At 69.6% G+C, this 44,474-nt stretch carries 36 protein-coding genes; 15 read left to right on the top strand and 21 right to left on the bottom strand.

Features of this window, described 5'->3' with window-relative positions; all coding sequences use genetic code 11:
• Window positions 1-139 precede the first annotated feature (139 nt).
• Window positions 140-874 carry an AraC family transcriptional regulator gene (locus ACTOWY_RS42845; RefSeq protein ID WP_441315323.1) on the bottom strand — a complete coding sequence of 245 codons (735 nt, stop codon included), beginning with the start codon at window positions 872-874 and terminating at the stop codon, window positions 140-142.
• A 54-nt stretch (window positions 875-928) separates the two neighbouring features.
• Between ACTOWY_RS42845 and ACTOWY_RS42840 the strand changes: the two genes are divergently transcribed.
• Together ACTOWY_RS42840 and ACTOWY_RS42835 are read left to right on the top strand one after the other, a co-directional pair.
• Window positions 929-2,104: an MFS transporter gene (locus tag ACTOWY_RS42840; RefSeq protein ID WP_441315322.1), complete on the top strand. Its 1,176-nt coding sequence runs from the start codon at window positions 929-931 to the stop codon at window positions 2,102-2,104.
• A gap of 11 nt (window positions 2,105-2,115) precedes the next feature.
• Window positions 2,116-4,197, top strand: a complete 2,082-nt coding sequence (locus ACTOWY_RS42835; protein WP_441315321.1) for an MGH1-like glycoside hydrolase domain-containing protein — start codon at window positions 2,116-2,118, stop codon at window positions 4,195-4,197.
• Window positions 4,198-4,293: 96 nt separating this feature from the next.
• On the opposite strand, the gene ACTOWY_RS42830 is transcribed toward ACTOWY_RS42835, so the two are convergent.
• Complete coding sequence (locus tag ACTOWY_RS42830) at window positions 4,294-4,893, bottom strand: TetR/AcrR family transcriptional regulator (RefSeq protein WP_441315320.1); 600 nt, start codon at window positions 4,891-4,893, stop codon at window positions 4,294-4,296.
• Between the two features lie 116 nt (window positions 4,894-5,009).
• Between ACTOWY_RS42830 and ACTOWY_RS42825 the strand changes: the two genes are divergently transcribed.
• Window positions 5,010-5,753 (top strand): 3-oxoacyl-ACP reductase family protein, encoded by a 744-nt coding sequence (locus ACTOWY_RS42825; RefSeq protein WP_441315319.1) that lies wholly within the window; start codon window positions 5,010-5,012, stop codon window positions 5,751-5,753.
• A gap of 28 nt (window positions 5,754-5,781) precedes the next feature.
• On the opposite strand, the gene ACTOWY_RS42820 is transcribed toward ACTOWY_RS42825, so the two are convergent.
• Complete coding sequence (locus ACTOWY_RS42820) at window positions 5,782-6,642, bottom strand: LysR family transcriptional regulator (protein WP_441315318.1); 861 nt, start codon at window positions 6,640-6,642, stop codon at window positions 5,782-5,784.
• A 451-nt stretch (window positions 6,643-7,093) separates the two neighbouring features.
• On the opposite strand from ACTOWY_RS42820, the gene ACTOWY_RS42815 reads away from it, so the two are divergent.
• Together ACTOWY_RS42815 and ACTOWY_RS42810 are read left to right on the top strand one after the other, a co-directional pair.
• Window positions 7,094-8,341, top strand: a complete 1,248-nt coding sequence (locus ACTOWY_RS42815; protein WP_441315317.1) for a helix-turn-helix domain-containing protein — start codon at window positions 7,094-7,096, stop codon at window positions 8,339-8,341.
• A 34-nt stretch (window positions 8,342-8,375) separates the two neighbouring features.
• Window positions 8,376-9,245, top strand: coding sequence for a DMT family transporter (locus ACTOWY_RS42810; protein ID WP_441315316.1), 870 nt, complete (start codon window positions 8,376-8,378; stop codon window positions 9,243-9,245).
• Window positions 9,246-10,280: 1,035 nt separating this feature from the next.
• Here ACTOWY_RS42810 and ACTOWY_RS42805 read toward each other — a convergent pair.
• Complete coding sequence (locus ACTOWY_RS42805) at window positions 10,281-11,825, bottom strand: recombinase family protein (protein WP_441315315.1); 1,545 nt, start codon at window positions 11,823-11,825, stop codon at window positions 10,281-10,283.
• Between the two features lie 133 nt (window positions 11,826-11,958).
• On the opposite strand from ACTOWY_RS42805, the gene ACTOWY_RS42800 reads away from it, so the two are divergent.
• On the top strand, window positions 11,959-12,792 hold the full coding sequence (locus ACTOWY_RS42800) for an LLM class F420-dependent oxidoreductase (RefSeq protein WP_441315314.1): 834 nt from the start codon (window positions 11,959-11,961) through the stop codon (window positions 12,790-12,792).
• Between the two features lie 82 nt (window positions 12,793-12,874).
• Here ACTOWY_RS42800 and ACTOWY_RS42795 read toward each other — a convergent pair whose 3' ends face one another.
• Genes ACTOWY_RS42795 through ACTOWY_RS42760 form a run of 8 tightly spaced genes read right to left on the bottom strand, consistent with a single transcriptional unit; the run spans window position 12,875 to window position 21,121 of the window.
• A complete protein-coding gene (locus tag ACTOWY_RS42795; RefSeq protein WP_441315312.1) occupies window positions 12,875-13,924 on the bottom strand; it encodes a hypothetical protein in 1,050 nt (349 codons plus the stop codon).
• Complete coding sequence (locus ACTOWY_RS42790) at window positions 13,921-14,694, bottom strand: acetylxylan esterase (protein ID WP_441315311.1); 774 nt, start codon at window positions 14,692-14,694, stop codon at window positions 13,921-13,923. The genes ACTOWY_RS42795 and ACTOWY_RS42790 overlap by 4 nt, the downstream gene beginning before the upstream one ends.
• On the bottom strand, window positions 14,691-15,626 hold the full coding sequence (locus ACTOWY_RS42785) for an acetylxylan esterase (RefSeq protein ID WP_441315310.1): 936 nt from the start codon (window positions 15,624-15,626) through the stop codon (window positions 14,691-14,693). The genes ACTOWY_RS42790 and ACTOWY_RS42785 overlap by 4 nt, the downstream gene beginning before the upstream one ends.
• Window positions 15,623-16,711, bottom strand: coding sequence for an ABC transporter ATP-binding protein (locus tag ACTOWY_RS42780; protein WP_441315309.1), 1,089 nt, complete (start codon window positions 16,709-16,711; stop codon window positions 15,623-15,625). Before ACTOWY_RS42780 ends, ACTOWY_RS42785 begins: the two co-directional genes overlap by 4 nt.
• A 9-nt stretch (window positions 16,712-16,720) precedes the next feature.
• Entirely contained in the window at window positions 16,721-17,605 is an 885-nt protein-coding gene (locus ACTOWY_RS42775) for a carbohydrate ABC transporter permease (protein WP_441315308.1), read from the bottom strand.
• On the bottom strand, window positions 17,602-18,510 hold the full coding sequence (locus tag ACTOWY_RS42770; protein ID WP_441315307.1) for a carbohydrate ABC transporter permease: 909 nt from the start codon (window positions 18,508-18,510) through the stop codon (window positions 17,602-17,604). Before ACTOWY_RS42770 ends, ACTOWY_RS42775 begins: the two co-directional genes overlap by 4 nt.
• Complete coding sequence (locus ACTOWY_RS42765) at window positions 18,507-19,805, bottom strand: ABC transporter substrate-binding protein (RefSeq protein WP_441315306.1); 1,299 nt, start codon at window positions 19,803-19,805, stop codon at window positions 18,507-18,509. Before ACTOWY_RS42765 ends, ACTOWY_RS42770 begins: the two co-directional genes overlap by 4 nt.
• Window positions 19,805-21,121, bottom strand: coding sequence for a hypothetical protein (locus ACTOWY_RS42760; protein WP_441315305.1), 1,317 nt, complete (start codon window positions 21,119-21,121; stop codon window positions 19,805-19,807). Before ACTOWY_RS42760 ends, ACTOWY_RS42765 begins: the two co-directional genes overlap by 1 nt.
• A gap of 179 nt (window positions 21,122-21,300) precedes the next feature.
• On the opposite strand from ACTOWY_RS42760, the gene ACTOWY_RS42755 reads away from it, so the two are divergent.
• Window positions 21,301-21,576 carry a PLD nuclease N-terminal domain-containing protein gene (locus ACTOWY_RS42755; RefSeq protein ID WP_441315304.1) on the top strand — a complete coding sequence of 92 codons (276 nt, stop codon included), beginning with the start codon at window positions 21,301-21,303 and terminating at the stop codon, window positions 21,574-21,576.
• On the opposite strand, the gene ACTOWY_RS42750 is transcribed toward ACTOWY_RS42755, so the two are convergent.
• Window positions 21,573-22,526: a pirin family protein gene (locus ACTOWY_RS42750; RefSeq protein WP_441315303.1), complete on the bottom strand. Its 954-nt coding sequence runs from the start codon at window positions 22,524-22,526 to the stop codon at window positions 21,573-21,575. The two genes, ACTOWY_RS42755 and ACTOWY_RS42750, sit on opposite strands and share 4 nt — an antisense overlap.
• Window positions 22,526-22,828: a GNAT family N-acetyltransferase gene (locus tag ACTOWY_RS42745; protein ID WP_441315302.1), complete on the bottom strand. Its 303-nt coding sequence runs from the start codon at window positions 22,826-22,828 to the stop codon at window positions 22,526-22,528. Before ACTOWY_RS42745 ends, ACTOWY_RS42750 begins: the two co-directional genes overlap by 1 nt.
• A 79-nt stretch (window positions 22,829-22,907) precedes the next feature.
• Between ACTOWY_RS42745 and ACTOWY_RS42740 the strand changes: the two genes are divergently transcribed.
• Window positions 22,908-23,378: a MarR family winged helix-turn-helix transcriptional regulator gene (locus ACTOWY_RS42740; protein ID WP_441315301.1), complete on the top strand. Its 471-nt coding sequence runs from the start codon at window positions 22,908-22,910 to the stop codon at window positions 23,376-23,378.
• Window positions 23,379-23,387: 9 nt separating this feature from the next.
• On the opposite strand, the gene ACTOWY_RS42735 is transcribed toward ACTOWY_RS42740, so the two are convergent.
• Window positions 23,388-24,272, bottom strand: coding sequence for an LLM class F420-dependent oxidoreductase (locus tag ACTOWY_RS42735; protein WP_441315300.1), 885 nt, complete (start codon window positions 24,270-24,272; stop codon window positions 23,388-23,390).
• 109 nt (window positions 24,273-24,381) lie between these two features.
• Here ACTOWY_RS42735 and ACTOWY_RS42730 point away from each other — a divergent pair, with 109 nt between their 5' ends.
• Window positions 24,382-24,948: a TetR family transcriptional regulator gene (locus ACTOWY_RS42730; RefSeq protein WP_441315299.1), complete on the top strand. Its 567-nt coding sequence runs from the start codon at window positions 24,382-24,384 to the stop codon at window positions 24,946-24,948.
• Window positions 24,949-25,231: 283 nt separating this feature from the next.
• The gene (locus tag ACTOWY_RS42725) at window positions 25,232-27,820 is read left to right on the top strand and encodes a glycoside hydrolase family 3 protein (protein WP_441315326.1); all 2,589 of its coding nucleotides are present in this window, start codon (window positions 25,232-25,234) and stop codon (window positions 27,818-27,820) included.
• 140 nt (window positions 27,821-27,960) lie between these two features.
• On the opposite strand, the gene ACTOWY_RS42720 is transcribed toward ACTOWY_RS42725, so the two are convergent.
• The 5 genes from ACTOWY_RS42720 to ACTOWY_RS42700 all read right to left on the bottom strand — a co-directional run bounded on the left by ACTOWY_RS42720 (window position 27,961) and on the right by ACTOWY_RS42700 (window position 31,963).
• Complete coding sequence (locus ACTOWY_RS42720; protein WP_441315298.1) at window positions 27,961-28,389, bottom strand: MarR family winged helix-turn-helix transcriptional regulator; 429 nt, start codon at window positions 28,387-28,389, stop codon at window positions 27,961-27,963.
• Window positions 28,390-28,463: 74 nt separating this feature from the next.
• Window positions 28,464-29,345, bottom strand: a complete 882-nt coding sequence (locus tag ACTOWY_RS42715) for an SAM-dependent methyltransferase (RefSeq protein ID WP_441315297.1) — start codon at window positions 29,343-29,345, stop codon at window positions 28,464-28,466.
• A complete protein-coding gene (locus tag ACTOWY_RS42710; protein WP_441315296.1) occupies window positions 29,342-29,767 on the bottom strand; it encodes a cupin in 426 nt (141 codons plus the stop codon). Before ACTOWY_RS42710 ends, ACTOWY_RS42715 begins: the two co-directional genes overlap by 4 nt.
• Window positions 29,768-29,862: 95 nt before the next feature.
• Complete coding sequence (locus ACTOWY_RS42705; RefSeq protein ID WP_441315295.1) at window positions 29,863-30,564, bottom strand: ubiquinone/menaquinone biosynthesis methyltransferase; 702 nt, start codon at window positions 30,562-30,564, stop codon at window positions 29,863-29,865.
• A gap of 37 nt (window positions 30,565-30,601) precedes the next feature.
• Window positions 30,602-31,963 carry an MFS transporter gene (locus ACTOWY_RS42700; RefSeq protein ID WP_441315325.1) on the bottom strand — a complete coding sequence of 454 codons (1,362 nt, stop codon included), beginning with the start codon at window positions 31,961-31,963 and terminating at the stop codon, window positions 30,602-30,604.
• Window positions 31,964-32,106: 143 nt separating this feature from the next.
• Here ACTOWY_RS42700 and ACTOWY_RS42695 point away from each other — a divergent pair, with 143 nt between their 5' ends.
• Window positions 32,107-32,871: an IclR family transcriptional regulator gene (locus tag ACTOWY_RS42695; protein ID WP_441315294.1), complete on the top strand. Its 765-nt coding sequence runs from the start codon at window positions 32,107-32,109 to the stop codon at window positions 32,869-32,871.
• 1,108 nt (window positions 32,872-33,979) lie between these two features.
• Here the strand turns inward: ACTOWY_RS42695 and ACTOWY_RS42690 are convergent.
• Window positions 33,980-34,327 (bottom strand): hypothetical protein, encoded by a 348-nt coding sequence (locus ACTOWY_RS42690; RefSeq protein ID WP_247762362.1) that lies wholly within the window; start codon window positions 34,325-34,327, stop codon window positions 33,980-33,982.
• A 1,097-nt stretch (window positions 34,328-35,424) separates the two neighbouring features.
• On the opposite strand from ACTOWY_RS42690, the gene ACTOWY_RS42685 reads away from it, so the two are divergent.
• From ACTOWY_RS42685 to ACTOWY_RS42670, 4 genes are all read left to right on the top strand, one after another.
• Complete coding sequence (locus ACTOWY_RS42685; protein WP_441315293.1) at window positions 35,425-37,275, top strand: tetratricopeptide repeat protein; 1,851 nt, start codon at window positions 35,425-35,427, stop codon at window positions 37,273-37,275.
• A 90-nt stretch (window positions 37,276-37,365) separates the two neighbouring features.
• On the top strand, window positions 37,366-40,173 hold the full coding sequence (locus tag ACTOWY_RS42680; protein WP_441315292.1) for a helix-turn-helix transcriptional regulator: 2,808 nt from the start codon (window positions 37,366-37,368) through the stop codon (window positions 40,171-40,173).
• A 107-nt stretch (window positions 40,174-40,280) separates the two neighbouring features.
• Window positions 40,281-41,207, top strand: coding sequence for a hypothetical protein (locus tag ACTOWY_RS42675; RefSeq protein WP_441315291.1), 927 nt, complete (start codon window positions 40,281-40,283; stop codon window positions 41,205-41,207).
• Window positions 41,208-41,878: 671 nt separating this feature from the next.
• Window positions 41,879-44,260 carry a transglycosylase domain-containing protein gene (locus ACTOWY_RS42670; RefSeq protein WP_441315290.1) on the top strand — a complete coding sequence of 794 codons (2,382 nt, stop codon included), beginning with the start codon at window positions 41,879-41,881 and terminating at the stop codon, window positions 44,258-44,260.
• Window positions 44,261-44,474 lie beyond the last annotated feature (214 nt).

Raw genomic sequence — 44,474 nt, 5'->3', positions numbered from 1 at the left:
CTCAACCGCAGACCACGCATGACACTGGGCTGGGACAACCCAGCCCAGCGCATGCATACGCTCCTGGCCCAGCATCGCTAGCCCACCGTGACGCAACAACCGCTAGAAACCACCCAACGGCCAACACACCTGCGAGTCTTCAGGCCCGGCCCGGGGTGCGGCCGAAGGCGCGGCGGAAGACGTCGATGAACGCGCTCGGCGTAGCCCAGCCGCAGCGGTGTGCCACCGTGGTCACCGGCAGGTCCTCGGCCAGCAGGATCAACGCGTGCTGCAACCGCAACTGGGTCCGCCACTGCGGGAACGACATGCCCAGCTCCGCCCGGCACAACCGGGACAACGTGCGCTCGCTCGCACCGAACTCCACCCCGAACTCGCCCAGCGTGCGCCCATCCGCCGGATCCGCGTCCAGCCGCGCGCACACCGCCGCCAGCCGGGGATCCCGGGCCGCGGGCAACCGGATCGGCTCCTGCGGCGACTGCCGCAACTGATCCAGGAGCACGGTCAGCAGCCGCCGCCGTTCCGGGGTGTCCCGGTCGCCGAAGGCGGTGTAGCCGATGATCAGCTCACGCAGCAGCGGCCCGACCGCGAGCACCGCCGGCTGGTCCAGACCGAGGGGGTTCTGGGTGAGCGGCAGGCCGATCAGGTGCAGGTCGATCCGCCCGTACGCCCGGTGCTCGTGCGTCACCCCGGCTGGCACCCACAGCGCCTTGGTCGCCGGGGCCAGCCACCGGCCCGCGTCCGTGCGCACCGCGAGCACCCCGGTGGCGGCGTAGAGGATCTGGTGGTCGTCGTGCCGGTGCGCGTCGATGCCCGCCCCAGCGGCCAGTTCCTTGTGTGTGGTCGGCGCCACCGGCATATGGCGGGATTTCGACATTGTCTGGCAGTTTACCGGAAGCACGCCGCCCGGCCCAGGGGCAGGCTGAAGCCCATGCAGACCTCACGACGAGTGCCCACGCTGCTGCTGGCGGTCGGGCACGGCAGTGTCGACCTGTTCCAGGGCGCGGTGCCGGTGCTGGTGCCGTTCCTGGTGGCCGAACGCAGTTACGGCTATCTCGCGGTGTCCGGCCTGGCGCTGGCCGCGAGCCTGCTGTCCTCGGTGGCACAGCCGCTGTTCGGCCTGTGGACCGACCGCCGCCCACTGCCCTGGCTGGCCCCGATCGGCCTGGTGCTGGCCGGACTGGGCATCGCCGTGGCCGGACTGGTCGAGGGCTATCCGCTGACCTTCGCCGCGGTCGCGCTCAGCGGCCTGGGCGTGGCCGCCTACCACCCGGAGGCGGCCCGGCTGGCCCGCGCGGTCACCGGCGGCGACCCGGTCGGCATGAGCACCTTCTCCGTCGGCGGCAACATCGGCTTCGCCCTGGCCCCGGTACTGGCCGCCCCGGTACTCGCCCTCGGCGGCCTGCGAGCCGCCCCACTCCTGCTGGTGCTCACCACCATCGGCCTGCTCGCCACCCTCCCCTTGCTGGGCAAGCACTCCCCCGCCCCCAGCACCCGCGAGGCCAAGCCCGGTAGGGACAACTGGCCCGCCTTCCGCACCCTGTCCGCGGTGATCGTGGTCCGCTCGATCGGCTACATCGGCCTGAGCACCTTCCTCGGCCTGTTCGTCCAGCAACGGGTGCACGCCGGCGCCACCGCGAGCGCGGCCGCGTTGTTCGTGCTCTACGCCGCCGGTGCGCTGGGCACCATGCTCGGCGGCAGGCTGGCCCGCCGCTGGGGCCGGGTCCGGGTGCTGTGGATCTCCTATGCCTGCGCCGTTCCCGCGCTCGCCGGCGTCGCACTGGTACCCGGCCCCGCGCTGTACCTGTTCATCGCGGCCACCGCCATCGCCTTCTCGGTCCCGTTCTCGCTGCACGTCACCCTGGGCCAGGACTACCTGCCGAACCGGATCGGCACCGCCAGCGGCGTCACCCTGGGCCTGGCGGTCAGCGCGGGCGGCGTGTTCGCGCCACTGCTGGGCCTGCTCGCCGACGCCACCTCGCTGCAGTTCACCCTGGCCTGCCTGGTGGTCCTGCCCGCCGCGGCCTGGCTGCTGGGCCGCCGCCTGCCCGAGCCGGCGCTGACCGTTGTCGGCCACAACGACCCGGCCCGCACCGGTTCCCGGTAACACTCGAACCCATGCCACGACGGATCGCCGCGCTGTTCCTGACGCTGTGCACCGCACTCGGCCTCACCACGCTGCCCGGTCACGCCGCCCCGCCCGCCGGTCCCTACCCGGCGGTCGGGGCGGGCACGCGTTTCCTGGATCAGGACCGCCTGCTCGGCGACCTGCCGGAACCGGGCTGGTTCAAGGCGAACATCCCGTTCGTGGACCTGCCGGACGCGCAGCTGCGGGAGATCTACTACTACCGCTGGAAGGTCTACCAGGAGGCGCTGAAGTACACCGGCCCGCGCGAGGGCTGGATCGTCAGCGAGTTCCTCGGCCCGGTCGGCTATGCGGCGCCCAGCGGCGGCATCGTGGCCGCGGCGGGCCACCACGTGTACGAGGGCCGCTGGCTGCGCGACACCCGTTACCTGGACGACTACCTGCGCTATTGGTTACGCGGCAACGGCGCCGGTGCCAAACCCGCCACCGAGTTCCTGAACAAGAACACCACCGACTGGGCGCACCAGTACTCCAGCTGGCTGGCGGACGCGACCGTGGCCAGAGCGGAGATCACCGGCGACTGGCGCTTTGCCACCGACCTGCTCCCCGAGTTGCGCAGGCACTGGGACCGTTGGTCCCCGCAACTGGACACCAGCACCGGCCTGTACTGGCAAACCCCGGTCTGGGACGCCATGGAGTACACCGCCAGCTCCTACCAGAGCCCTGATCCCTACCACGGCGGGGACGGCTTCCGCCCCACCCTGAACACCTACCAGATCGCCGACGCCCGAGCCATCGCCGCGCTGTCCCGCCGCACCGGCGACCACACCACCGCCGCCTACTTCACCCAACGAGCCAACGACCTGTCCGAGGCCCAGCAAAAATGGCTCTGGGACCCCCAAACCGCCTTCTACAAACACGTCATGCGCGACAACAACCCCGGTCGCGACAAGATCGCCGACCGCGAACAGATCGGCTTCGTCCCCTGGGCCTTCCGCACCGCCCCCGCCACCAACGCCGCCGCCTGGTCCCAACTCACCGACCCCCAGGGCTTCGACGCCCCCTACGGCCCACCCACCGTGGAACGCCGCAGCCCCTGGTTCATGCACGAGGCGGACAAGGGCTGCTGCCGCTGGGACGGCCCCAGCTGGCCCTACGCCACCAGCCAAACCCTCACCGCACTGGCCAACCTGTTGATCGAGTATCCCACACAGTCCTATGTAGACAAAGACGACTACTACACCGCGCTAAGCCGCTACACCCAGACCCAGTACAAAAACGGCCGCCCCCACGTGGCCGAAGCCCACCACCCGGACCGTCCACAATGGATGTACGACACCCCAGGCCACAGCCAGGACTACAACCACTCCACCTACACCGACCTGGTCCTCTCCGGCCTGCTGGGCATCCGCCCCCAGCCAGACGCCTCAGTCCTGATCCACCCCCTGACCCCCAGAACCTGGACCCACTTCGCCGTGGAAAACCTCCCCTACCACGGCCGCAACCTGACTGTGCTCTGGGACCAGGACGGCACCAAGTACAAGCAGGGCAAGGGATTCCGCATCTACCTCGACGGCACACCAGTAGCCACCCGCCCCACCCCAGGCCCCCTGCGCATCCCAGTCCCCGACGCCCCCCGCCACCCCCTCCCCCACCAGATCGACGACGCGGCCAACCCCTCGGCCCAAGGTTTCCCTCAAGCCACCGCCTCCTACGCCAACCCCGGCGACGCCCCCAGCGAAGCCAACGACGGCCAGAACTTCTTCCTGGACGTCCCCGGCACCCGCTGGACCACCTACCGCTCCCCCAACCCCGAAGACTGGCTGGCCCTGGACTTCGGCCGCCCAACCCCGGCCTCCGACGTCCGCCTCTACTTCTACGACGACCGCGGCGGCGTCCAACCCCCGGCATCGTTCTCCTTGCAACACAAGCGATCCGACGGCACCTGGGCCGAGATCCCCGGCCAGCGCCGTAGCCACGCCACCCCGATCGGCAACGACCTGACCCGGATCACGTTCCCCACCCTGGAAACCACCGCACTACGCGTGGTCGCCAAACCCAAACCAGGCACCGCCTTCGGCCTGACCGCCTTCCAATCCTGGCGAACCCCCTAGATCGCGTACCACAACAGCCAACGTGGCGTACAACTTCGGCCAACACGCGGGTAGGTTTTCCACCCGGCTCAGTGGACTTCCCTTTGCCGCGCTGAACTATCCCGCCACCATGCCGTCCCAGGCACGCAGCGTCAGCTCCACCACCCGCTCCAGCTGTGCCCGGGACGCCCCGCCGGTGGCCTGCACCGACATCCCGAAGCCCACCGTGCCGACATAGCGAGCCAGATCAGCCGGGTCCACTGTGGACGGCAGTTCTCCCGCCAGCCGTGCCCGCCGGAACCGCTCCCGCAGCGCGAGTTCCCCGTCCCGCCGCCACTGCGCCAGCTCTTCCCGGATCTCCTCGTTCTCCGGCCCGGCCACCAGCGCGCCCTGCACCCCAAGGCATCCCCGCGGACAGCCCTTGGTCGTGGTCACGGTGACCGCGCCGCGCAGGAACACCTCGACCGCCTCCCGCGCGGTGGGCTGGGCCAACGCCTCATTCAGGTGGGTGGCGTAGTGCGTGGAGTAGTGCGCCAGGGCCCGGCGGAACAGCTCGGCCTTGTTGCCGTAGGCCGCGTACAGGCTGGGCCGGTTGACCCCGACCGCCTCGGTCAGGTCGGTCAGCGCGGCGCCCGCGTACCCCTGTCGCCAGAACACCCGCAGCGCCGCGTCCAGTCCCGCGTCCACGTCGAACTCCCGCGGCCTACCAGCAGGCATCCCGCACCTCCGCCAGCACAACGAATACTACTCGGTACAAAATAGCCTTGACAGCGCCTGCCCGCCAGCCGTAAATGTGTACTGACCGATAAATTATCGTGGTTGAGAAGCAAGTCATGGCACAGCAGCTCGCCGGTCGGGTCGCGCTGGTGACGGGTGGATCACGCGGAATCGGCGCGGGGGTGGCGATCCGGCTGGCCAGAGAGGGTGCGGCGGTCGCGCTGACCTACGCCAACTCCCCGGACCGCGCGGCCGAGGTGGCGCGGACCATCACCGAGGCGGGTGGCCGCGCGGTGGCGATCAAGGCGGATTCCGCCTCGGAAGCCGAGGTGACCGCCTCCGTCACCCAGACCGTGGCCGAGTTCGGCGGCCTGGACATCCTGGTCAACAACGCCGGCGGCGGCCGCTGGGCCACGGTCGACCAGGCCACCCTGGCCGATTTCGACCAGACCTTCGCGGTCAACGTGCGCGCGGTGTTCGTCGCGGTCCAGGCGGCCGTGCCGCACCTGCGCGAGGGTGGGCGGATCATCACCATCGGCAGCATCAACGGCGACCGCATGCCGATGCCCGGCGGCGCGATCTACGCCGCCACCAAGGCCGCCCTGGACGGTCTCACCAAGGGCTTCGCCCGCGATCTCGGCCCGCGCGGGATCACCGTGACCAACGTGCAGCCCGGCCCGGTGGACACCGAACTCAACCCGGCCGACGGCCCGATCGCGGACCGGATGCGCGCGCTGATGGCGTTGCCGCGCTACGGCACCGTCGAAGAGGTGGCCAGTTTCGTCGCCTACCTGGCCGGCCCGGAATCCAGTTTCATCACCGGGACCAGCCTGGACATCGACGGCGGCTTCGGCGCCTGAGCGAACCGGCTCGATCCGGGTGTTCCGCTCAGGCCGCGCGGTCGCACAGGCACCGCACGCAGGACTCGGCGAACACCCGGATCGCCTCCCGGTCGTCCTCGCTCCGCCAGATCACCGCCAGTTCCGCGGGTGGCAGCCCGGTGACCGGGCGGCAGACCACGTCAGGTCGTTGGTACAGCTCGACATTGCCCGCGGCGAGCAGGCTGACGCCGAGCCCGGCGGCGACCGCCTCGAAGCTCTCCTCCGCGGTCGCGGCCTCCACCCCGATCCGCGCCGGGGTGTCCCGGTACCCGGTGGCCAGCCAGAAGTCCCGCTGTAGCCCCGCGTTCGCGGGCAGCGCGACGAACGGCTCCCGCGCGAGTTCGGCAAACGACACAGCGTCCGAAGTGGACAGTTGATGACCGACGGGCAGCGCCGCCCACAGCGGTTCGGTGCTCACCACCTTCCAGGACAGCCCGGCCTGCGCGGGCACCGGCAGCCAGCTGATGGCCACATCGGTCTGTCCGTCGAGCAGCCCGGCGGCCGGGTCGGTCCAGCTGACCTGCCGGAAACTCAGCCGCCACTGCGGCAGCACCGCGCCCAGCCGGGCGGTGACGGCGGGGATCAGCCCGCGCCCGATCCGGGTCTGGAAACCCACGGTGAGCACGGTGTCACAGCAGGAGGCCACCTCGCCGACCTGTCGCCGCGCCTGTTCCCAGCGTTCCAGCAGCTCCCTGGCCAGCGGCAGCAGCGCCGCCCCGGCGGGCGTGAGCGCCACGGTGCGCCGGTCCCGGTCGAACAGCTCGGTGCGCAGCTGGGTCTCCAGCTGACGGATCTGACGGCTCAGCGTGGGCTGGGCGATGAACAGCCGGTCGCTGGCCGCCCTGGTGAAGCTCAGCTCCTCGGCCACAACTAAGCACTTCTTACAGCACTCTGTAACCACGCCCTGAGCTGCGCAAACACGTCGGATGTCGACAGTAGTGCCGCGAAAGATCATCTACTCTCGGCTTGACGTGCCGCGCGCCGTTCTGGAAGGCCGCCAGGGTTGTACGCTGGTCAGACGCAGATCAACTCTGACATCAGTGGGGGATCGCGAGATGACTTCTCCGGGCCTACAGCGAGGTGTCCCAAGCCGTGCGGCCAGCGACCGCCGTTGTTGTTCTGGCTGCGGATCAGTTCTCGCGGCCGACAACAACGCGCGCATGTGCAGTAGGTGCCACAGGGACCAACGCGATCAGCTTTGTACGCCACCGATTCTCAGGGACGAATTTTTCGAGACTGACGACTTCCGAGCAGCTTTCGAGAGTCGACATATGGGCAGGGTACTTAGGTCGTACCGCTATCACCCTCACCATCTCCAGATGTTCGGCAAGGCGCTTAACCAGGAACTTCTGGGACGCTGGCTCGGCATGACACAGGCGCAGATTAGCAAGATCGAAAACGGCAAGCCAGAGCAAAATCTCGAAATCCTCCAGAATTTCGCCAAGATTCTGCATCTTCCGCAGCGTCTGCTGTGGTTCGATCTTCCAGGGCAAAGCCGACTGGAACCACCACGCGCGACCCACGACGAACTGATTACTGCAACACCCAGGGATGGCGCGGTGGTCACGTCCACTGGGTTGGACACGTTCGGATTGATAACACTAGGCGCACATCACAATATACTCGTTCCGTCAGCAAATAACCATGGGAGAATGCCCATGAGAGCTGAGCTACTGGCGCACTACGAATCCCTGACCAAAAACTATCGACAGATTGACTATCAGGCCGGTGCCCGCGCGGTCTATGGCGACACTATTACCCATCTAAACCGCCTGATGACAGTATCTGATCAAGTGTCGTCCGAGTTGTACGGGCCGTATATAGCCTTGCTGGGCGACACGGCACAACTAGCGGCCTGGCTCGCCATTGACGGTCAGGACTATACGGCAGCCCGACATTTCTGCTCAATTGCACTATCGAGCGCCGAAGAGGCCGAAGATCCGACTTTGCATTCTTACGTACTCGGCGTGATGAGTTACATTCACCTTCATGCCCAACGGGGAAGCGAAGCAATACGACTGCTTGACTGTGCACTGAGGATTGCCAATACGCCGCGCTTCGACGTCACTCCGGCGGTTCGATCCTGGCTTTACGAAGCATTGGCCGAAGCCCATGCTTTTGCTGGCGACCAAAAAGCGGGCGCGAAAGCACTCATGGAGTCGGAACGACTATTTGATGCCGTGCAATCGGATAGCGTGCCACAGTGGCTTGGCTTCTATAACACCCCGGAGCATGCTACTCGACTTAAAGGCCGCTGCCTACTCCGCCTTGGCGATTCCTCAGCCGCGATTACCGCTCTTGAATCGGCATGCGAAATGCTCCCGGAGCAGTACGTACGAGAACGTTCCGGCACGCTTATCGACCTGGCTGCGGCTCACCTTCTGGACTCCGGCAAGTCGCCTGCCCCCGAACCTGAAGCAGCCGCTGACGCCGCCCATGAAGCCTGGCGGCTAGCGACTCTGACCGATTCGGGGCGGAATCAGCGCCGCATACGCGAACTACTACCGGCTTTCAAGCCATACGCTAACCTGGAGATCGTCCAATCCCTAACCGACAAGGTGCAATAGGCCGGACCATGCGCAACGTTGATTGCAGCACCACATGAGTCGCTGGGTATGGCCTGGAATTGGCGCGCTGGCTTTACTGTGGGGCGGAGCGTATCTCGTTATTGACGTGGCACTACGCGGATTTCCTCCCGTATTGGTGGTCCTAATTCGGGTAGCACTGGCAGCGTTGTTTCTGCTTCCTTTCGCACTGAAGCAAGGAGTGCTGCCAGCACTCAAGAAACAGCCCGGATGGGTGCTGCTAACTGTGCTGCTGCAAGCCACGGCACCGATGCTACTGCTTACAATTGGCCAGCATTGGCTGTCACCCGGGTTGGCAGGCATTATTATTGGCTCACAACCACTTTTCGTCGCCGTCTTGGCCATGAAATTTGCACCGAACGAGCGCCCTCAAGGTTTGCTTGGTTTACTCGGCTTATTGCTCGGTTTCGCCGGCTTGGTACTCCTGTTCGGAATAGACTTGACCGGCGGCATGCAGGCTCTATTTGGCGGGATACTTCTTGTCCTGTCGGCATTGTGCTACGCATGTGGAGCACTCCTGATTCACAAGAAGCTTACTTTCGCCGAGCCATTAGGTATCGCAACCGTTGCCATGCTGGTGTCTGTAGTCGTCCTGCTAATCCCGGGCCTACTCGCACTCCCAGACGCCAAGCCGACGTCAGCCAGCATTGCCGCGCTTATCTCTTTGGGCATCGTGTTCACCGGCGTAACACTGACCTTGAACTACTCCCTGATCAGGTACGCCGGACCAGCTCGTGCAACATTAGCCTTCTACCTGTCGCCTGGCGTGGCAGTGATACTGAGCTGGTTGCTACTCGGTGAGCATGTCTCATGGAGCACCACTATCGGACTAGTGGCCATTGTGGCTGGATCGGCATTGGCTGCCAATCGGACACGGGGCGAATAGGTGCGGCACACAGGGACTCAGGCCAGGGAGGCGGCAGGGAGACAGGGACTTTTCCCTGTCCCCTCCCTGACCCAAAGTCCCTGAGCTGACCAGCGCAAACACGGTTCAGGGACCCTCCGGGGCACAGTCTCAGAACCTCGCTGAGCCCCCTCACATCGCAGGTTCCTCCACCATGCTGCGGGTCCCTCCCTGCCCTTGCGGCCCTCACAGGCTCACATGCCGCTGACCTGCGGCTAGTCCCGTGCAGGATGCGTTATTCCGAAGTTGCCATAGCCGCTGCGACAGGTTGCGGTCTTACTTGAGGGACGGCTCGCAATCCTGCGCGTCGCAACCGAAGAGCAAGGGACCCAACAGCATGAGGAACATCAGCTCCAACCGGTCGGCCGTGAACGCGGCCGGAGTGACCGCTAACCGACGCATGGCACCCGGCGCGTACACGAGTCTCACCACGGGCGTTCACCGGGCCTGTGGCTTGAACGCAGACGGGGGTGGTGGTCACGGCCGCTAACCCACCACCGGACACCGCTCACACACCAGGGAACCGAGGAAGCAGCGATGATCACCAGGCCGGAGTTCTGGCACCTGATCAGGAGGACCCACGGCGACACAAGGGGCGGTCTGTCCCCGCCCGGATCGCTTGTGAGAGCCACGATTCACACGGAACGACCGTCCAGTGTGGACAGTCGCAATGCGACACAGTCCGAGTGCCGCTCCCCCGCCAGGGCGACGCCTGGCAGACCGCCACCGTGGAACGGCCTCAGACGGCCGGACAGCGCACGAACAGGCGTCGCAGCGCCGGTTCCCCGGTCGGCACCGGAACGGGCCCACAGACGCGCCCTGGGCGCGCTGGCGTGCCTACGCCTGACGAGTGGGCGCACGAGCAGTTGAAGAACGCGCCGCCACGGTCCGCAGCGTGGGCGCGTGCCGTGGCGGCCATTTACGGTTTGGACAGCCCACAGGAGCGATAGACTCAACCGAATAGCAAAAGAGGCCCTGGCAATCTGCCAGGGCCTCTTTTGCTATGACTATGCGACTTTAGGTGTCCTGCCGGAATACAGGCGTGAGTTGGTCCGGATGGAACCGGACGCCCTTGCCCGCAGACTGGATCACGACGGCGGTCAGGCTCTTAGCGATTGCGGCCTGTTTCTGTTCCATCATGAATTCCGGGTTCTCCCACTCCTTAGCCAGGTCGGCTACGAAGCTTCGGCGTGCGTCCTGGCGTGCGTTGTACCGGTGTTGCTCGCGGCGAAGTTCCGCTACATTGGCTTCCATGCGCGCAAGGCTGGGAAAATGGCGCTCTGCGGAGTATTCACCTGATTCGTACCGACGGATGGACTCCTCAATTCGAGCAACGTAGCCCGCCAGTTCTTTTTCTTTCGGCCACGGCGGCAGTTCCTCAACTTTGCGTGACTCGATTCTTTGCTGGTCTGCGATGACCAGTGCCTTAATGTATTCGTCGATCGGTTCGGCCACGCGGGCAATCCCGCCGCAACCCCCGGCCCCTTTGGCCTGACACCGATAGACAGAAACTAGTTTCTTGGTGCGCGGGTCGCGACGGGTTGCGCCGATCATTCGGGCGTTGCATTTGCCGCACCGCACGAACGGCGACAACAGGTAGATCGTGCGGTAGCCACGTCCCTTAGCGCCCAACCGTGATTGTTCGCCCCGTGCCGCAGGCGACCACGCCCGCTTGACAGCCTCGTACTGTTCTTCGGTGAGAATCGGTTCCCATTGCCCACGCACCGGCTGGCCATTCTCATCCCTCAGCGCTTCGCCATGATGGGTGACGAATCCGCAGATACGCGGACGGAAGAACATGCCGCGAATAGTGCCCGCAAGCCACGGCACGCCGGTGACCGTCTTAATCCCGCGCTTGTTCCATTGCTTCGCCAGGTTCAGAGGACTGACGCCCGCAAGAATACGCGGAACCGCCTCGACGATATGCGCTGACTCTCGCTTGTTCAGGGTTATACGGTCCTTGCGCCATCCGAACGGGCGCAGTCGGCCGCCATGATTCTTACCCGCGTACGCGGCCCGCCGCTTTCCGTCCACTACTCGCCGCGAGGTGTTCCGTGACTCGGAATTGCGCTGGTTGACAAGGCTGCGCGCAGAATCAATACCCGCATCTGACGATAGGTCAATGTTCCCGGTCATGCTGACGACATACACGCCGTACAACTCGACCACGTCGATCAGGTCTTCCAGAATGCGCGGGTCACGTGTCGCGCGGTCAATATCCACAACCGCGAGTGCGTTACATTCGCCGCGACGCAACGCGGTCAGAATCGCTTCCCAATCAGGCCGGACCACCCGATAGCCGAACGTGCCGTCAGGCAACTTGACGCGCTTTCGCCTGAATGAGGAAACATTCGGTTCAGGTACTTCACGCTCGATTCGCCCGCCAATGCCCTTGACGAACTTACGGAGATCATCCAACTGGTGATCCACTTGCCCCGCATCGTCGGCACCACGTCCGGCCGGTACCTTGGACTCGCGGGCCGACAGTGCCCAAACTAGCTGGTCAGGGTCCCGCTCGATCAGCGTCCGACCCCGTTCCCGACGTGGCGGCGTGGTAGTCATAGACCGAAGTATGCAGTAGGAGATCCGTAGCTACCGCCACGAAGTAGCGCAGATCCCGCAGGTGAGGCTCCATAGCAACAGGCTATAACAACAGGTCTTGGACGTGGGGCCGAATCGGCCAGACGATGGCGGCATGGATCTGAGCGTGCAGGGGCTGAACCTGCGACACACGGCGGACCCCGAGCAGACCACCCGGCTGGCCCGGCTGGCCGAGGACCTGGGCCTGCGCGGCTGGTGGGCCAGCGAGCACGTGGTGCTGCCCAGCCCCGCACCCGCCGATACCCCGATGAACCCCCTGGAACCGATCCTGGACCCGTTGGTGCACCTGAGTTTCGTCGCCGCGGTCACCCAGCGCCTCGAACTGGGCACCGCGATCATCATTCTGCCGCAACGCAATCCCCTGGTACTGGCCAAGCAGGTGGCCAGCCTGGACCACCTCAGCCGCGGCCGGTTCACCCTGGGTGTCGGCGCGGGCTACCTGGAACCGGAGATGACCGCGGTGGGCGTGCCGATGTCCGAACGCGGCGCCCGCACCGATGAGTACCTGGACGCGATGAACGCGTTGTGGCGGCAGGAAGCGCCGGCCTTCGACGGGAAGTTCGCCCGGTTCGCCAACGTGGACGCGCACCCGAAACCGGCCGACCAGCGGATCGTGGTCGGCGGCCACAGTCCGGCGGCGTTCCGGCGCGCGGTCTCCCGCGGCCACGGCTGGTACGGGGTGGCCGCCAACGCCGAGGACCTGCGCCGCAGCCTGGCCGGGCTACGCAAGGCCGCCGACCAGGTAGACCGCCCGGAACGCCTGGGCCGCCTGCGCATCCACCTGGTTCAGGCCCCCACCCCGCCCGGACCGGCCGACGCGGAGGCCTACCGCGAACTCGGCGTGGACGAGCTGGTGCTGTTCCCGACCTACGACACCGGCCCGGACGAGATCGCCAGGGAGATGGAGACCTTCGTCAAACTCGGCTGACGCGCCGACTTGGCCCAAGTCGTACGCCCGGTTGGGCCAACTGGGCGTCCCGGTTGGGCCAACTCGACGGCCGGGCTGCGGTCTAGCGTGCCCGCAAGGTCTGAACCACCGCGGTCAGTACGCGGTCGACCTGCTCGGCGGCCACGGTCTGCGGGTTCAGCGCGATCGCCGCCGCGCCGAGCATGCCGACCGCGACCCTGGGTTCCCCGGCCAGCAAGGCGGCCACCACCCGGTCGCGGTCCGGTCCGATGTGGACGATCGCCCGGGAGTGCGGCTGCCCGGCCTCGCTGGGATAGCCGCGCTCCAGTCGCACCCCGGGCACCGCGGCCAGCCCGGTCAGCCACCGGTCCACCACCGCCTCGTACCCGGCCAGCACCGCGGTCTCGTCCTGGGCCAGGTTCCATTCCACCGCGGCGAGCAGGCCGAGCAGTTCCTCCTTGCCCACCTTCATCCCACGCCCGACCCCGTGGTTCGGCGACCCGTGCACCCGGCAGCCCTCGATCAGCGATCGCCTGCCCAGCACCAGCCCGGAGGACTGCGGTCCGCGCAATCCCTTGCCACCGCTGACCACCACGGCCGTCGCGCCGAGTTCCACCGTGTGCCGCCACAGGGTGGCGATCGGCGGGATCTGCGCGGCCGCGTCCACGATCACCGGCACCCCGGTCGCCACCACCTCGGCCAACTCCGGCGCGCCCTCGGCGAAGCGCGGGCCCGCGTACCACAGCACCGCCGCGGTGCGCGGCCCGATCTCGGTGGTCAGTTTCGCCCCGGTGAGCCGCGCCGCCTCCTCATATCCCTTGCGCTGCGCGGCGAACACCACCACCTCGTCCCTGGGCAGGCCCCGGGTGTCCGGCAGCCGCGCCGCCAGCTCCGGATCGGCGCCGGTCAGGCAGGCGGCCACCGCGTGCACGGTGCCCGCCCAGGCGCCGCAGGTCACGTACCCGGCTTCGTTGCCGGTCAGTTCGGCCAGCCGGTCGCCGACCGCGCGGTGCAGTTCGGCCAGGTCCACGAACTCCCGCCCCGCCGCGACCATCGCCGCGGCCACCGGGGGCGCGAGCACCGAGCCGCCGAGCCTGGTCAGGGTGGAGTCGGCGTTGATCACCGGCCGGATGCCGAGGTCCTGGTAGGTCATCGGGGCACCAGCCCGAACTTGCTCATCGGGGCCACGCCGAGCTGCCCGGCCAGCCAGGTGTCCAGGGCCGCGTCGTCCTCGGTGTCCCGGTGGGTGAGCTGGAGGTCGCGGCCCACGCGCAGGGTGGCGGCGGTGATCGACTCGGCGTGCCGGTCCGGGTCGAAGAGGGATCTGGTGTGCTGGATGCGGTCGGTGTGTTCCGGGTAGGCGCGCAGCCGGTCGGCGATCTCCTGTTCGACCTCCGGCGGCCCGGAGCTGCGCACCGCGGCGAAACCGGGTCGGCGGGCGGCGGTGAGCAGGGCCAGGTCATCGCCGGTGACCGCGGTCCTGGCCGGATCGGTCTCCGGACGGGAGCGCAGGAATTCCGCAGCACGCAGGCAATCGGCGACTATTCCTCGGTACACATAGGACAGCGGATCCTCGATGCCGAGGGTGGCCAAGCCGGGGTAACCAGCCTGGAAGGGCACGTCGGCGAGGCGCTGGCCCCGGTGCATGACAGTGAAAATGAGGTAGCGCAGCCGGTCCCGGTAGTGCGGGGGCTGGTTGACGCTGCCGTAGCGCGGGGTCTCCAGCACCGAGGGGAACGGCCCGTCGCCGGTGGGAATGCTGAGGAAGCCGAAGATGCGGTAGGGGCCGATGCTGGTGAGGTGCACGTCGTAGGCGGTGAAGTCCACTGTGGACCGGGCAGGGACCGCGGTGAGCACCGGTCCGGCCGGGACCGCGGCCAGCTCCTCGTCCACGGCCCGCCAGTACTGGTCGAACTCGCTCATCGCACGGCCTCCGGGGTCAGGTGTCCGGCCAGGAACGCCTCGATCTTGGGCTGCACCCAGTGCAGACCGGCGTGGTGCGCGCAGCCGGCGTAGGTGTCCAGGACCTTGTCCCCGCCGAGTTCGCGGAACACGGCGAACCCGGTCTCCGGCGGGCACACGTCGTCCTCCAGACCCAGGTACACATAGGACGGCGCCCGCACCAGTGGCGCGAAGTTCATGCCGTCGTAGTAGGCCACCGATCGCTGGATCGCCTCGGCGTGCTCCGGGTGCACCCGCAGGTACTCGGTGATCTCCTCGTACGGATAGGAATGGGTGAGCCTGGTCGAGGCCCAGATCCCGCACAGGTACGGCGCACCCGCGGCGAAGCAGCGGACCAGGTCCGGGCGCAGCGCGGCGCTGACGATGCCGAGTCCGCCGCCCTGACTGGAACCCTGCACGCCAATGCGTTGCTCGTCGACCTCGGGGCGGGCGGCGAGCACGTCCAGGGCGCGGATCACATCGGCGTAGAAACCGCGGTAGCCATAGGTGTGATGGTCGACGATGTTGTGCGTGAGCAGCCCGGGGTAGCCGGGGTTGAACGCCGCGTTGGAGCGGAGTTTCCCGCGCGGTGCCACCGAGAGGGTGGCGTAGCCCAGCTCGGCCCAGTGCCGGGGCACGTCGGGTTCGCTGATATAGCCCGGAATCGTGACCAGGCCGGGGAAAACGCGGCCTTCGCCGCGCGGCACCGCGTACCAGGCGGCGATCTCGACGTCCTGGTAGCTGGTGTAGCGCAGGTCGAACACGGCCACCGTGTCGGTGGACAGGGTGGGCAGGTAGGCCAGTGCGGCATCGGGTTCGGGCAGGCTGTCCAGGGTCTGCGCCCAGAACTCGGTGAAGTCCGGCGGCCGGGGCACGGTGAGCACCGCGGTGGCGGGGTCGCGGGTGGCGGTCACGGTCGTCCTCTCGTCAGCGCGCGGCCGTCCGCGGCCGCGAACAGGTGGATCTGGGCCGGGTCGAGTCCGATGTGGACGAAGCTGTCCTGGCCGAGCGGGAACGGGGACGGCACCCTGGCCTTGACCAGGGCGTCGCCGACGTCGACGGTGACCAGCACGTCGGAGCCGAGCAGTTCGGCCACGAACACCCGGCCGGGCAGGTAGCCGGGCCTGGGCATATCGGCGACCCGCACGTGCTCGGGCCGGATGCCCAGCTCCACCTCGCCGGTCGGCACATCGACGGCGGCCGGGGGCAGGTCGAGCACTACTCCCCCGCCGCGGAACCGGCGCACCCCGTCTTCATCGCGGATCTCACCGGGCAGCAGGTTCATCGGCGGGCTGCCCATGAACGCGGCCACGAACCGGTTGGCCGGACGCTGGTAGATCTCCTCGGGCGGCGCGCACTGCTGGAGTTTCCCGTCGGACATCACCGCGATCCGGTCGGACATGGTCATCGCCTCGACCTGGTCGTGGGTGACGTAGATGAAGGTGCGGGACAGGTCGGCGTGCAGGCGTTTGATCTCCGCGCGCATGTGCACCCGCAGCTGGGCGTCCAGATTGGACAGTGGCTCGTCGAGCAGGTAGGCGCCCGCGTCCCGGACGATGGCCCGGCCCAGGGCCACCCGTTGACGCTGGCCGCCGGAGAGTTCGCGGGGTTTGCGGTCGAGCAGGTCGGTGATGCCCAGGGCGGTGGCCGCGGTGCGCACCTTCTCCGCGATGACCGGTTTGGGCACCCGCATCATCTTCAGCGCGAATCCGATGTTCTGCTCGACCGTCCGATGTGGATAGAGCGCGTAGCTCTGGAACACCATGGCCACATCGCGTTTGTTCGCGGGCAGATAGCCCACCGGCTGCTCGTCGAAGAATATCTCGCCGCCACTGGGCCGTTCCAGGCCGCAGATCATCCGCAGCGTGGTGGACTTGCCGCAGCCGGACGGGCCGACCAGGGTCAGGAACTCCCGGTCCCGCACGGTGAGGGTGAGGTCGGCGACCGCGGTGGCGCGGCCGAACTCCTTGCGCACCCGTTCCAGGCGTACCTCGGCCATCGGCCCTCCCTATCCCTTGACCGAACCGGCGGCCATACCGGTCACGATGAGCCGCTGGAAGATGAGCACCAGCACCAGTGGCGGCAGCACGGCGAGCACGCCGGAGGCGGCCATCACGGTGAACTGGGTGTTGAGGTCGGTGGCGAAGTTGGCCGCGATCACCGGCATGGTCTTGGCCGCGGTGGTGCTGGTGAGGAACAACGCGAACATGAACTCGTTCCAGGCGGTCATGAAGGAGAACACGGCGGCGGCGACCAGCCCGGGCGCGGAGATCGGCAGCACCACCGACCACATGGTGCGGAACCAGCCGCACCGGTCAACCCTGGCCGCGTCCTCCAGTTCCCGTGGCACCGCGCGGAAGAAGTCCTTGAGCACCCAGATCGTCACCGGCAGCGCGAAGGTGGTGTAGGACAGGATCAGCGCCCAGTAGGTGTCGAGCAGGTCGAGCTGCCGCATCAGCAGGTAGAACGGCACGATGATGGCCACCCCTGGCACCATCCTGGTGACCAGGTACAGGATGAGCAGCACCCGGCTGCCGCGGAAGTTGAGGCGGGAGAAGGAGTAGGCGGCGAACACCGCGAGCAGCAGGTTGAGCACCGCGGTCAGCGTGGCCACCAGGAGACTGTTGCCCAGTGCGAACGGGGTTTCCTTCACCGCCCGCCCGCCGAGGAGGGCCTGGGCCGCGGTGGGGTCGACGAAGGCGCGGTAGTTCTCCAGGGTCGGCTGATCCGGGATCCATTGCGGTGGCAGCGAGTTCGCGTCGGCCTCGGTCATGAAGCTCATCGCGACGATCCAGTAGAACGGCAGCACCAGGTAGGCGGCGAAGACCAGGGCCAGCACGGAGACCAGGATCTTCTTCCACGGGATGCGGTAGCGCAGCGGGATCCTGGTCATACCTCGAAGCTCCCTCGCCGGTAGAGCAGCCCGACATAGCCGACCGAGACCACCATGGTGATCAGCGTGATCACCCACGCGTAGGCGCTGCCGAGTCCGACGTCGGTGTAGCTCAGCACCCGTTGCACGGTCAGCAAAGCGACGGTGCCGGTGGCGTCGCCGGGGCCGCCGCCGGTGAGCACGTAGATGGTGTCGAAGGCCCGGGAGGCGTTCATCGTCTCCAGGATCAGCACGATCAGCAGCGGGTGCAGCAGCCAGGGCAGGGTGACCTCGCGGAAGCGTTGCCAGGGCCCGGCCCGGTCCACGGTGGCCGCGTCGTACAGCTCGCCGGGGATGGTGGACAGCCCGGCCAGGAGGATGATCACCGCGAACGGCAGGGTGTTCCAGACCTGGGCGAAGGCGGTGAGCAGGAACGCGCCGGTGGCCGAGGACAGCCAAGCCTGGTACTCCTCGATCCAGCCGAGATCGGTGAGCAATCCGTTGAGGGCCCCGGTTTTGGCGTCGAACACGGTGCGCCACATAAGTCCGTTGACCACGCCGGGCATGGCCCAGGGCAGCAGCACCAGGCTGCGCAGCACACCGCGGCCGAAGAAGGTCTCGTTGAGCACCAGGGCCATGGACAGGCCGAGCAGCACGGTGGCCCCGACCACGGTGAGCACGAACAACGCGGACACACCCAGCGAACGCAGGAACGCTGGATCGTCCACAAGGGACAGATAGTTGTCCAGGCCGATGAACTTGCGCACGGCGGGCTGGGCCAGGTTGTCCCGGTGCAGGCTCACCCAGAACGAGTAGCCGATCGGATAGGCCACCAGCAGCAGCAGGGCGAGCAGCGCGGGCGCGTTCATCGCGTAGCCGCGGGCGGTGTCGCTCCACGGTTTGCGGGTCTTGGCGGGGGCGGTCACGAGTATCTCCGGGCGAGCAGCTCGGCGCTGCGGTCCAGGGCGGCAGCGGCCTCGGTGGCGTCGGTCTGGTCGGTGAGCAGGCGCTGCACGGTTTTCTGCAGGCCGTGCTCGTATTCGGCGTACCAGGGCACGGCCAGCACGTTGCGGGCCTTGGCCATCCCGGCCAGGTCGGAGTAGACGGCCGGGTCGGTGAACCTGGCCAGCGCGGTGGTGATCTCCGGATCCCGTTCCAGGGCGGGGAAGGCGAAGCCCAGGCCACGCTTGAGGAACCAGAATCGCGCGGTGAGCGGGCTGCCCCGGTCGTCGTAGCCGCCGAGGTAGCGCAGCAGCCGGAATGCCTGGTCCTTGACCTGGGTGTGTGCGGCCAGGCAGTACATCCGGGTGTTGCCCGCGGTGCCCAGTCGCCGCCCGTCCAGGCTGGGCACGTAGCCGAGCTTCACCCGCCCGGCGACCTTGGACCGGGCCGGGTCGTTGAAGGCGCGGGCGGCGTAGCGGGCGCCGATGGTGAAGGCGTACTGCCCGGCCATGAACGCGTTATCCAGGGGCACCGGGGTTTGCTGCAGTGAGGCCGGGTCGATCACCTTGGTGACGGTGGCCGCCCGCCGCACCCAGGCCAGCACTTCCCGGACCGCGGTGTCGCTGGTCGCGTTGGGGCGCAACTCGTCGGTGAACAGTGCGCCACCGCTGCCGTAGAGCACGGTCCAGATCCAGCCGGACCAGGTGTCGGAGAGCTGGGCCGGGAAACCAATGGGGTAGCGCAGGATCCCGGCCTCTTTGATGCGCAGCGCCTGCGCCTCCAGCTCGTCCAGACTGGCTGGCGGGGTGCTGATCCCGGCCTTGCCGAGCAGTTCGGCGTTGTACAGCAGGCCGTGGCAGTCGGTGTAGTACGGCAGCCCATACCGTTTTCCCTGGTACGTCATGGCTTTCGCGTTGGACTCGTACAGTCCTTTGTAGACTTCGTCCACCCCGGGCATCCCGTCGACGGGTTGCAGGTACCCTGCCTGTGCCCAGCTGGCCAGGGAGTCGTCGTAGCAGTACAGCGCGTCCGGTCCGTTGTCGCCGGTGAACTCGGCGACCACCTTGCGCACGTACTGGGCGCTGGTGATCGGCGTGTACTCGATCCGCAGGTCCGGGTTGGCCTTGCCGAAGCTGTCCAGGTTTTGCTGCACCAGGGTCGCCTCGTAGTCCCAGCCCTCGAACCGGACCGCGCCGGTGCGCTGCCCGCTCCGGCCGCAGGCGGCGAGCACGGGTAGCGTGGCGGCCGCGGTGAGCAGGGTGCGGCGGGACAGGCCCATCACGACTCCCTTCCCGTGACCGCCTGGACCGCGTCGCCGATCGCCAGCCGGTACAGCCGGGTCGGACGGCCCTTGCGGTGGTTCTGCGCGGTGCCGTCCGCCCGCACCAGGCCGCCGGCGATCAGCTTGCGGATCAGCCTGCGCCCACTGGGATCGGTGATACCGAGGGAGTCGGCCAGGTCGCTGGGCGCGATCGCCTTGCCGTGCAAGGTCTTCTCCAGCGCGGCCAGCCGGGACAGGGTCACCGTGCTCAGTCCCGCGCCGCGCGCCAGGGTCTCCAGTTCGGCGGCGTGCGCGCGGTAGGCGAAGGTCAGCGCGGGCTGGGCGCGGCCCATCGGACCGATGATCACCCCGCTGTCGTCGATGAGGTAGCCGCAGGAAACCCCCTCGGCCTCGGCGCGGGCGGCGGCGCGTTCGGCCAGCAGCACACAGTTGCGGGCCGAGGCGCCCACCCCGAACCCGGCGACCACCCGGGAGCCGAGCGCGGCCTCGGCGTGCCCGAGCACCGGCACCGACACCCAGTGGTCGGTGATCCGCTCGAACAGGGCGTGCTGGGCGAAGACCACCACCCCGCGCCGGTCCCGGTTCTCGATCCACGCGTCGGCGAACTCGCTGGTCTGCACCAGCAGGTTCAGCAGCCGCACCCGGGTCCGGTCCAGGTCCACCGCACCGTCCCTTGTGGACAGCAAGAACACCCCGGCGGCGAGCCGCTGGGCGCTGGCCCGCTGGGATTCGATGCGCAGCACCAGTTCGTGCAGCTGGGCGCGCACGGTGGAGACCACCTGCTCGGTGGTAACCAGGCGGGCATCGCCGAGTTCCCTGGTCACCGCGGTGCGCATGGTCAGCGCGCACCCGCCGGGTTCGCGGGCCAGGAACTCCCGGTGGAAGGCCACGATCTCCGCGGGTGACTGCTCCGGCGCGTACGGCAGCACCGCGATCCGGTCGCGATCCGCGCCGAGCGCAGCGGCCACCTCGTCCACGATGCCGGTCTCGAAGGTGTCGATGCTGACCGGCCGCGCGGCCCAGCCCCGGGCGGCCGCGCGGCAGAACATCAGCGACAGGTCCAGTGCGACCGGTTTGGTGACGGTGACCTGCAGGTCCGGCGGCAGCAGATCCCGGCATTCGGCGTAGGGCATCAGGCCGAGCAGCAGCCCGTCGAGGTGTTGCCGCGCAAGGAGATCGGCCACCGCGGGCCGGATCTGCTCCTCGCGCTCGTAGGTCACCCACTCCAGGCGCACCCCGGCCAGGGTGCGCGCGGCCTCCTGGAAGGTCGCCAGCCCCTGGGCGTGGAAAACCAGTCCCAGCACCGTTTCCATGACCACCTCGCCGCCGGTGTTCCGCACCAGGTTCGCAAATGGTTCGTTTGTCGCGATGCCCGAAAGCTAGCGCGCGGGGCAGGTGCGTCGACAGCGCCGATCGTCGGGTTCGCCACCCATTCGATTGATCATGTGCTGCTGGGCGGGCCGATTTCCGGTTCCGGCCTTACTTTCCGGGCATGTTGCTCACTGTGCTCGCGCAGGACCGTCCCGAGGACGGCCTGGACCGGATCCTCGGGTTCATCTTCGGGGTGACCGGCGGGATCCTCGGGATCCTGTACCTGCTGCTGTTCGTGTTCGCGCTGATCTCGATCCTGCGCAGCCAGCGGCTCACCGGCGGCGGCAAGTTCCTGTGGATCGTGGTCGCGCTGGCCTACCCGTTCCTGGGCAGTCTGGGCTGGTTCATCTTCGGCAAATCGGCTCAGCTGGTGAAGCAGGGCAGCTACACCGGCTAACGACGCGGGCGGCGGGGAGTGAGCCGGACGGTGGGCAGCACCGGCGCCGGGATCCGCTCCCCGTTGTGCGCGGGGATCACCCCGAACCGCACCGGATCCGGCGCCTCCCAGGCTTCCCTGGCCGCGGCGATGTCCTCATGCGTGCGGCCGACGAAGTTCCACCACATCACCAGGTCGTCCGGGAACGGCTCGCCGCCCAGCAACACCAGGCGGGCCCCGTCCGCACTGCCGATCTCCAGCTTGGTGCGGTCCAGCCCGAGGTAGAGCAACGGCCCGGCCGCCAGGTCCACCCCGTCGATGGTCACTGATCCGTCGATCACCAGCACCGCGTGCTCGAAGTCCGGTCGCAACGGCAGCGAGCCGCCGCCCGGTTCGAGGGTCACCTCCGCGCCGACCAGCGGCGTGTAGGTGGTCGCGGGCGACACGGTCTCGCCCATCGCACCCATGAACACCACGGCGGAGACCCCGTCGCGGGTGTATCGCGGCAACTGGACGTGCTGCTCGAAGTGTGGTGCCACCTCGGCTTTGTCGGCGGGCAAGGCCACCCACAGCTGCAACGCGTGCAGCACCGAGTCAGCGCCGACGGAGAACTCCGAGTGCGCGATCCCGTGTCCCGCGGTCATCAGGTTCAGCTGGCCCGGCCGCAGCACCGCGTCGGAACCGACGGTGTCCCGGTGCCGGATCTCCCCGGCCAGTGGCCAGGTGACGGTCTGCAGCCCGATGTGCGGATGCGGCAGCACGGACATGTCCAGGCGCTGCGGCCCGAACTCATCGAGGAAACACCAGGCGCCCACGGTGGGCCGGGCCCGTTGCGGCAGCAGGCGTTGCACCCGCATCGCGCGCAGCCCGCCGAGTGGGACCTCCCGCGGTTCCAGGAGTTCGGTGACCGCGCCCGGCCCGGTGCCGCCGTGGCAGGGGGTGACGGCGGGGGTGGTGTCGAGGTTGCTCATCAGGCCTGCTCCGGCCAGGCCACCCGGCCGGCGAAGTCGGGGTGGCGGGTCAGGTAGCGGGCGATGAACGGGCACAGCGGCACGATCTCCAGGTCCCGCCCTGCGGTGTCGGCGAGGGCGTCCGCGGCCAGCACGCCGCCGAGTCCGCGGCCGCCGAACTCCGCGAAGACCTCGGTGTGGGTGAAGTGGGCGCGGCCGTCCCGCAGCTGGTACTCGGCGAACCCGGCGAGCACGCCGTCAACAGTCACCTCGTACCGGTTCGCCTGCTCGTTCCGCGTCACCTGGACGTCCTGCTCAGCCATGACCGCTCCGATCGCCGGGTCGCCCCCGACGCTAATCAGCTCTGGTTTCCATGTCAACCACATCGCTATAGTGGGTGACATGGCGGGCGAGCGATGGCTGGACGAGCGGCAGCACCAGGCGTGGCGGGGCTTCCTGACCATGCAGTCCCGGCTGCTCTCCCACCTGGCCCGCGAGCTGCAACGGCAGAGCGGCCTGTCCGACGCCGACTACGCGGTGCTGGTCGGCCTGTCCGAGGCCCCGGACGGCAGGCTGCGGCTGAACGAACTCGGCGCCGAACTCCAGTGGCAGAAGAGCAGGCTGTCCAAGCAGATCACCCGCATGCAGGACCGCGGTCTGGTGCAACGCGAGGAGTGCCCGACCGACGGCCGGGGCGCCTTCGCCACCCTGACCGACCAGGGGCGGGCCACCATCGAGGCGGCCGCGCCCCTGCACGTCGACCAGGTCCGCCGGTACTTCGCCGACGTCCTGACCCCCGCCCAGCTGACCGCGCTGACCGAGATCACCGGCACCGTGCTCGACCACCTGTCCGCGGCCGAGCCGCAACCCTGACCGGACGGCTCAGCCGAGTTCGGCGAGCTTGGGCGCCAGCGGCACGCAGCGCCGCTCGATCCACTCGGCCGGGCTGCCCTCGCCCGGCGGCACCAGGATCACCGTGCTGATGCCCAGTTCGGCGTAGGCGGCCAGCTCCTGGGTGGTCTGGTCCAGGTCGCCGTTGTCCAGGGCCGCGCTGCGGTAGAGCAGGGTGCGCTGGACCTCGGCCGGGTCGCGGCCCAGATCGGCGCAGTGCGCGTCCAGCACGCCCAGCTTGTGCTTGACCCCCTCCACGCCGATGGCGAACAGGTTGCAGGCGTCGGCGTACTGGGCGACCAGGCGCAACGTCTTGCGCTCACCGCCGCCGCCGATCAGGATGCGCGGCCGCGGCGAACTGACCGCCTGCGGCGAGTTCAGCGTCTCGGCGAGCTGGTAGTGCTTGCCCGCGTAGGCGCCGTTGTTCGCCGGATCCCACATCTGGCCGCAGATCTGGAGGGTCTCCTCCAGGCGCTCGAACCGCTCGGCCGTGGCCGGGTACGGCACGCCAAGACCGCGGTGCTCCCGGTCGTACCAGGCGGCGCCGATGCCGAGGAAGGCGCGGCCGCCGGAGAGCACGTCCAGGGTGGTGACGATCTTGGCCAGCAGCCCGGGATGGCGGTAGGTGACGCCGGTGACCAGCAGGCCCAGCCGGGCCGCGCTGGTGTGCGCGGCCAGGAAGCCGAGGGTGGTGTAGCCCTCCAGCATCGGATGTTCGGCCAGACCGTTCTGTTCCATCTGGAAGTAGTGGTCCATCACCGACAGCGTTTCCGCGCCGGCGGCCTCGACGGCACGCCCGGTGGCGGCCAGCTCGGCGGCCAGTCCGGCCGGGTCAGCGGGGTGGTTGAAGGTGGTGAGGTGGATGCCCAGTCGCATGTCACTCGACGCTAGACCTTGGAGCACGCTCCAGGTCAAGTCCACAATGGACTGTCAGCCAACCAACCATTCTGTTGACAAACCCACTACCCGCTGTTTCCCTGCCGGAATGGCTCGTGACGCGGAACAAACCAAACGTCGGCTGTTGGACGCGGCCATCGCCGAGTTCGCCGCCTACGGCATCGCAGGCGCCAGGGTGGACCGGATCGCGGAGCAGGCCAAGGCCAACAAGGCGATGATCTACTCCTACTTCGGCAACAAGGAGCAGCTCTTCGACGCCGCGTTCGACCTGCTGGTCAACGGCACCGTGAACGAGGTGCCGATCGACGCCGACGACCTGCCCGGCTACGCGGGACGGCTCTTCGACCGGTTCTGGCAGTCCCCCGAGGTGGTCCGGCTCTCCGCCTGGCACCGCCTGGAACGCGGCGCGGACGGGCCGCTGCACGAGCGGGTGGCGCAGGCGCACCGGGACAAGATCGCCGCGATCGAGGCGGCGCAGGCGGACGGGCGGCTGCCGGGGCACCTCCCCGCGGCGAGCCTGCTCAGCGTGGTGCTGGTGATCTCGACGATGTGGACGCCGGGTAACCCGGACGCGGCCTCGACCAAGTTCGTCACCACCAAGAAGGCCCGGCGGGAGACCGTCACCGAGGCGGTTCGCCAGATCGTGCGCACCTGATCGATTCGGGAACTTTCGCTATTCGGACACGGCCGCCACGCTGCCGGTTCAGGTAAGTGATCAAGCGCTAGTCCGAATGCGCAGGCGGGAGCATGCGAGAGCGCTTCCACCAAACTCTTGACACGGATGTAACCGGGCGGTCAGGATCGGCGCGGCTTTCCCAGGCCCGCGCCGTAACACTCCGCAACTTCCGCCTCAAGGGAACGGATCGTTCATGGCAAGAAGATCGTCGGTTGGCTCTCGCGCCTGTCGGATCGGTTTGGCCGTGCTGCTCGGGGTCAGCATGGCCGGCGGGATCGCCAGCGCCGCGCCGGAGCCGGACGCGACCGCAGCGGCCAAGCAGCCGGTGGTGGGCAAACCCGACCTGGGCTGGGACGGTTGCGCCCGGATCCAGGACAAGCTGCCTGCTTTCGCCGACTGGCCCAAGGTCAAGAGCAACATCGGGCGCAACGCCGCGGACGAGCGGCGGATCGCCAAGATCCTCTCCGAGCTGACCCTGGCCGAGAAGGTCGGCCAGATGATCCAGCCGGAGATCGCCGCGATCACCCCGGCCGAGGTCAAGCAGTACGGCATCGGCACCGTGCTCAACGGCGGCGGCTCCTGGCCTGGCAAGAACAAGAAGGCCACCCCCCAGGACTGGCTGGCCCTGGCCGATGCCTACTGGCAGGCATCGAAGGAGTCCCGCACCAAGATCCCGGTGATCTGGGGCATCGACGCCGTGCACGGCAACAACAACGTCTTCGGCACCACGGTCTTCCCGCACAACATCGGTCTGGGCGCGGCGCAGGACCCGTGCCTGATCCGGGACATCGGGGCGGCCACGGCTGAGCAGGTGCGCGCCACCGGTCAGGACTGGGCGTTCGCGCCGACCCTCGCGGTGGTCAAGGACGACCGCTGGGGCCGCACCTACGAGGGCTTCTCCGAGGACCCGCGGATCACCCGCGCCTACGGCTACGAGGCCACCCGCGGCCTGCAGGGCAACAACCCGCGCGGCATCGGCTCCGACGGCGTGATCGCCACCGCCAAGCACTTCATGGGCGACGGCGGCACCACCAAGGGCAAGGACCAGGGCGTCAACGCCTCGTCCAAGGCCGACATGATCAACACCCATGGCCAGGGCTACTACGGCTCGCTGGCCGCGGGCGCGCAGAGCGTGATGATCTCGTTCAACAGCTGGACGAACGAGGAGCAGGGCATCAAGGAGGGCAAGCTCCACGGCTCCAAGCTGATGGTGGACGAGGTCCTCAAGAACAAGATGGGCTTCGACGGTCTGGTCGTCTCGGACTGGAACGGCCACGGCCAGGTCGACGGCTGCACCAACGCCAGCTGCGCGCGGGCGGTGAACGCGGGCATCGACGTGTTCATGGTGCCGCACGAGTGGAAGGCCTTCCTCACCAACACCATCGCCCAGGTCACCAGTGGCGAGATCCCGATGGCGCGGATCGACGACGCGGTCACCCGGATCCTGCGGGTGAAGCTGCGTTCCGGGCTGTTCGAGGCGAAGAAGCCCTCCGAGCGTGAGCACGCGGGCAAGGCGGATGCCCAGCGCGCCAAGGACATCGCCCGCGAGGCGGCGCGCAAGTCGCAGGTGCTGCTCAAGAACGACAAGCGGGTGCTGCCGCTCTCGCCGCGGTCGAAGGTCCTGGTGGTCGGCAAGAGCGCGGACAGCCTGCAGAACCAGACCGGCGGCTGGACGCTGACCTGGCAGGGCACCGGCAACACCAACGCCGACTTCCCCAACGGCACCACCATTCTCGGCGGGCTCAAGCAGGCCCTCGGCGAGGCGAACGTGACTTTCGCGGAGAAGGCCGAGAACGTGGACCCCGCGAAGTTCGACGCGGTGATCGCGGTCATCGGCGAGACCCCCTACGCCGAGGGCACCGGCGACATCGGCAAGCGTTCCCTGGAGGCGGCCAAGCTGTTCCCGGAGGACCTGGCCGTGCTGGACAAGGTCGCGGGCAAGGGCGCCCCGGTGGTGACGGTCTACGTCTCCGGCCGGCCGCTGCACGTGAACAAGGAGCTGAACCGCTCGGACGCGTTCGTGGCGGCCTGGCTGCCGGGCACCGAGGGCGCGGGTGTGGCGGACATGCTGGTGCGCGGCTGGCACACCGGTTTCGGCTACCAGGGCAAGCTGTCCTACTCCTGGCCGAAGGCGGCCTGCCAGACGCCGCTCAACGCGGAGCAGAAGGACTACGACCCGCTGTTCAGGTACGGCTACGGCCTGCGGAGCTGGGAGACCGGCGCCGTCGGCAAGCTGGATGAGACCTCGCCGGAGAGCTGCTCCCCGCCCGGTGGCGGCACCGCGGATGAGGACCTGGAAGTCTTCGTGCGCAAGGACATCAAGCCGTTCAAGGGCTATATCGGGTCGCCGGAGAGCTGGGGCGGCACCGAGATCGGCCCCGACGGCACCGCCGCGCACGCCTCGATCAGCGTGGAGCCGACCGACGTCAGCGTGCAGGGCGACGGGCTCAAGACCACCTGGAACGGCACCGCGCCCGGTCAGCTGTACCTGCAGGCCCCCGCTCCGGGCGAGGACCTGCGCGGCTACCAGAACGCCAACGGCGCGCTGGTCTTCGACGTGATCGTGGGCCAGGCCCCGGCCAACCGCACGGTGATCTCCACCCACTGCGGTTACCCGTGCCAGGGCGAGGTGGCGGCGACCAAGCTGTTCACCGACCTGCCGGTCGGGCAGAAGCAGACGGTGAAGATCCCGGTGTCCTGTTTCGCGGAGAAGGGCCTGGACCTGGAGGCGGTCAACACGCCGTTCCTGGTCTACACCGACGGCGCGTTCCAGGCCAGCTTCGCCAACGTGCGCTGGGTGCCCAAGGCAGCCGGTGATCCCGACGCGAAGAAGTGTTCCGATCTGACCTAGCCGCACTGGCGGTCAAGTCGACCGCCTGCGTATCTACCGACCGTTCGGTAGATACGCAGGCGGCTCGGCGAGGTTCGGTTCGAAACGGGGGTGCCCCGTCTGCGCGGGCGGCAGACGGGGCACCGCCGTGTCGGACGGGCCTAGTGCTCGCCGCGGATGTGCGCGGTGAGGCGGGTCAGCAACGCGGTCAGCCGGGCCACCTCGGCGCGTTCGCCGGGCGAGAGTTCCTCGATCGCGGCGGCCAGCCGGTCGGCGCGGCGGCGGCGTTCGGTGTCGAGGAGGTCCCGCCCGGCGGCGGTCAGGTGCAGTGGCACCTTGCGGCCGTCGGTGGCGTGCCTGCCCGGTTCGATGAGTCCGGCGGCCACCAGTTCCTTGACCGCCTTGGCCGCGGACTGGTGCCGGATCTGGCGTCGCCCGGCCAGTTCCGCGGTGGTCAGCGGGCCTTCCCGGTCCAGGTGCCCGAGCAGGGCCAGTTCGCCGGGTGGCATCAGCTGTCCGCCGCGTGCGGTGCGCACCAGGGCGCCGATCGCGGTGCGCAGCTCCTCCGCCAGCTCGCCGCTGTCCGTCATGCTCCGAATCCTAATCAGGAGTACAGCTCGGCTGTGGACTGTTCAGTTGGCCGGATTTCAGTGTCGTCCGCGGTTCAGTGCCGCCCGGAGATCAGGTACGCCCGCAGCGGTTCGGGAATGCTCCGGTCGAACAGGGTGGGGTGCGGGCGGCCGAGTGCGGTGAGCTGGTCCAGGAGGTCGAGGTGCGCGCCGGTCCAGCCGTGCTCGGCCAGCCAGGTCGCCGGGTCCGGGTCGGGGCCGCCGACGGTGTTGCCGACCAGGAGTTCGCACAGCGCGTGGTCCTGCGGGTCGGTGAGCACCGCGTCGGTCATCCGCGGGCGGCGGGACATGTACTCGGTGAGCAGGGTGCTGCCGGCCGCGGTCTGCTCGGTGACGGTGTCCAGGAGCGCGTTGGCGGCCTCGTCTGGGAAGTACATGAGCAGTCCCTCGGCCACCCACACGGTCGGCCAGGCGGGGTTGAACCCGGCCCGGCGCAACGCCCGCGGCCAGTCCTCCCGCAGGTCCACCGGCACCGGAATGCGCGGAGTGGTGGGCAGATGCCCGGCCAGCACGGCGGATTTGAACTCGTGCACCTCGGCGGTGTCGACCTCGTAGACCACGGTCCCGGCGGGCAGCGCGAGCCGGAACGCCCGGGTGTCCAGTCCGGCGCCGAGCAGCACCACCTGCCGCGGCCCGTGGTCCTTGGCGGTGGCGGCCTGGATGGCCCGGTCGTAGAAGACGGTGCGGCCGGCGAGGTAGCCGTTCATGCCGGTCCACAGCTCGGAGGAGCCGTCTTCGGCGGCGGGTCCCAGCCGGGGCAGTCCGGCCAGGGTGGTGTCCCCGGCGACCTCGACGAACCGGGCCGCGAGGGGGTCGGTGAACAGCGCGTCCGGGCGGGCGGTCTCGACCGCGCGGTTGTAGGCGGTCATCAGGCCGGTGAAGCCGACGGCGACGGGCAGCCGGATCTGGGTGCTCACTGGAAATCACATCCCGGGTTGGGTTCGTCGACGGCGAGCGGGGCGCCGTGCGGGAGGACGTAGAGGACTTCCAGGACCAGGGATTCGGTGCCCAGGTTGCGGCCGACGTGCACGTAGCCGGGCCGTTCCGTGATCGTCTGGCCGCGGTGGTAGACGCCGTCACTGGCGCAGTCGGCGGCGAAGTGGCTGAGCACGCCGCCGCGGACCACGCCGTGGAGGGTGCCGAGGTGGCGGTGCCAGCCGGTGCTGCCGCCGGGGTCGATGGTGATCTCGCGTAGCACGTAGTCGGTGTCGCCGACGGTGTGCTGGGCGAGCAGCTTCGCGGTGACCCCGCGGGCGGGGGTGGCGGAGGCGGCTGGGGCGAGCAGCACCGAGCCAAGCAGTGCCAGGGCGGCCAGGATGGCCCGGATCGACAGTCGCATGTGGACGGAAAGCGGTTCCCGCCACGGTTATTCCCGGAACCCGCCGGACTGCCCCGGGGTGTGCCCAGGCGGGCTGGATTCGGTGTCCCCCAGGGCTATTCCGCGGCCGGGGCGGTGCCGACGTGCAGGTGCACCACGCCCCCGGAGAGCGGGCGCCAGGCCACCCGGGTCCAGCCGGCGGCGGTGAGCTGCTCGCCGAGCCGGGGCGGGGTGTGCCAGGCCTGGATGGACTCGGCGAGGTACTGGTATGCCTCGGGGTTGGTGCTGACCCGGCGGGCGATCAGCGGGATGACGTGCCGCAGGTAGGCGGTGAACAGCGCGCCGTTGAGGCGCTGCGGCGGGATGCTGAACTCGCAGACGACCAGGCGTCCGCCGGGCCGGGTGACCGCGAGCATCTCGCGCAGCGCGGCGGTCGGGTCGGCGATGTTGCGCAGCCCGAAGGAGATGGTCACCGCGTCGAACCCGCCCCTGGCGAAGGGCAGGGCCAGGGCGTCGGCGGCGATCCGCGGCATGCCAGGGTGGCGGCGGCCGGCCACGCCGAGCATGCCGAGGGAGAGGTCGCTGGCCACCGCCCGCGCGCCGGTGGCGGCCAGGGCCGCGGTGGAGGTCCCGGTGCCCGCGGCCACATCCAGGACGCGCTTGCCGGGTCCGGCGCCGGCCGCGGCGGCCATCTCCCGGCCCCAGGCGTCCATCCGGCCCCACCACAGGCGGGCGCGGGTGCGGTCGTAGCCGTCGGCGACCTGGTCGAACATGGCCGACACCTGGCTGGTCTGCTTGTCGAGGTTCGCGCGCACCATGGTCACCAGCATGCCAGTGGCCCCGGTGCGTCCCCGTTCACGCCTGCACGGCCTCCGGCCCCGCTCCCGCCTGGGCTCCCGGCGTAGCTTCCCGCGCCGCTTCCGGCTCTCGTCCCGCGCCCGGTCGCGCCCCCTGCCGTCCCGCCTCCGACCGCGCCGGTTCCGACCGTTCGGTCGGCACCCGTCCCGCCTCGCGCCCGGCCACCGCGGCCACCGCCACCGCGGCGAGCAACCCGATCACCGCGAACAGGTAGAAGCCCCACGGATAGGCGATGCCCGCCGCGACCAGCCAGCCCCCCAGCAGCGGTCCGGTGATGCCGCCGATGCGGCCCATGCCGGTGGTCCAGCCCAGCCCGGTGGCGCGGGCGTGCGGCGGGTAGACGTGCTGGGTGTAGGCGTAGATCAGCACCTGCGCGCTGAAGACGAAGCACCCGGCCAGGAAGACCATCACGTACAGCCCGAGGGTGGGCAGCCGCAGACTGAACAGGGCCAGGAACACCGCGGCGCCGAGGAACCAGCCGATCACCGACTTGCGCACGCCGACCCGGTCCGCGACCCGCCCGGCGACGAGCAGCCCGACCACCGCGCCGACGTTGAGGGTGAGCAGCAACCCGAGCGCGTCACCCAATGGATACCCGGCCTGGCGCATGATCTGCGGCAGCCAGGTGTTGAGCCCGTAGACCAGCACCAGCCCGAGGAAGGTGCTGACCCAGAACGCGATGGTGGCCCGCAACAGGCGGCCCTGGAACAGCGTGCGCACCACGGTGCCGGCCGCGGCCGTGCCCGACCCGGCGGCCACCTCGGCGCGGGCGCGCTCGAAGGCCGCGGACTCCGGCAGGTGCCGGATCATCAACGGCACCAGCACCAGCGCGGGCAGCGCCCCGGCGACGAACATGGCCTGCCACCCCAGCTGCGGGATCAACAGCAGTCCCAGCAACGAGGTCAGCACCGCACCCGCGTGGTACCCGGTCATCACCAGCGTGGCCGCGCTGCTGGCGCGTCCCCGCTCCGCACTGGCCTCCGACACCATGCTGATCGCCGTCGGCAGGCACCCGCCGAGTCCCAGCCCGGCCAGGAACCGCAACGCCCCGAAGATCAGCGCCGAGGGCGCGAACGCGCACAACAACGTGCACACGGAGAAGATCGTCACCGACAAGATCAACGTCTTCCGCCGCCCGATGACGTCGGTGACGGTCCCGATGGTCAGCCCGCCGATCATCATCCCGACCAGCCCGATGGTCGACACCGCCGCGCCGGTGGCCGCGGTCAGCCCCCACACCCCGTCGGCGAGCAGCACGGGTAACACCACACCCAGGACCACGAGGTCGAATCCGTCCAGCAGGACCGCGGTCCAGCAGAGTGGCTGCACCCAACTGCGGCGCGGGTTTCTGGTCTGCATCACGCGGGCTCCTTCGCCGGCCGTCCAAGGTCCGGCAAGCCTAGGAACGTGACCCGAACCACTACCACGCTACCCTTCCACTGAGCGGAAAACCCCAGCCCACCCCCACCCCTTTTTCTCTAGCACACCCCCAGGAGTCCACAATGGACACTCCCCCGCCCCGCTCAGTGACCCTCCGCGCCCTCACCCTCCTGGCCACCTTCACCCCCACCCACCCCCGCCAAACCCTCTCCGAACTCTCCCGCCGCTCCACCCTCCCCCTGGCCACCGTGCACCGACTCCTGGGTGACCTCACCACCTGGGGCGCGGTCACCCGAGACCCCGACGGCGCCTACCGGATAGGCCTGCGCCTGTGGGAACTCGGCATGCTCACCCCCGCCGCCAGCCGGCTACGAGAAGTAGCCCTCCCCTTCATGCAGGACCTGTACGAATCCACCCGGGAGAACATCCACCTGGCAGTAAGGGTCGGCCACGAAGCCCTGTACGTGGACCGCCTCAGCGGCCACAGATCAGTCCCCATCATCTCCCGAGCAGGCAGCCGCCTCCCCCTGCACGCCACCGGAGTAGGCAAGGTCCTCCTAGCCCACCAGGACGCCGAATTCGTCCGCCACTTCTGCGCCACCAACCCACCCCGCTGCACCCAGTACACGATCGTGGAGCCCGGCCGCCTGTCCCGGGAACTGAAGGAGGTGCGGCGGAGGGGGTTCGCGCTGACCGCGGAGGAGATGACGCTGGGGACGTGCTCGGTAGCGGTGCCCGTGCGGGATGCCGACGGGGCGGTGATCGCGGCACTGGGGATGGTGCTGCACACGGTGCGGGCTGATCTGGCGAAACAGGCGCCGGGATTGCAGGCGGCGGCGGTGGGGATCGAGCGGCGGTTGGGGGCCGGGGAGGAGGAGTGGCCGTAGGAGCGGCGACCGTAGAATGGGGTGGCAGCGAAGGTTGCCGCCGACTCGGAGCGGGTGCTCGGTGGAGCTGGGGTGGGTGCCGTCTGGAGGTGCCGCCTCACCCGAATGAGCCCAAGATCCAGACGGGAAAGCAACCTTTTTGGCTCGAAAAGCGTTCCGCAGAGGAAGCGGTGGCGGGGGCGGGCCAGACGTGGCGCACGGGCGGGCCGAACGTAGCGGCGCGGACGGTGACGGGCCGGACGGTGGCGGGGCGGGCGCGGCGGGGCGAACGTGGCGGGCGGGCGTGTTGGCTTGCGTCGAGACCCGGCAGGGAGGCGCGAGGCGTCGGCAGATGCCATCCGAGCGCCTGGGCCCGACGGGCAGCGCCGCAGTCGGACAGGTCGAATGCGCGGCTTCGCCAGGCGGCGTCCCCGGCGGCGCTACCCCGCCAGACGCGCCGCGGAGCCGCCCAGGGTGACCTACGCGCGAGCCTGGGCGGCTTGGGCGAGCGGCTTGGGCGAGCGGCTTGGGCGGGCGGGATGGGCGAGCGGGATGGGCGAGCGGGATGGGCGAGCGGGATGGGCTAGGCAAGGTGGGTTGGGATGGCCTGCGGCGCTCAAGGATGGTCGGGCGGCCCAGGGTGACCGGCGCGGCTCGGGTGACCAGCGCAGCTGGAGGTCCACGAGGGCTGGGGTGAGCGGGCCTGACCGGGGAACGGGATAGCCCGGGGCCTGAAGCAGGGAGCGGGGCCGCGGCGGTGGTCAGGAAGCCGGCGGCCGCGGATCACCGCGAACCGCTGCGGCTGCAACCAGGAAAAGTGTCCTTTGTGGACAGTGAAATCCAGGCGAAGAAATCCAGGCGAAGCGGGGCTCGGCCGATGCCGGGGGTTCCGGCATCAGCCAACGCCGCACGGTGTGTGTCGAGGCCGGCAACCGGCAAGTGGCGAGTGGCCTCGAACGGGTGAAACCGAGGTGCTTGATGTGCTGGTGACCCGATCGGGGTAGTTCTGCGCCCCCGGGTCGCGGTCTGGTGCTGGTCTGGTGACCTTGGCGCGACCGCTACCGGCCTCGGCGGTGCTCTGCCGTCGAGGGGGAAGTGCCCGACCCGCCAACGGGTCAGGGATGGTGGATCAGGACCTCACCGAGTTGGCGTCGGCCTCAGCGCGCAGGACTTCGTCCAGGCGCTCAAGGAACAGCTCGAAGCTGATCTCCGGCGGGAGGATGTCGTCCTCGCCGGTCAGCTCTACCTGCGGAAACTCGTCGACGGGCAGATCGACGCGGTCATCGACCGGCTGCGCTGGCTCGCGATCGAGCGCGAACAGATCCTGCTGCCCTTTGATGGTGTTGGACGGTTCGGTGACCGTGGCCTGACTCCCGTTCGCACTTGCCGGGCCGTGCGCGATGCGTGGCATCGCGGCCCGCCAAGTGACCTTCGAACTGGTGATACGGCTTCGCCGAACCGGGTGCGGCGTGAACACGAACGTCTCCGTTCTGGCCAGTTGAGAAGTACCCCCACAGAGAGGGTAACGAATCGGAGAAGAATACTGCTAATAGGACTCGGTCACTCGACTTCCGGCGAGTTGCCGCGGACCGCTGTCAACGGCCACACCCGGCATGATCAGCTACTTTCGCCGTCGCCGGAGCAGCGGTGTTGCCGTTGGCGCGCAGACGCTGGCGGCTTCGCGACATCGTGCTGAGGCGTTCGTCACCGTCAATTACGGACCGCCGCCGGCGCGGAAAAGGCGGCACCGTGAAGCACCCGTTCGGACCAACGGGTTGTGCGTTCTCCGGACACCCGGGCTAGGCAGCGAGCACGCCGGCACCGGCAGGGCGGGAGCGCCGACCACGGGACTGGGCGCGGACGTCCGGGCCACCGGAGATCGAGACCGCGGGCGGAGGCTAGGACAGACCGGAGCGAGGGCGAGGCCGGGCGGAGCGAGGACGGGGCAGGGCGGAGGCGAAGGGCGAGGCGGGGGCGGAGAGCGGCCGGGGCGTCAGTCGGAGTGCCAGCGTCCGGAGGCCAGGTGGCCGATCGCGGTGGCCTCGCGGTCGAAAGGGAACGCAGCGCGGGCCTCGGCGGCGGTCCGGGGGTCGTTGACCGGATGTGCGACCTGACCCGTGTTCGTGGTGGATCTCGGCGGGCGGGCTGGATCCCTTGTGCGGAAACAATTCCGGGCCGGAGTGGCGGCGGCGCGGCGGATTCCTGCTGGGGCCGCTGTGGACAACTCGCGCAGCGCCGGGGCGATGTCGGGCGCGCGAGCGTTGTCGTGGGCGGCACTGGGACGACGGTGGCTGGCGATTGCTGACACAGAGTCTGGATTGTGTGGTTTTGTGCCACACACTCTTGGTGATCGTGAGTGTGCGCGTCGCACATCAACTCGTGTTGACAGACCCATTAGCGTGACTGCCATCACTCGTTCGCGAGCGATGGTTGTACAGGTAAATCGCCTGGTAGCAGGGGGCAGGACACGTGAATTGGAATGCGCTCTCCGGTGGGACGCCGGGTGGGGCGGCGCCGGCGGATCGGGTCCGGGGCGACGGGGATTTCCGGCGCCAGGTCACGGGGTCGACGGGCGTGCCGCGGTGGCCGAAGCGGTATGGCGACGTGCCGTTGCCTGCGGACTGTTTCCAGCCTCGCGTCGAGGGGTCGCGACTGGCGGAACTGCTCGCGGACGGGCACTCGGTGGTGCTTGCCGGGCCGGGTGGGGCGGGCAAGACCCAGCTCGCCGCGGACCACGTGCGCCGGGTCTCTGGAGATCTGGACCTGCTGGTGTGGGTCAGTGCGACCTCACGGGAGGCGGTGGTCGCGGCGTTCGCGGCTGTCTATGCCGGCTTGACGGGGTTCGGCGGCGGTGCGGACGTTGCGGCGCAACGGTTTCTGAGCTGGCTGGCGAACGCGCCGCAGCGTCGGCTGGTGATCCTGGACGATGTGCGCTCGCTCGCCGACCTCGCCGGGCTGTGGCCGCCGGGGCCGGTGCTGGCGACCACCCGGGAGCGGGACGCGGCGGCGCTGGGCGAGCGGCGGGTGCTGGAGGTCGGGAGGTTCGGCGTCGAGGAGGCCGGTGCTTACCTGGCGGCGCGGTTCGGGGCGGACCCGTGCCTACTAACCGGGACGGCGGGGCTGGCCGAGGATCTCGGGCGGTGGCCGTTGGCGTTGGCGCTGGCCGGCGCGATCGGGCTTGAGCGGGAGCCGGGCCGGGCGGCGCGGGAGCTGATCCGCGGGCGGCACCGGGAACCGTCGCCGGAGCGCGGCGAACTGCCGGACGCGTCCGCCGCTGTGGGTATGACCTGGGCTTTCTCGGTTGAGTGGGCCGATCGGCTGGAGCCGCTGGGGCTGGCTCGGCCGCTGCTGGCGCTGGTGAGCCTGCTCGAACCGAACGGGGTGCCCGAGCAGTTGATCACCGGTCCGGTGGTGCTGGGCTGGCTTGGTGCGGTCACCGGGCAGGCGGTGGACGCCGATCAGGTGCGGGCGGCGGTGCGCGGACTGCACCGGCTGAGCCTGCTGGCCCAGGATCCGGGGTCGCCGGATCGGGTGATCCGGGTGTCCGGGCTGGTGCAGCGGGTCGTGCGGGAGGACCTGGGCGAGCGGCTGGGTGCGGTGGCGAAGGTGGCGGCGGACGCGCTCTACGACCTCTGGCCCGCGGCGGAGCAGGACGGACCGCTGGTCCGGGCGTTGCGGGCGAACACCGCGGCGTTGCGGCGGCACCTCGACGGTCAGGGGTGGGTGGCCGGGCATCCGCTGCTGTTCCGGGCGGGGAACAGCCTGGGCGAGAGTGGGCAGGCCGCGGCGGCGGTGCGTTACTTCGCTGATTTATGCGCACTTACCGAACGGTCGGTAGGCGCGCGAAATCCGGGCACGTTGACCGCGCGGCACGATCGGGCGTACTGGTGCGGGGAGGCCGGGGAGGTCGCGACCGCGGTGCGCGAGCTGGAACGGGTGTGCGCCGATCAGACCGGGGTGCTGGGGCCGCGGCATCCGCACACGCTGACCACCCGGCACAACCTGGCCCGCTGGCGGGGACAGGCCGGGCGGCACGCGCGGATCGTCGCCGAGCTGGCCGCGGTGCTCGACGATCAGCTCGCCGTGCTCGGCCCCCGGCATCCGCACACCCTGACCACCCGGCACGACCTGGCCCGCTGGCGGGGTGCGACCGGTGACGCGGCCACCGCGGTGACCGAGCTGGAACAACTGTTGCGGGACCAGATCTTCGCGCTGGGGCCCTGGCACCCGAACACCTTGACCACCCGGCACAACCTGGCGCGCTGGCGCGGCCACGCGGGTGACGCCGAAGCGGCGGTGACCGAACTGGCCAGGGTGCTCGACGACCAGGTGCGGGAACTCGGGCCGTGGCACCCGAACATCCTGATCACCTGTCACAACCTGGTGCACTGGCGGATGGTCCTGGACGGCGCCGCGACACCCTGATCCGCCAAGCGGGTCACGATCAATCGCCCAGGTTGATCTCCTGGGGGTATCAGCGGCTTCACCGGGGGTTTTCGCGGTTACGATCCGGCCGTGCGCGTGCCTGACTCCGGAGTCCTCGAACGCGAGCCGGAGCTTTCCCGGATCCAGGCCGCGCTGGAATCGGCCGCCCGCGGCGAGGGCCGGGTGGTGGTCATCGAGGGCCGCGCCGGGATCGGCAAGACCCGGCTCGTCCAGGCCACCAGGGAGCTGGCCAAGGCCCGCGGCTTCGGCCGGTTGCAGGCCGTCGGCGACGCCCTGGAAAGCGCCATGGCCTGGGGTGTCGTCCGGCAGATGGTCGAGCGGTCGGTCTCCCGCTACACCGGCGAGATCCGGGCCGCGCTGCTGGCCGGGCCCTCCGGCGACGCCCTGCGCGCGCTGGACGCCGCCGCGACCGACCCGAGCGAGGCCGAACTGGCCCGCACCCTGCACTCGCTGTGGTGGGTGGCGGTGGACCTGTCCGCGACCCGGCCGCTGCTGATCACCGTGGACGACGCGCACTGGGCCGACCTGTCCTCGGCGCAGTTCCTGGTCTACCTGTCCCGGCGGATCGCGGACCTGCCGATCGCGCTGGTCGTGGCCACCCGCCCGCCCGCGGAGAACACCGGGCCGCTGGCCCAGCTCAGTGTGTCCCGGCAGGCCGAACGGGTGCTGCCCCGGCCGTTGAGCGTGGCCGCGCTGACCGACCTACTGACCGTTCGGTCGGCGCCCGCGCCCGCCGTGGTGGCGGCGGTGCACGCGGCCAGCGGCGGCAACCCGTTCCTGGCCAGGGTGCTGGTCGACGAACTGGACGCGCTGGGGCTGCCACTGGATGCCCCGGGCACCGCGGCGCGGGTCGGGACGCTCGGGCCGAGCACGGTGTTCCGGGTCGCGCTGGGCCGGTTGCCCGCGGACGCGGTGCGGCTGGCGGGAGCCGCGGCGGTGCTGGGCGTGGGCAGCGATCCGTGGCAGGCGGGCGCGATCACCGGGCTCGACCCGGCCGCGCTGACCGCTGCCGCCGAAGCCCTGGCAGCGGCGAATGTGCTGGTCAGCGACGGGGATCAGCTGGTTTTTGTGCATCCGGTGGTGCGCGAGGCGGTGCTGGCCGATCTGGGACCGGTGGCGCGGACGGCGTTGCACGCGCGGGCCGCGGTGGAACTGGCCGCGGCGAACGCGCCTGCCGACCGGGTCGCCGCGCACCTCGCGCAAGCCCCGCGCGGCACCCTGCCCGAGGCGGCGGCGGTACTGCGCAAGGCAGCCGTGGCGTTGCTGGCCGCTGGAGACGCGCGGACCGCGACCGCGCACCTGACCAGGGCCGTTGACGAGGATCCAGACGATCCGGCGTTGCGGGCCGAGCTGGGTCGGGCGTTGCTGCGCACCGGCGAGGCCGCGCGAGCCAGGGACGAACTGCGCGCCGCAGCCGTCGGGCTGCCGGATGCCGAACTGGTCGCGGCGGCGGCCTCGGCGACCGCGGTGGTCGACGGGCCGGGTGTGGCCATCGCCGAACTGGAGGCCGCGATCCGGGCCCGGCCCGCTGGGGACCGGGACGTGGGGCGGCTGCACCTGGAAGCGCGGCTGGCGGTGATCCGCTCGTTCCTGCCGGAGGAACGACGCCGGTCCTCCGAACACCTGCGCGGGTACGCGAGCCTGCCCGGCGGCACCCCCGACGAGCGGACGTTGCTGGGACTGCTGGCGCAGATGGGGCGGTACGAGGTCGCGCCGGCCGCCGAGGTCGCCGCCACCGCGAGCCGGGCGCTGGCCAACGGCGCCTACTTCGACGACGCCACCGGGTCCACCGAGGCCATGGTCGCCTGGGTGGTCGCGCTGCTCGCGCTGATCTCCGCGGACGGCACCGAACCGGCGCGCCGGGAGATCGACCGGGCGCGGCTGCGGGTGCGCGCGCACGGGTCGCCGGTGGAGTTCGCCATGGTCGCCAACGCGGCGCTGTTCCTGAACTGGCGGCTCGGCGAGGTCACCGCGATGGAGGCCGAGTCCGAGGGCGCGCTAGCCGCGATCACCTGCGAGGACCCCGTCCCGCACGTGATCGCCTTGCGCGCCACCGGCACCCACTTCAGCGCCTACGCCGCCCTGGAACGCGGCGACCTGGCCGCCGCGACCGCCGCGTTGGACCGTTTCGAGGCCGAACACCCCGACCGGCCGCGGCTGATGCCCACCATCTGGCTGCACGAACCCAGGGCGCTGATCGCGCTCGGGCATGGCGATCCGCGGCAGGCACGGGCCCAGGCGTTGCGGCAGCGGGACCTGATGCTGGCGGCGGGCCTGGACCCGCCGACCATTCCGTGGCGGGCGCCCGCGGTGCGCGCGGCGATGCTGCTCGGTAACACCGGCGAGGCCCTGGAACTGGCCGCGGAACAGCTGGTCATCGCGCGAGGCTGGGGCGCCTCGACCGAGGTGGGGGCGGCGCTGCGGCTGCTCGCGCACGCCGACCCTGACCGGCGGCTGGACCTGCTGACCGAGTCGATCGCGATGCTGGAAACCGGTCCGGCGCGGCTGGAACTGGCCCGCTCGCTGGTCGACCTGGGCGAGGCGCTGCGGGTGGCGCGGCGGCGGGGCGACGCGCGGGAGGTGCTGCACCGGGGCATCGACCTGGCCGCGGACTGCGGGTCCGCGGCCCTGCGGCAACGCGCGGTCGAGGCCCTGGAAGCGCTGGGCGACCGGCCGCGGCGGCCGATGTTCGCCGGTCCCGGAGCGCTGACCGCCAGCGAACGCCGGGTCGCCGGCCTGGCCGCGGCCGGGCGGGCCAACCGGGAGATCGCCCAGGAGCTGTTCGTGACCCCCAAGACGGTGGAGAACCACCTCGGCCGGATCTACACCAAACTCGGCATCGCCGGCCGCCGCGACCTGGCCCAGGCGCTCGTGTAGGGGGTCCGCGCCGATATGAGGGATCGCCCCTCATGCCCTTGGGGGTCCCGGAGAACAGGCTCTACCTAACACGCCGCGAGGGGCGGCGCAGACCGAAGGTAGGAGCCATGATCCGCAAGGCCAGCACCCTGATTCTCGCCGCCGCCGCGACCGCCGCCACCGTGGCCGCGCTCCCGGGAACCGCCGCCGCGGACATCGCGCCGCCCCCCGTGTGCGTCCGCTCCACCGACGTCCAAGGCGCCGACTTCGACGTCAAGCAGTGCGGCGTCAGCGACGTCGACCAGTTCCGGGCCGGTCTGGAGAACGACGGCAACGCCTACTGCGGCCCCGCCTCGCTGTACAACGTGCTGCACTACTGGGCCAACGAGAAGAACGCCCCCGTCGGCTGGCAGACCACCGACCTGCGCAACCTCAACCCCAAGGACCAGGCCGACTACAACGTCATCACCAACTCCATCTGGCGCATCGGCGTCGACGCCAAGTACGACGGCGGCACCAGCATGGGCAACCTGCGCAACGCCTTCACCATCGCCACCAAGAAGGCCAGGGACGCCGGCTGGACCACCACCAACGGCAACATCAGCTCGCACACCGCCGCCGACTTCTCCGGCGACCTGGCCAAGAAGCTCAACGAAGGCCCCGTGCAGATGGTCTACGGCCGCTACAAGACCGGCCCGCAGACCGGAAGCCTGGAGCGCAACGGCGGGCACATCGTGACCGTGGTCGCGGCCAAGGGCTCCTTCGGCGGGAACACCGTGCAGCTGAAGCTGGCGGACCCGGGGCGCGCGTGGGACCACGGAGACGGGGACTACCTGAAGAACCAGTCGTCGTACGAGTCGCTGGATGTGACGCTGTCCCGCCGGGTGATCAACGAGTACGTGCCGGTGGACGACGACCCGGAGACCGCGCAGGACGAGAGCCTGAAGCCGGGGACCTACCGGACGGTGAACCGGTGGGAGCTGACCGGGCCGCGGTACGTGGGGACCACTCGGCAGATGGTGGAGACGTTCAACTGGTTCGGGATGGCTCCCTGATCTCGGCCGGCTCGCCGGCTCGCCGGCTGGTTCCGGCTGGCTTCCTGGTCAGGCTGAATGGGCTGGTTTCGGGCTGGCTTCCGGATCGGGCTGGCCGGGCTGATTTCGGATTGCTCACTGATCGGGTGAATATCGGGGCCGGTTGGAGGGACGGCGGGCCGGTTCTATGAGGTGAGCTGAGTGGGTTGTGACTGAGGGCCCCGCCTGGTGGCGGGGCCTTTGGTATGTTCGGAGCGGGTTGAGGTGGCGGCTCGGGTGGAGCGGCTTGGGCGGGTCGGATGGACCTGATCGAGGTCAAGATCCAGACGGGGAAGCAACCTTTTCGGCTTGAAAAGCGTTCCGCAGAGGAAGCGGTGGCGGGGGCGGGCGGGCGCGGGCCAGGAATGGGGCCGGGACCCGGCGGGGCGGCGCTCCGGGCTCGGGAGGCATCGAGTGTGGGGACGCCGAGCGCGGAGGAAGCCTCGCGGCTGGGGCTGAGCGGCTCGCGGCTGGGGCTGAGTGGGGAGCCTGGGGTGGCGCGCGGGTTCGCGGGCCGGGCGGAGTTCGCGTGGGACACGCGGGGGCCGACACGCGGCCGGCGACACGCCACCTGATCGAGTTGGTTGCCTGGGCATGCCCTGGGCTACCACCATGGGAGGTACCTGGGCACTCCGAACGGCGGGCTGGTCGCGATGACGGGATCCACGGGCACACCGTTCGACACGCTGCTGGACGAGGCTGAGCCGGTGGCTCCTCGGGGGCGGCGGGTGGTGGTCGGGGTGCTGAAGCTGGTGGGGTTGTGCGCGTTGGGCGGGATGCTGGCGGCGGGGGTGTTGTTTCCGCTGGCTGGGGGTGCGGGCACGGTCGCGGTGCTGGCCAGTGACGATGTCGACCGGACCGCGGCGGCGTTGATCGCGGATGAGGCGCCGCAGATGACCGCGTTGCTGGACAGCGAGGGGCGGCCGTTCGCGCACGTCTACGACCAGTACCGGGTGCCGGTGCCGGCCGCGGAGATCTCGGACTCGGTGAAGTCGGCGCTGGTGGCGATCGAGGACCATCGCTTCTACGACCACCAGGGCGTGGATCCGGTGGCGTTGGGGCGGGCGGCGCTGGCCAACGCGGTGTCCGGGCGGATTTCGCAGGGTGGGTCGACGTTGACCCAGCAGTACGTGAAGAACCACCTCACGCACATCTCGGCCGAGACCGCGGTGGAGCGGACCCGCGCGCAGGAGCAGTCGATGGCGCGGAAGGTGCGCGAGTTGCGGATCGCGTTGCAGCTCGAGCACACCCTGAGCAAGGACGAGATCCTGGCCCGTTACCTCAACACCGTGCCGTTCGGGCAGGGCGCCTTCGGCATCCAGGCCGCGGCGCGGGCGTACTTCGACACCACCCAGGACAAGTTGACCGTCGCCCAGGCCGCGTTGCTGGCCGGGATCGTGAACGAGCCGAGTGCGTTGAATCCGTACCGGCATCCGGAGCGGGCTTTGGTGCGGCGCAACGTGGTTCTCGATGAAATGGTCCGCCAGGGCCGGTTGCCCGCCGCGGTCGGCGCGGCGGAGAAGAAGACCAACTTGGACATCGTGCCCACGCCCGCGCGGCCGGCCAACGGCTGTGTCGGCACCGGCGACGCGGGCTACTTCTGCGACTACGCCTTGAAATACCTGGAAAACTCCGGCTTCCAGCGGGACGATCTGCGTCGCGGCGGTTACACCATCAAGACCACCCTGGACCGGGACGCGCTGACCAAGGCCAAGGCCGCGGTGGACGATGAAGTGCCGCCGCAGACCCGGAATGTGGCCAACGCGATGGCGATCGTCCAGCCCGGCAAGGACAAACACCGCGTCATCGCGCTGACCGCCAATCGCACCTACGGTCTCAACCGCGACGCCAGGGAAACCACCCTCGGTCTGCCCTACGCGCCGCAGAACCACGGCGCGGGCTCCATCTACAAGATGTTCACCGCCGCCGCGCTGCTCGAACAGGGCGGCACGATCACCGAATCGGTGCCGGTGCCCGACTCCTACGTCTCCCCCGTCTTCCTCGGCGGCGCGGCCAGTTGCCCGCCCGGCGCGCTGGGGCTGCGCAAGTACTGCGTGCAGAACGCGGGTGAGTATCCGGCCCGGATGAGTCTGCAGGACGCGCTGGCGAAATCGCCGAACACCACCTTCGTGCACCTGCTGGAGCGGGTCGGGGTCAAGGCCGCGGTGGACATGGCGCAGCGGCTCGGCCTGCGGACGCTGGGCACCATGATCGCCGCGGAGGATCGCAAGAAACGACCGATCGGTAGGTTCTTCGCCGAGCAGAACTTCGGTTCCTTCACCCTCGGCCCGACGCCGACCAGCACCCTGGAACTGGCCAACGTCGGCGCGACCCTGGCCAGTGAGGGCAAGTGGTGCCCGCCGAGTCCGATCGAGACCGTGCTGGACCGCCGCGGCAACCCGGTCCCGGTGCGCGATCAGGCGTGTGAGCAGGTGGTGCAGCCGGGGCTGGCCAACGCGATGACCGTGGCGCTGAGCAAGGACACCCTGGGCGGCACGGCGACCACCGCGGCGCGCGGGGTGAAGTGGGACCGGCCGATGGCCGGCAAGACCGGCACCACTCAGGAGCACAAATCGGCCGGTTTCCTCGGGTTCACCCCGCAGTTGTCGGCCGCGGTGTTCACCTTCGACGACACGCCCGCGCCGCAGACACTGTGCGATTCGGGGGTGAACCAGCCGCCGCGGCCCTGCTCGTCCGGGCGCTACATCTACGGCGGGAAGTACTCGGCGCGCACCTGGTTCCGCGCGATGAACGGGGACAACGGGCACGGCGGGATCATGAGCGGGATGCCGGTGGCCGGGCTGCCGGAGGTGGAGCGGCGGTACCTGCACAGCGACCGGCCGCGGCCGGTGGACCTTTCCGATATCGGGGATCGCAGGCCGCAGCCGTCGAAGACGCGGACGGTGAGCGCCACGCCGCCGCCGACCACCAGTGCCGGCGGCGGGCCGGTGACCACGACGCCGAGCAGACCGCCGGTCACGACCCGGCCGACCACGCCGCCACCGACCAGGACCAAGCCGACCGGCATCGGCTGACCCGCCGCCCCGCGCGTTCCTCTACCGACCGGTCGGTAGAGGAACGCGCGGCAGCCGGGTTGCCGGGCGACCGCGCGGGTGGCCGGGTAGCGGCAATGCCGCGTAGTTAGGGTTTGGGGTCTGTTGTCAAGCCTGCTGCTGTCAGCACGATCACGGTGATCTCTGCTCGATGGTTGGTGCGGTCGATGTCGCCTTTCGCGCGGTGTTTGGAGAT

The sequence above is a fragment of the Crossiella sp. CA198 genome (assembly GCF_052078295.1).
Lineage (GTDB): Bacteria > Actinomycetota > Actinomycetes > Mycobacteriales > Pseudonocardiaceae > Crossiella.
This window is presented reverse-complemented; position numbering and strand designations above follow the sequence as displayed.

Excerpts from the sequence above, each read along its gene's own strand:
- ACTOWY_RS42845 (WP_441315323.1), bottom strand. The coding sequence starts at position 874 with ATGTCGAAATCCCGCCATATGCCGGTGGCGCCGACCACACACAAGGAA.
- ACTOWY_RS42705 (WP_441315295.1), bottom strand. The coding sequence starts at position 30,564 with ATGGTGCGCGCGAACCTCGACAAGCAGACCAGCCAGGTGTCGGCCATG.
- ACTOWY_RS42725 (WP_441315326.1), top strand. The coding sequence starts at position 25,232 with ATGGCCGGCGGGATCGCCAGCGCCGCGCCGGAGCCGGACGCGACCGCA.
- ACTOWY_RS42730 (WP_441315299.1), top strand. The coding sequence starts at position 24,382 with ATGGCTCGTGACGCGGAACAAACCAAACGTCGGCTGTTGGACGCGGCC.
- ACTOWY_RS42800 (WP_441315314.1), top strand. The coding sequence starts at position 11,959 with ATGGATCTGAGCGTGCAGGGGCTGAACCTGCGACACACGGCGGACCCC.
- ACTOWY_RS42720 (WP_441315298.1), bottom strand. The coding sequence starts at position 28,389 with ATGACGGACAGCGGCGAGCTGGCGGAGGAGCTGCGCACCGCGATCGGC.
- ACTOWY_RS42670 (WP_441315290.1), top strand. The coding sequence starts at position 41,879 with ATGACGGGATCCACGGGCACACCGTTCGACACGCTGCTGGACGAGGCT.
- ACTOWY_RS42765 (WP_441315306.1), bottom strand. The coding sequence starts at position 19,805 with ATGGGCCTGTCCCGCCGCACCCTGCTCACCGCGGCCGCCACGCTACCC.
- ACTOWY_RS42750 (WP_441315303.1), bottom strand. The coding sequence starts at position 22,526 with ATGAGCAACCTCGACACCACCCCCGCCGTCACCCCCTGCCACGGCGGC.
- ACTOWY_RS42840 (WP_441315322.1), top strand. The coding sequence starts at position 929 with ATGCAGACCTCACGACGAGTGCCCACGCTGCTGCTGGCGGTCGGGCAC.
- ACTOWY_RS42675 (WP_441315291.1), top strand. The coding sequence starts at position 40,281 with ATGATCCGCAAGGCCAGCACCCTGATTCTCGCCGCCGCCGCGACCGCC.
- ACTOWY_RS42825 (WP_441315319.1), top strand. The coding sequence starts at position 5,010 with ATGGCACAGCAGCTCGCCGGTCGGGTCGCGCTGGTGACGGGTGGATCA.
- ACTOWY_RS42745 (WP_441315302.1), bottom strand. The coding sequence starts at position 22,828 with ATGGCTGAGCAGGACGTCCAGGTGACGCGGAACGAGCAGGCGAACCGG.
- ACTOWY_RS42700 (WP_441315325.1), bottom strand. The coding sequence starts at position 31,963 with ATGCAGACCAGAAACCCGCGCCGCAGTTGGGTGCAGCCACTCTGCTGG.
- ACTOWY_RS42780 (WP_441315309.1), bottom strand. The coding sequence starts at position 16,711 with ATGGCCGAGGTACGCCTGGAACGGGTGCGCAAGGAGTTCGGCCGCGCC.
- ACTOWY_RS42755 (WP_441315304.1), top strand. The coding sequence starts at position 21,301 with ATGTTGCTCACTGTGCTCGCGCAGGACCGTCCCGAGGACGGCCTGGAC.
- ACTOWY_RS42760 (WP_441315305.1), bottom strand. The coding sequence starts at position 21,121 with ATGGAAACGGTGCTGGGACTGGTTTTCCACGCCCAGGGGCTGGCGACC.
- ACTOWY_RS42775 (WP_441315308.1), bottom strand. The coding sequence starts at position 17,605 with ATGACCAGGATCCCGCTGCGCTACCGCATCCCGTGGAAGAAGATCCTG.
- ACTOWY_RS42795 (WP_441315312.1), bottom strand. The coding sequence starts at position 13,924 with ATGACCTACCAGGACCTCGGCATCCGGCCGGTGATCAACGCCGACTCC.
- ACTOWY_RS42805 (WP_441315315.1), bottom strand. The coding sequence starts at position 11,825 with ATGACTACCACGCCGCCACGTCGGGAACGGGGTCGGACGCTGATCGAG.
- ACTOWY_RS42830 (WP_441315320.1), bottom strand. The coding sequence starts at position 4,893 with ATGCCTGCTGGTAGGCCGCGGGAGTTCGACGTGGACGCGGGACTGGAC.
- ACTOWY_RS42710 (WP_441315296.1), bottom strand. The coding sequence starts at position 29,767 with ATGCGACTGTCGATCCGGGCCATCCTGGCCGCCCTGGCACTGCTTGGC.
- ACTOWY_RS42815 (WP_441315317.1), top strand. The coding sequence starts at position 7,094 with ATGTTCGGCAAGGCGCTTAACCAGGAACTTCTGGGACGCTGGCTCGGC.
- ACTOWY_RS42740 (WP_441315301.1), top strand. The coding sequence starts at position 22,908 with ATGGCGGGCGAGCGATGGCTGGACGAGCGGCAGCACCAGGCGTGGCGG.
- ACTOWY_RS42835 (WP_441315321.1), top strand. The coding sequence starts at position 2,116 with ATGCCACGACGGATCGCCGCGCTGTTCCTGACGCTGTGCACCGCACTC.
- ACTOWY_RS42810 (WP_441315316.1), top strand. The coding sequence starts at position 8,376 with ATGAGTCGCTGGGTATGGCCTGGAATTGGCGCGCTGGCTTTACTGTGG.
- ACTOWY_RS42790 (WP_441315311.1), bottom strand. The coding sequence starts at position 14,694 with ATGAGCGAGTTCGACCAGTACTGGCGGGCCGTGGACGAGGAGCTGGCC.
- ACTOWY_RS42695 (WP_441315294.1), top strand. The coding sequence starts at position 32,107 with ATGGACACTCCCCCGCCCCGCTCAGTGACCCTCCGCGCCCTCACCCTC.
- ACTOWY_RS42735 (WP_441315300.1), bottom strand. The coding sequence starts at position 24,272 with ATGCGACTGGGCATCCACCTCACCACCTTCAACCACCCCGCTGACCCG.